The 57671-nt window shown below is 65.5% G+C and carries 49 protein-coding genes (1 of these 49 cut by a window edge); 34 read left to right on the plus strand and 15 right to left on the minus strand.

Annotation, left to right across the window (positions count from 1 at the left end; genetic code table 11):
- Positions 1-100 precede the first annotated feature (100 nt).
- The 9 genes from RX330_RS13720 to RX330_RS13760 all read left to right on the plus strand — a co-directional run bounded on the left by RX330_RS13720 (position 101) and on the right by RX330_RS13760 (position 13767).
- Positions 101-1570 carry an NAD(P)/FAD-dependent oxidoreductase gene (locus RX330_RS13720; protein ID WP_317243342.1) on the plus strand — a complete coding sequence of 490 codons (1470 nt, stop codon included), beginning with the start codon at positions 101-103 and terminating at the stop codon, positions 1568-1570.
- Positions 1571-1656: 86 nt separating this feature from the next.
- Positions 1657-2169 carry a peptide-methionine (R)-S-oxide reductase MsrB gene (gene msrB / locus RX330_RS13725; RefSeq protein WP_212091638.1) on the plus strand — a complete coding sequence of 171 codons (513 nt, stop codon included), beginning with the start codon at positions 1657-1659 and terminating at the stop codon, positions 2167-2169.
- A 280-nt stretch (positions 2170-2449) separates the two neighbouring features.
- Positions 2450-4702, plus strand: a complete 2253-nt coding sequence (locus tag RX330_RS13730) for a flagellar hook-basal body complex protein (protein WP_212091640.1) — start codon at positions 2450-2452, stop codon at positions 4700-4702.
- Between the two features lie 35 nt (positions 4703-4737).
- The gene (gene flgK, locus RX330_RS13735) at positions 4738-6621 is read left to right on the plus strand and encodes a flagellar hook-associated protein FlgK (protein ID WP_317243343.1); all 1884 of its coding nucleotides are present in this window, start codon (positions 4738-4740) and stop codon (positions 6619-6621) included.
- Between the two features lie 21 nt (positions 6622-6642).
- Positions 6643-8526, plus strand: a complete 1884-nt coding sequence (locus RX330_RS13740; protein WP_317243344.1) for a flagellar protein — start codon at positions 6643-6645, stop codon at positions 8524-8526.
- 71 nt (positions 8527-8597) lie between these two features.
- Positions 8598-9383, plus strand: coding sequence for a hypothetical protein (locus tag RX330_RS13745; protein WP_317243345.1), 786 nt, complete (start codon positions 8598-8600; stop codon positions 9381-9383).
- Positions 9384-9393: 10 nt separating this feature from the next.
- The gene (locus RX330_RS13750; protein ID WP_317243346.1) at positions 9394-11016 is read left to right on the plus strand and encodes a hypothetical protein; all 1623 of its coding nucleotides are present in this window, start codon (positions 9394-9396) and stop codon (positions 11014-11016) included.
- A gap of 1 nt (position 11017) precedes the next feature.
- Positions 11018-12271 (plus strand): hypothetical protein, encoded by a 1254-nt coding sequence (locus tag RX330_RS13755; RefSeq protein ID WP_212091656.1) that lies wholly within the window; start codon positions 11018-11020, stop codon positions 12269-12271.
- Positions 12268-13767 (plus strand): pyridoxal phosphate-dependent decarboxylase family protein, encoded by a 1500-nt coding sequence (locus tag RX330_RS13760; protein WP_317243347.1) that lies wholly within the window; start codon positions 12268-12270, stop codon positions 13765-13767. The genes RX330_RS13755 and RX330_RS13760 overlap by 4 nt, the downstream gene beginning before the upstream one ends.
- 75 nt (positions 13768-13842) lie before the next feature.
- Here the strand turns inward: RX330_RS13760 and flbT are convergent, their stop codons facing one another.
- Positions 13843-14283 (minus strand): flagellar biosynthesis repressor FlbT, encoded by a 441-nt coding sequence (gene flbT, locus RX330_RS13765; protein ID WP_212091660.1) that lies wholly within the window; start codon positions 14281-14283, stop codon positions 13843-13845.
- A 320-nt stretch (positions 14284-14603) separates the two neighbouring features.
- On the opposite strand from flbT, the gene RX330_RS13770 reads away from it, so the two are divergent.
- The 5 genes from RX330_RS13770 to flaF all read left to right on the plus strand — a co-directional run bounded on the left by RX330_RS13770 (position 14604) and on the right by flaF (position 25307).
- A complete protein-coding gene (locus RX330_RS13770; protein WP_317243348.1) occupies positions 14604-16883 on the plus strand; it encodes a DUF1522 domain-containing protein in 2280 nt (759 codons plus the stop codon).
- 363 nt (positions 16884-17246) lie between these two features.
- Positions 17247-19526 carry a DUF1522 domain-containing protein gene (locus tag RX330_RS13775; protein ID WP_317243349.1) on the plus strand — a complete coding sequence of 760 codons (2280 nt, stop codon included), beginning with the start codon at positions 17247-17249 and terminating at the stop codon, positions 19524-19526.
- Between the two features lie 326 nt (positions 19527-19852).
- Entirely contained in the window at positions 19853-22132 is a 2280-nt protein-coding gene (locus tag RX330_RS13780) for a DUF1522 domain-containing protein (RefSeq protein ID WP_317243350.1), read from the plus strand.
- Positions 22133-22351: 219 nt separating this feature from the next.
- Entirely contained in the window at positions 22352-24646 is a 2295-nt protein-coding gene (locus RX330_RS13785) for a DUF1522 domain-containing protein (RefSeq protein WP_317243351.1), read from the plus strand.
- 292 nt (positions 24647-24938) lie between these two features.
- Positions 24939-25307, plus strand: a complete 369-nt coding sequence (gene flaF, locus RX330_RS13790; protein WP_008554779.1) for a flagellar biosynthesis regulator FlaF — start codon at positions 24939-24941, stop codon at positions 25305-25307.
- A gap of 114 nt (positions 25308-25421) precedes the next feature.
- On the opposite strand, the gene RX330_RS13795 is transcribed toward flaF, so the two are convergent.
- The 4 genes from RX330_RS13795 to RX330_RS13810 form a co-directional block, all read right to left on the minus strand.
- Entirely contained in the window at positions 25422-25781 is a 360-nt protein-coding gene (locus tag RX330_RS13795; RefSeq protein ID WP_317243352.1) for a hypothetical protein, read from the minus strand.
- Positions 25782-25939: 158 nt separating this feature from the next.
- The gene (locus tag RX330_RS13800; protein ID WP_317243353.1) at positions 25940-26437 is read right to left on the minus strand and encodes a hypothetical protein; all 498 of its coding nucleotides are present in this window, start codon (positions 26435-26437) and stop codon (positions 25940-25942) included.
- 11 nt (positions 26438-26448) lie between these two features.
- The gene (flgJ, locus tag RX330_RS13805) at positions 26449-26817 is read right to left on the minus strand and encodes a flagellar assembly peptidoglycan hydrolase FlgJ (RefSeq protein ID WP_317243354.1); all 369 of its coding nucleotides are present in this window, start codon (positions 26815-26817) and stop codon (positions 26449-26451) included.
- Positions 26817-27938, minus strand: coding sequence for a flagellar basal body P-ring protein FlgI (locus RX330_RS13810; RefSeq protein WP_317243355.1), 1122 nt, complete (start codon positions 27936-27938; stop codon positions 26817-26819). Before RX330_RS13810 ends, flgJ begins: the two co-directional genes overlap by 1 nt.
- 284 nt (positions 27939-28222) lie before the next feature.
- Between RX330_RS13810 and RX330_RS13815 the strand changes: the two genes are divergently transcribed.
- Positions 28223-28636 carry a flagellar assembly protein FliX gene (locus RX330_RS13815; protein WP_317243356.1) on the plus strand — a complete coding sequence of 138 codons (414 nt, stop codon included), beginning with the start codon at positions 28223-28225 and terminating at the stop codon, positions 28634-28636.
- 151 nt (positions 28637-28787) lie between these two features.
- Here RX330_RS13815 and RX330_RS13820 read toward each other — a convergent pair whose 3' ends face one another.
- Complete coding sequence (locus RX330_RS13820; RefSeq protein ID WP_212081783.1) at positions 28788-29159, minus strand: winged helix-turn-helix transcriptional regulator; 372 nt, start codon at positions 29157-29159, stop codon at positions 28788-28790.
- A gap of 149 nt (positions 29160-29308) precedes the next feature.
- Here RX330_RS13820 and RX330_RS13825 point away from each other — a divergent pair, with 149 nt between their 5' ends.
- From RX330_RS13825 to RX330_RS13835, 3 genes are all read left to right on the plus strand, one after another.
- Positions 29309-29920: an NAD(P)-dependent oxidoreductase gene (locus RX330_RS13825; RefSeq protein ID WP_317243357.1), complete on the plus strand. Its 612-nt coding sequence runs from the start codon at positions 29309-29311 to the stop codon at positions 29918-29920.
- A 213-nt stretch (positions 29921-30133) separates the two neighbouring features.
- Positions 30134-30499, plus strand: coding sequence for an RNA polymerase-binding protein DksA (gene dksA / locus RX330_RS13830; protein WP_008554760.1), 366 nt, complete (start codon positions 30134-30136; stop codon positions 30497-30499).
- 463 nt (positions 30500-30962) lie between these two features.
- A complete protein-coding gene (locus RX330_RS13835) occupies positions 30963-31742 on the plus strand; it encodes a 2-keto-4-pentenoate hydratase (protein ID WP_212081778.1) in 780 nt (259 codons plus the stop codon).
- Between the two features lie 362 nt (positions 31743-32104).
- On the opposite strand, the gene flgH is transcribed toward RX330_RS13835, so the two are convergent.
- From flgH to flgF, 4 genes are read right to left on the minus strand one after another with little or no spacing between them, the layout of a single operon-like run.
- Positions 32105-32869 carry a flagellar basal body L-ring protein FlgH gene (flgH, locus tag RX330_RS13840; RefSeq protein ID WP_212081771.1) on the minus strand — a complete coding sequence of 255 codons (765 nt, stop codon included), beginning with the start codon at positions 32867-32869 and terminating at the stop codon, positions 32105-32107.
- Positions 32870-32872: 3 nt separating this feature from the next.
- Complete coding sequence (gene flgA, locus RX330_RS13845; RefSeq protein WP_212081769.1) at positions 32873-34030, minus strand: flagellar basal body P-ring formation chaperone FlgA; 1158 nt, start codon at positions 34028-34030, stop codon at positions 32873-32875.
- Between the two features lie 10 nt (positions 34031-34040).
- Positions 34041-34829 carry a flagellar basal-body rod protein FlgG gene (gene flgG, locus RX330_RS13850; protein WP_212081766.1) on the minus strand — a complete coding sequence of 263 codons (789 nt, stop codon included), beginning with the start codon at positions 34827-34829 and terminating at the stop codon, positions 34041-34043.
- 16 nt (positions 34830-34845) lie between these two features.
- The gene (gene flgF, locus RX330_RS13855) at positions 34846-35607 is read right to left on the minus strand and encodes a flagellar basal-body rod protein FlgF (RefSeq protein ID WP_212081764.1); all 762 of its coding nucleotides are present in this window, start codon (positions 35605-35607) and stop codon (positions 34846-34848) included.
- 376 nt (positions 35608-35983) lie between these two features.
- Between flgF and fliL the strand changes: the two genes are divergently transcribed.
- The 5 genes from fliL (at position 35984) to RX330_RS13880 (ending at position 42754) form a co-directional block, all read left to right on the plus strand.
- The gene (fliL, locus tag RX330_RS13860) at positions 35984-36481 is read left to right on the plus strand and encodes a flagellar basal body-associated protein FliL (RefSeq protein ID WP_212081762.1); all 498 of its coding nucleotides are present in this window, start codon (positions 35984-35986) and stop codon (positions 36479-36481) included.
- Between the two features lie 30 nt (positions 36482-36511).
- Positions 36512-37714, plus strand: coding sequence for a flagellar motor switch protein FliM (gene fliM / locus RX330_RS13865; RefSeq protein WP_212081759.1), 1203 nt, complete (start codon positions 36512-36514; stop codon positions 37712-37714).
- Complete coding sequence (locus RX330_RS13870) at positions 37711-38157, plus strand: DUF6468 domain-containing protein (protein WP_212081757.1); 447 nt, start codon at positions 37711-37713, stop codon at positions 38155-38157. The genes fliM and RX330_RS13870 overlap by 4 nt, the downstream gene beginning before the upstream one ends.
- 25 nt (positions 38158-38182) lie before the next feature.
- Positions 38183-38950: a MotE family protein gene (locus tag RX330_RS13875; RefSeq protein WP_317243358.1), complete on the plus strand. Its 768-nt coding sequence runs from the start codon at positions 38183-38185 to the stop codon at positions 38948-38950.
- 105 nt (positions 38951-39055) lie between these two features.
- Complete coding sequence (locus tag RX330_RS13880) at positions 39056-42754, plus strand: tetratricopeptide repeat protein (RefSeq protein ID WP_317243359.1); 3699 nt, start codon at positions 39056-39058, stop codon at positions 42752-42754.
- Positions 42755-42904: 150 nt separating this feature from the next.
- Here the strand turns inward: RX330_RS13880 and fliP are convergent, their stop codons facing one another.
- Entirely contained in the window at positions 42905-43663 is a 759-nt protein-coding gene (gene fliP / locus RX330_RS13885) for a flagellar type III secretion system pore protein FliP (protein ID WP_317243360.1), read from the minus strand.
- Positions 43660-44625 carry a flagellar biosynthetic protein FliO gene (locus RX330_RS13890; protein WP_317243361.1) on the minus strand — a complete coding sequence of 322 codons (966 nt, stop codon included), beginning with the start codon at positions 44623-44625 and terminating at the stop codon, positions 43660-43662. The genes fliP and RX330_RS13890 overlap by 4 nt, the downstream gene beginning before the upstream one ends.
- Positions 44626-44976: 351 nt before the next feature.
- Between RX330_RS13890 and flgB the strand changes: the two genes are divergently transcribed.
- The 10 genes from flgB to RX330_RS13940 all read left to right on the plus strand — a co-directional run bounded on the left by flgB (position 44977) and on the right by RX330_RS13940 (position 54235).
- Positions 44977-45381, plus strand: a complete 405-nt coding sequence (flgB, locus tag RX330_RS13895) for a flagellar basal body rod protein FlgB (RefSeq protein ID WP_212081747.1) — start codon at positions 44977-44979, stop codon at positions 45379-45381.
- A gap of 39 nt (positions 45382-45420) precedes the next feature.
- The gene (gene flgC / locus RX330_RS13900; protein ID WP_317243362.1) at positions 45421-45846 is read left to right on the plus strand and encodes a flagellar basal body rod protein FlgC; all 426 of its coding nucleotides are present in this window, start codon (positions 45421-45423) and stop codon (positions 45844-45846) included.
- Between the two features lie 16 nt (positions 45847-45862).
- Positions 45863-46177, plus strand: a complete 315-nt coding sequence (fliE, locus tag RX330_RS13905; RefSeq protein WP_317243363.1) for a flagellar hook-basal body complex protein FliE — start codon at positions 45863-45865, stop codon at positions 46175-46177.
- 140 nt (positions 46178-46317) lie between these two features.
- A complete protein-coding gene (gene fliQ / locus RX330_RS13910; RefSeq protein WP_018321865.1) occupies positions 46318-46581 on the plus strand; it encodes a flagellar biosynthesis protein FliQ in 264 nt (87 codons plus the stop codon).
- A gap of 17 nt (positions 46582-46598) precedes the next feature.
- Entirely contained in the window at positions 46599-47369 is a 771-nt protein-coding gene (gene fliR / locus RX330_RS13915; protein WP_317243364.1) for a flagellar biosynthetic protein FliR, read from the plus strand.
- A 12-nt stretch (positions 47370-47381) separates the two neighbouring features.
- The gene (flhB, locus tag RX330_RS13920) at positions 47382-48461 is read left to right on the plus strand and encodes a flagellar biosynthesis protein FlhB (protein ID WP_317243365.1); all 1080 of its coding nucleotides are present in this window, start codon (positions 47382-47384) and stop codon (positions 48459-48461) included.
- 154 nt (positions 48462-48615) lie between these two features.
- Complete coding sequence (gene cckA, locus RX330_RS13925; RefSeq protein ID WP_317243366.1) at positions 48616-51195, plus strand: cell cycle histidine kinase CckA; 2580 nt, start codon at positions 48616-48618, stop codon at positions 51193-51195.
- Between the two features lie 295 nt (positions 51196-51490).
- A complete protein-coding gene (locus RX330_RS13930; protein ID WP_212081735.1) occupies positions 51491-52486 on the plus strand; it encodes a Tim44 domain-containing protein in 996 nt (331 codons plus the stop codon).
- A 144-nt stretch (positions 52487-52630) separates the two neighbouring features.
- Positions 52631-53326 (plus strand): lectin, encoded by a 696-nt coding sequence (locus RX330_RS13935; protein WP_212081733.1) that lies wholly within the window; start codon positions 52631-52633, stop codon positions 53324-53326.
- 204 nt (positions 53327-53530) lie between these two features.
- Positions 53531-54235: a glutathione S-transferase gene (locus RX330_RS13940; RefSeq protein WP_317243367.1), complete on the plus strand. Its 705-nt coding sequence runs from the start codon at positions 53531-53533 to the stop codon at positions 54233-54235.
- A 92-nt stretch (positions 54236-54327) separates the two neighbouring features.
- Here the strand turns inward: RX330_RS13940 and RX330_RS13945 are convergent, their stop codons facing one another.
- Positions 54328-54501 (minus strand): hypothetical protein, encoded by a 174-nt coding sequence (locus RX330_RS13945; RefSeq protein WP_212081729.1) that lies wholly within the window; start codon positions 54499-54501, stop codon positions 54328-54330.
- A 338-nt stretch (positions 54502-54839) separates the two neighbouring features.
- Entirely contained in the window at positions 54840-55313 is a 474-nt protein-coding gene (locus tag RX330_RS13950; RefSeq protein WP_317243368.1) for a hypothetical protein, read from the minus strand.
- A gap of 209 nt (positions 55314-55522) precedes the next feature.
- Between RX330_RS13950 and RX330_RS13955 the strand changes: the two genes are divergently transcribed.
- Complete coding sequence (locus tag RX330_RS13955; protein ID WP_317243369.1) at positions 55523-57181, plus strand: fumarate hydratase; 1659 nt, start codon at positions 55523-55525, stop codon at positions 57179-57181.
- Between the two features lie 259 nt (positions 57182-57440).
- On the opposite strand, the gene RX330_RS13960 is transcribed toward RX330_RS13955, so the two are convergent.
- On the minus strand, positions 57441-57671 hold the 3' portion of the coding sequence (locus RX330_RS13960; RefSeq protein ID WP_317243901.1) for an SH3 domain-containing protein. 690 nt of this gene lie beyond the right edge of the window; the window shows 231 of its 921 coding nt (coding positions 691-921); its start codon lies beyond the right edge, outside the window; the stop codon is at positions 57441-57443.

The raw sequence follows: 57671 nt of genomic DNA on the forward strand, positions 1-57671 counted from the left end.
CAAGGTGACAGGCGCCCATTTGGTACCAGGTTGTTATTTCCGCATGATCTCATCGGAAAACCGCTGCGCAGTTTTCCGGATCATGCTCTAAGAAAACGACATGAGCGAGACTTTCACAAGCGTGTCCCAGGAAGAAGCCGGCTTTCGCGACCGCACGCGGCTGTCATTCGACCTCGACGCCGACATCTGCGTCATCGGTGCGGGCCTTGCCGGGCTCACCATCGCGCTGGAGGCGGCCCGGCTCGGGGCGAGTGTCGCGGTGCTCGAGGGCCGCCATATCGGCTGGAACGCGTCCGGCAACCAGCTCGGCACCGTGATGCCGGGCTTCGCGCTGCCGCTCACCGATCTGATCGAGCGCGTCGGCTTCGAGGACGCGCGCGAATTGTGGAGGTTGTCGAAGGAGGGCGCCGAATTCGTGCGGGCCAACGCCACGGAAGAGAACATGCCGGGAATCGGCCCTGATGACGGCGTGCTGGAGGTCTCCAACGTCGATGCAGGCGACCGGCTGATCAGCCGGTTGCAGATGCTGAACGAGGATTTCGACACCGAGGTCGAGGGTTGGCAGGTCGATCGCGTTCGCGACGTGCTCAAGACCGATCGCTACTTCCACGGCGTGTACTATCCGAAGGCGTTCCAGGTCGACGGCCGCAAATATGTGCATGGCCTGGCGGCGCTGGCACGGCGGGCAGGCGCCCGCATCTTCGAGGACACGCCCGTCGTCAGCATCGATCATTCCGGCATCCGCAAACGCATCGTCACGCCCTCGGCGCGGCTGCGCGCAACCCATATCGTGCTCGCGGGGAACATTCACCTCGGCGCGCCCTTGCGGCGCCTGTCGGACACGTTGCTGCCGGTCTGGCGCTATGCCGGAATCACGGCGCCGCTTGGTGAGCGCGTGCACGAGCTGATCGCCTTCAAGGGATCGGTGATGGATTCCGACGGCGTCGACCATTTCCGCATCGTCGATGGCGACCGCCTGATGTGGGAGAGTCCGGAGACCACCTGGGCTGCGCGGCCGCAGCGCTTTGCAGGCGCCGTCAGGCGCCGGATCCGCTCGATCTTCCCGACGCTCGGCGATGTCGAGATCACCGAGATGTTCGGCGGCGCCACCGGCCAGACCGTGCACGGCATGCCGCAGATCGGCCAGTTGCGCAAAGGCCTGTGGGTGGCGAGCGGGTTCGGCCGCCAGGGCATGAACACCTCGGCCATGGCCGGGCAGATGATCGCGCGCAGCATCCTGCGGGGCGACGAGCGCTGGAAGCTGTTCTCGCCGTTCGAACTGGTCTGGGCGGGCGGTGCCACCGGGCGCGTCGCAGGTCAGTTGGTCGGAATCTGGAGCAGGGCGAGCTCCGCCGCCGCAGGCTCGCTCGCCCGTTACCGCGAACGGGCCAGGGTCAAGGACGGGGAGCGCGAGGCCCGCCTCGCCGAAGCCAACCGGGCCGCCGGCACCGGTCCGCGCCGCCCGCCGCCCGGCATCCGGCCACGGCCGGCCCCGCCGCCGAAACCCGTGGCCCAAGAGGGAGAACAGGCTGTGGAACCGGCCTCGCAGGAGGCCGGCGTCGCGCGATAGGCCCGAGAAAAATTCCGCCCGGACGTGTAACCTCCGCCGTCGGAAGCCCGTATCTCAGGGGTGGACGCTCCCACACGGAGAATGAGATGTTTGACCGCCGCATCCTGTTGACGACGACCGCCGGCCTGTTCGGCCTTGCGGCCTTCCGCTGGCTGAGAGGAACGCCGGCCGAGGCCGGCGAGAAAGCCGCTGCAAAATTCGAGATCACGAAGACGGACGCCGAATGGCGCGCCCAGCTCACGCCGCAGCAATATGAGATCCTGCGCAAGCACGGCACCGAGCGGCCCGGCTCGAGCCCGCTGCTGAAAGAGCACCGCAAGGGCATCTTCGCCTGCGCCGGCTGCGACCTGCCGTTGTTTGCCTCCGAGACCAAATTCGAGAGCGGCACCGGCTGGCCGAGCTTCTACGCGCCGATCGAAGGCAATGTCGGCAAGACCGAGGACAGAGCCTACGGCATGGTTCGCACCGAGGTGCATTGCCGGCGCTGTGGCGGCCATCTCGGCCACGTCTTCGACGATGGTCCGAAGCCGACCGGATTGCGCTATTGCATCGACGGTTTCGGGCTGGTTTTCCACCCGGCTGCGGCGTCGGCGACCTAGGTTAGGCTTCCGTCATTCCGGGGCGCCCGAAGGGTGAACCCGGAATCTCGAGATGCTCAGGTGCGCACCAGAATTCGGTCCTGCGGGCCGCTCCGGAATGACCTCACGTCCCGGCAATTGTTGCCGGTCCCGGCAATTGTGCCCCGGTCACCAGGCCGGGGCTTTTTCATTAAGTCATTGATTTCTTAGAGATACCCGCATTGGCATAGGCCTTGCGACGGTCTCCCCCGACTGCGGCCCTGGTCGACCGGCCGCCGAGATCGGATTTGGAGACAAAGTTATGGGTATCTTCGATGCAATGAACACCTCGGTGGGTGGCCTGCAGGCGCAGTCCTACGCGCTGCAGAACATTTCCGGCAACATCGCGAACTCATCCACCACCGGCTACAAGGGCATCGGCACCAGCTTCGTCGATCTCATTCCCGACTCCTCGGTGCCGAGCAAGCAGGTCGCGGGCGGCGTGACGGCCAATGCGAAGGCCACCATCACCACGCAGGGCACGATCTCCGGCTCCACCGTCGCCACCAACATGGCGATCACCGGCGACGGCTTCTTCTCGATCCAGAAGGCGAGCGGCGTCGTCGACAACGTGCCTGTCTTCACCGGGGTCACCTATTACACGAGGCGCGGCGACTTCCAGCTCAATGCCAACGGCAATCTGGTCAACGGCGCCGGCTATTACCTGATGGGCGTCACGGTCGACCCGAAGACCGGCAACCCGACCGGCAGCGTGGCAAACGTGCTGCAATTCCAGAACAACTTCATTCCGGCGCAGGCGACCACCTCGATCGAGTACGCCGCGAACCTTCCGACCCAGCCGAACACGGTGGCGAAAACGACCGCGGCGGCCGGCACGCTGCTGGCGGCCGGCGGGCTGAACCCGTCGGACTTCGCCGCCAACCCGCTGCCGGTCGGCACACCTCCCGCGCCCTATGCCAACGCCACGGTCTCGGGCGCAGCCGCCACCGGCAACATCCGTTCGGCCTACTCGTCGACGACGGCCACGGGCACGGTTGCACTCCAGAACAATTCGTCTGCGGTGGCCTCGACCACCACATCGCTCGACAACACGGTCGGCACGCATCTGGCCTCCAGCATTCTCACTGCGCTCAGCGGCCAGACCCTGACCATCAACGGCAATACGATCACCTTCAATGCCGGCACGACGGTCTCGACGGTCGGCAACAACACCACGATCGGTCTCGGCGCGGGCACGACGGCCACCGTGGCGGACATCCTGAACGGGATCCAGACCGCCGGCGGCGCCGGCGTCACGGCCTCGCTCTCCGCCAGCGGCAACATCGTGATATCCAGCGGCACCGGCACCGACGTCGCGGTCGGCAGCGGCACGGCGGCCACCGCGCTCGGCATCAGCAGCGTGACCCGCGGCGGCAACGTGCTGTCATCGCCCGCGATCTCGGGCGCGACAGTGCTGAGCGGCAGCGCGACGGCCGGCGGCGCCCAGGTGCTCTCGTCCAGCTTCGTCGCCGGCGACACCATCACGGTCGATGGTCAGACGCTGACCTTCATGGCCGCCGGTGCGGTGGGCAACAACCAGATCAACGTCACCGACAACATCACGACGCTGCTCGGCAAGATCGACGCCTTGGCCGGCGCATCGGGATCGTCGGTCAGCAGCGGCGGCGTCATCACGCTCAACACCGGCACCGTCTCCAACCTGTCGGTGTCCAGCTCGAACAGCGCCGCCTTCGCCGCGCTCGGCTTCACTTCGACCATCACCAGGAACCGCGACGGCGGCGGCACCGCCGGCACGGGCGGCGTGATCGGCAACGACATCGCGACCTTCACCAAGGAATCGATCAGCGGCGGCGCCGTGACGGCCTACAACGCCGCCGGCACGCCGGTGAACCTGCAATTGCGCTGGGCCAAGACCGACAGCGCCTCGCTGGGCGCGGGTCATTCGGACAGCTGGAACCTGTTCTACCAGACCGACCCGAACGCGACCGGCACGACCGTCGGCTGGGTCAATACCGGCCAGACTTTCACCTTTGCCAACGACGGCTCGCTGACCTCGCCAAGCGGCTCGGGCATCACCATCAACAATGTCAGCGTCAGTGGTCAGTCGCTCGGCTCGGTCGCCTTCAACATCTCCTCGGGCGGACTGACGCAATATGCCAGCACCAGCGGCGCGGTGACCATCAACACCATCACCCAGAACGGCTATGCCGCCGGCCAGCTTCGCTCGGTCGCCGTCAACAACAACGGCATCGTGGTCGGAACCTTCTCGAACGGCCAGAACCTCAACCTCGCGCAGGTGCAGCTGTCGCACTTCAACGGCACCAACTATCTGAAGGCGATGGACGGCGGCGCCTATGCCGCGACCGAGCAGTCGGGCGACGCCATCGACGGCGCTTCGGGCACCATCAGCGGCTCGTCGCTGGAAGGATCCAACACCGACATCGCCGACGAATTCACCAAGCTGATCGTGACCCAGCAGGCCTATTCGGCCAACACCAAGGTGATCACGACCGCGAATTCGATGGTTCAGGATCTCTTGAACGTGTTGCGCTGATCGGCGCGTAACGTAACCAAAGGCGGGTCAGTGATATGGGTTTGAGTTCAGCCCTCGCCAGTGCGATGAGCGGCCTGCGTGCCAACCAGGCCGCGCTCTCGATCGTCTCCTCGAACGTCGCAAACTCGCAGACGCCGGGTTACGTCGTCCAGAGGGCGAACCAGATCGAGGTCACTACCGGCGAGTTCGGCGCGACGGCGATGACGACCGGCGTCAGCCGGGAGCTCGACACCTACGTGCTGAACCAGCTGCGCACCGAGACCGGCGGCAGCGGTTACGCCGACCAGATGGCCAATATCCTGAAGCAGCTTCAGAGTGTCTATGGCACGCCCGGCAATTCCGGTACGCTCGAAACCGCGCTGAACAATTTCACGAGCGCGCTCCAGGCGCTGTCGACCAGTTCGGGGGCGTCGTCGGCGCAGACCGTCGCGCTCGGCGCGGCGCAGGCGCTGGCGCAGCAGCTCAACGTCACCACCAAGGGCATCCAGTCGCTGCGCTCCAACGTCGAGCAGGATCTCGGCAATTCGGCGCAGGCCGCCAATGTGGCGATGAAGCAGATTGCCGACATCAACACCAAGCTCCAGGGCCTGTCGGCCAACGATCCCTCGGCCGCCACGCTGATGGACCAGCGCGACCAGGCCATCAACACGCTGTCGAACTATGTCGACGTCCGCGTCACCACCGACGGTTCGAACCAGGCCAACATCTACACCACCACCGGCATCCAGCTGGTCGGCGCCGGGCTCGCCTCGGAATTCTCCTTTGCCTCCGCCGGCGCGCTGTCGGCGACCTCGCTCTACAACATCGACCCGGCCAAATCCGGCGTCGGTGCGTTCAACATCAAGCTGCCGAACGGCTCGCAGATCGACGTCGTCGCCAACAACGTGGTGTCGTCCGGCCAGATCGCGGCCGACCTGAAGCTGCGCGACGAGGTGCTGGTGCAGGCGCAGAACCAGATCGACCAGCTCGCGGCCACGATGGCGAGCGCGCTGTCCGACAAGACCACGGCCGGCAGCACGGTGTCCGGTCCGCCGGCCGGGTTCGATCTCGACCTCGCCGGTGCCATGCCGGGCAATAGTGTCAACATCACCTACACGGACACCGTGACCAATACCCAGCGTCAGATCACGCTGGTCAACGTGACCGATCCGGCGGCGCTGCCGCTTCAGAACGCGACGAATGCCAACCCGATGCGGGTCGGCATCAATTTCGCCGGCGGCATGGGCGCAATCGCCTCCGCGCTGAACACCGCGCTATCAGGTTCGCATCTGTCTTTCTCCGCCGCTCCGTCGCCCGCGACAGCCACGACGCTGCGGGTGACCGACGACAATACCGGCCTCACCAAGCTCAATTCGGCCTCGACCAGCAAGACGATCTCGTCGCTGACCTCGGGCAATCCGCAACTGCCGCTGTTCACCGACGGCGGACAGGCGCTCTACACCGGCGCGATCACCGGCTCGGGCTCGCAGATGACCGGACTTGCCGGGCGCATCGCCGTGAACACGCAGCTGGTCAACGACCCGACCAGGATGTCGATCTACAGCACTTCGCCGGTGACGCCCGCGGGCGACACCACGCGGTCGGACTATCTCTATTCGCAGCTCACTTCGGCGGTGTTCTCCTATTCGCCGCAGAGCGGTCTCGGCTCGGCGAACCAGCCCTTCAGCGGCAGCGTCTCGAACTATCTCCAGCAATTCCTGAGCGTGCAGGCCAACGCAGCGACCCAGGCCACTCAGCTCCAGCAGGGCCAGAGCGTCGTGGTCTCGACGCTCCAGGCCAAGTTCAACTCGACCGCCAGCGTCAATCTCGACTCCGAGATGTCGAACCTGATCCAGCTCCAGAATGCCTATGCCGCCAATGCGCACGTGATGTCGGTGGTGCAGAGCATGATGAACACGTTGCTCCAGGCTCAAGGGTAACAAGTAACAGGGCTCTGAAACATGTCGATCAGCAGCATCAACTACTCTTCGTCGGTTCTCGGCTCGCAGATCCGCAACATCAATCAGCAGCTCACCGACCTGTCGACGCAGCTCTCGACCGGCAAGCTGTCGCAGAATTATGCCGGCATGGGCACCAACGAGGGCTTTGCGATCGCCGGGCGCGCGCAGCTCTCCAACATCGCCGCCTATACCGACACGATCACCAACGTCAATGTCAGCATCAACCTCGCCAACACCGCGCTGCAGTCGCTGACGAAGATACGCAGCACGGTGCAGACGGGCTCCGCCAACACCGCGCAGGATCTCAACGTCAACGGCCAGACCATCGCGCAGAACACCGCCGCAGCCCAATTCGGCTCGATGGTCGGCGTGCTCAACACGCAGACCGGCAGCCGCTATCTGTTCTCGGGAACGGCCGTCAACACCCAGCCGGTTGCGGATGCCGGCGACATCATCAACGGCACGACCACCCAGGCGGGATTCAAGACCGTGATGGCGGAGCGCCAAGCCGCCGATCTCGGCGCGAACGGCATGGGCCGCCTGGTGCAGACGCAGCCGACACCGAGCTCGGTTCAGGTGTCGGAGGACGTCGCGGGCTCGCCGTTCGGCCTCAAGCTCAAGGCGGTCTCCTCGACGCTGACGGGCGCGACCATCACCGGCCCGAGCGGATCTCCGGTGTCGTTCTCGGTCGATCTCAACGGCATCAATCCGAACAACGGCGACAAGCTCAGCGTCCAGTTCACGCTGCCGGACGGCACGACCGAGCAGATCGACCTGACGGCGTCGACGGCGACGCCGACGCCGCTCGGCAGCTTCGCGATCGATGCGAGTACCCCGGTCGACCCGAACAATACGGCCGCGAACCTCAACACGGCGCTGAACACCGCGATCACGAAGCTCGCCAACACCTCGCTGGTCGCGGCCTCCGCGGTCGTCGCCGGCGACAATTTCTTCAACACCGCCAGTTCTGCGATCGGCACGCCCGTCAACAACCAGGCGGCGCCGCCGGCGCCGATCAGCGGCGCGACGGCGCTGTCCGGCGCAAGCCCGTCGGACTCGATTTCGCCGGGCTTCGTCGCCGGCGACACCATCACCGTCAACGGCACCACGCTCACCTTCGTCAGTTCGGGCGCAACCGGCGACCAGCTCAACGTCACCGACAGCATCCAGACGCTGATGAGCAAGATCGACGCGATCACGGGCACGTCGAAGCCGTCGACCGTCCATGGCGGCTCGATCACGATCAACACCGACGATGCGGCCAGCCTGAACATCACCAGCTCCAATACGGGAGCGCTGGGTTCGCTTGGTTTCGGCGCGACGCCCGTGACCGCCACCCAGCCGCCGCTGCGCGTAGGCTCCTCGCCCGCGAGCTCGGCGACTACCCTGGTCAACGGTTCGGCCACCACCGTGAAATGGTACCAGGGCAATGACGGGCCCGGCTCGGCGCGCTCGACCGCGATGGCGCGGGTCGACGATGCCGTGACGGTGCAGTATGGCGCCCAGGCGAATGAGGACGCGATCCGCCGGCAATTGCAGGCGACCGCCGTGTTCGGCACCTTCTCGACCTCGCCGACCGGCCAGTATTCTGGCGGGCAGGTCGCCGCGCTGAGCCTGCGCGTGACGCAGGCGCTGACCCAGCAGCCTGGTCAGCAGCGCATCGAGGACATCCAGACCGACATCGCGATGGCCCAGAACACGATGAAGGATGCGAGCACGCGCCAGACCCAGGCCAAGGCGCAAATTCAGACCATCATCGACCAGGCGGAATCGGCCTCGCCCGACCAGGTCGCGAGCGAGATCCTGGCGCTCCAGAACGCGCTGCAGGCCTCCTATCAGGTGACCTCGAACCTGGCGCAGCTCTCGCTCGTCAAGTTCCTTTAAGGCCGCGTTAAGACGCCGTTAACCATGCCTCTTTACCTCTTGGTGAGGATTGGAGCGGGGCGGAGCTGCCGATGTCGGACAAGATGCAATTGGTGGTGGCAACGCCGTGCTTCGGCGGGCAGGTGTCGAGCATCTATGCGAGCTCGATCTTCGCGCTGCAGCGTGCCGTGCACGGCATGGCCAATCTCGAGCTCAAGGTGCTCCTGCGCGACGGCGACGCGCTGATCACCCGCGCCCGGGCCAATCTGGCCGCGATGTTCCTGGACGATCCCAAGGCGACCCATTTCCTGTTCATCGACGCCGATATCGGCTTCAAGCCGGAGCAGGTGTTCCGGCTGATCGAATGCGGCGCGGACGTCGTCGCCGGCTGCTATCCGATCAAGCGGGTCAACTGGGACAAGGCGGCGCGGGCGATCCAGTCGGGCCGGGCCGACGTGCCGGCGGCTTCGCTGGACTACGTGCTCGAGATCGAGGATCCCGACCGTATCGTCGTGGTCAACGGCTTTACCCGCGTGCGCTATGCCGGCACGGGCTTCCTGATGATCCGGCGCCACGTGCTGGAGGCGATGTGCCGCCATCCGAATTATGCGAGCCTGCAATTCTTCCGCGAGCATTCGCACGATACGCTCGTCGCGAGCCAGAACCGGTTCGCGCTGTTCGAATGCATGATCGATCCGGCGACCGGCACGTACCTCTCCGAGGACTTCGCCTTCTGCAAGCGCTGGACCGATATCGGCGGCGAGATCTGGGCCGACATCCAGAGTTCGCTCGATCACGTCGGACCGTCGGTGTTCCACGGCGACATCGCCTCGCAATTCGCACCGGCGCCCGCGGCGGCGGCAGATGCCGCGGCGTGAGCCTGCCGGGATGAGTGCCGGCGCATCCCATCCGTCAGAACCGGAACGCGCATCCAACGGCGGCTCGCGCTACCACCTGCGCGATCTCTTCACACCGCTCGACACGCTGCTTGTCTCCGGCGGCGATCCTCGGCTGGCGCTCGACCCGAGGAATCGCGCCAACGCCTATGGCTGCGCGGCCTCGCCGGAGCCGGAGATCTGGAATTTCGCCTCCTCGACCGCGTCGACGATCTCGCAAGCGGCCTATGACCGCGCCGCGCTGGCGCGCGAAGAACTGATGCACAAATGCCTGTTCGACGAGGTCGAAATCGCATTCGATGCGCGCTGCGAGGAGATGCGAGAGGAGCTGCGCGGCCATCTCCAGCTTCCGCCGCGCGTCGATGTCGTGTTCTCGCCCTCCGGCACGGACTCCCAGATCCACGCCCTGTTCCTGGCGGGCGCGGCGCTCGGAGCGCGGCCGGTGACGATCGTGGTCGGGGCCGACCAGACCGGAAGCGGGACCACCCATACCGCCCGCGGGCACCATTTCAGCTCCATGACGGCGAGCGGAATTGCGGTTCGCAAGGACGGCGCGGTTGCGGGGCTCGCCGGATCCAGCATCGCGTTGCCGTTGCTCGGACCTGGGATCGCGATGCGCGCGGACGCCGATGCCGCGGTGCTGCATGCGATCGAGACCACGATCGGGCAAGGTGTGCCCGTGCTGCTCCAGATCATGGATTCCTCGAAGCTCGGGTGGCGTGCACCGAGCGCGGCCTGCCTCGATGAGATCGCGCGGCGCTGGCCGCGCAAGGTCCAGATCGTCGTCGACGCCTGTCAGGCCCGGCTCGGCCGCCGCCGGCTGCGCTCCTATCTCGACCGCGGCTATATGGTGCTGATGTCAGGCTCGAAATTTTTCGGTGGGCCTGCCTTCAGCGGTGCGCTGCTGGTGCCCAAGGGCCTCTCGCGATCGCTCGAACGGGTCGAGAGAATAGCGCCCGGCATCTTCGACTATGCCGGCCGTTGCGATTGGCCGATGGCCTGGACGGCGCTGCGTTCGCGCTTCGAGCGCCGTCCGAACTTCGGCCAATGGCTGCGCTGGGAGGCAGCGCTTGCCGAGATCGGCAGCTACTACGCCGTGCCGGGCGCTTTCCGCGCCAAGGTGCTGGCCGAACTCGCCGCCGGCATCGACAGCATGATCGCGTTGTCGCCGTCGCTTCGCTCCGTTCCAGGCGCGGCCAGGACGGCGAACGTGGATGACGAGGAATTTGCGCAAACCACGATCTTTCCGTTCATGCTGTTGCGCGGCGGAAAACCGGTTCCGATCGCCGAGACCAGCGCGATTCATCGGGCGATGGCACGTGACATGAACGAGGAGATCAGCGGCAGCGCGGCGGACCGGCAGGTCGCCGCGCAGCGCTGCCTGATCGGCCAGCCGGTCCGTTTGGAGCGGCAGGATTGGGCATCGCAGGCCGTGCTGCGCCTTTGCGTCGGCGCCCGGCTCGTGACCGAGATCTGGTCGCCGGACGCGGCGGAGGCGGGGCGCAACGTGCAGCGCGTGCTCGATCGCATCGCCCATGTCCTGGTAAAGATCGAGCTGCTGCTTGACCGTGGCGCAGCCGCGGCCGTGCCGTTAAACTCCGCGTTCGAGGTGTGAGATGCAGCATCCGGTTTCCGCGCCCATCGGCATGATTGCGGCGAACTATGCCGACCGCATCGGCTTTGCGGAGCTGACGCGCCGGGCCTTCGAAGGCGTCGACCTGCATCCGTTGCGCGACCAGCTCGTCGCGCGGATCGCGGCGGGGACCGCGCTCGCGGGCGAAGCGCTGGATCTGTCGTTGGTCAACCAGCTTCTCGGCGACAAGGATCAAGGGCTCGCGATCCAGTCGGAGGTGCTCGCCTTCCATCAATTGTTTCGCACGCCGAGCGCTGCTCCGAAACCGGGCCTGCGCGTGCTCGCGCTTGCAGCCGACATCGATATGGGCGGCAACACGCCGATCGATTTTCTGCTCGAAGGCTCCGACGTCGAGCTGTTGACGCTCTACGTTATCAAGGGCGTCGGTCTGCCGGAGAATTTGCCCGAGCACGACGTTGCCATCGTGGTCGCCTCCGATTCCGAGGAATGCCGCGAGGCGCTCGCCTTGATCGCGAAGGCCGCGCCGCACTGGCCGCGACCGCTGCTCAATCGTCCCGACCGCATCGGCAATCTCGATCGCGACAAGTTGTATCGGCTGCTGGCCGGCGTGCCGGGCCTCGACATTCCCGCGACCATCCACGCGACGCGCGCGCAATTATCGGATCTTTCGCGAGAGCAGATCGCTTGCGTGGACATTGCGGATGAGCTGCGCTTTCCGATGATCGCGCGGCCGCGCGGCTCGCATGCCGGCGTCGGGCTCGCGAAGCTCGACGATGCGGCTGCGCTCGCGGCTTATCTTTCGGGGCGGGACGAACAGGATTTCTTCGTCGCGCGCTTCGTCGACTATGTGAACCCGGACGGGCTCTACCGCAAATATCGTCTCGCGATGGTCGACGGCAAGCCTTACGCCTGCCACATGGCGATCGCCGACCGCTGGGATATCTGGTATCTCAACGCCTACATGGCGTTCAGCGAGGAGAAGCGGGCCGAGGAAGCCGTCTTCATGCGCGAGTTCGACAACGCCTTCGCGGCACGCCACAGACGCGCGCTCGACGAGATGAGCAGGCGGGTCGGCCTCGATTATTTCATCGTCGATTGCGCCGAGAACCAGCAGGGCGAGCTTCTGGTCTTCGAAGCCGACAACACCGCCGTCGTGCACAACATGGATTCGCCGGACGTGTTTCCTTACAAGCCGCCGCAGATGCGCAGGATCTTCGCGGCGTTCTCGACGATGCTGTCGCGGCATGCAAGAGTAGGCGAGGGGCGCGCAACATGAACGAGATCATCCGCAACGCGCAAAGCGCCACTGCGCATGCCTCGCTCGACCCGCAGGACTGGAGTGCGTTTCGCGCGCTCGCCCATCGCATGCTGGACGAGACGATCGACGGCATCGCCAACGTCCGCTCGCGTCCCGTCTGGCAGCCGATCCCCGATGGCGTGCGTGCCGCATTCAAGGCCGACGTGCCGCGCGAGGCGAGCGACCTTGCCGAAGTCTATCGCGAGTTCGCCGAACACATCGCTCCCTATGCGACCGGCAACGTCCATCCCGGCTTCATGGGCTGGGTGCATGGCGGCGGCACCGCGGTCGGCATGCTCGCGGAAATGCTCGCAGCCGGCCTCAACGCCAATCTCGGCGGGCGGGATCACATGCCGATCGAGGTCGAGCGTCAGATCGTCGACTGGATGCGGCGCCTGTTCGCCTTTCCGGAGAGCGCGAGCGGCATCTTCGTCACGGGCACGTCGATGGCCAATCTGATGGCGGTGCTGGTGGCGCGCACGGCTGCGCTCGGCACGCTGGCGCGGCAGTACGGCATCGGCAATGACGGTGCGCTGCTCACGGCCTACACGTCGCAGGCCGCGCATGGCTGCGTCTCCAGGGCGATGGACATTGCCGGGCTCGGCACCGATGCGCTGCGCAAGATCGGCGTCGATACCGATCATCGCATCGACGTCGCGGCGCTGCGCGCGCAGATCACCGTTGATCGCGAAGTCGGCTTCAAGCCGTTCCTGGTCGTCGCGTCCGCCGGCACGGTGGACATCGGTGCGATCGACGACCTCAAGGCGATCGCGGAGCTGTGTCGAGAGGAAGGCATCTGGTTTCACGTCGACGGCGCTTTCGGTGCGCTCGCGATTCTCTCGCCCGAGCTCGCGCCACAGCTCGGCGGCATCGAGCTTGCCGATTCCATTGCACTCGATTTCCACAAATGGGGACAGGTGCCCTACGATGCCGGCTTCCTGCTGGTGCGTGACGGCGAGCAGCATCGGCAGGCCTTTGCGCAGCCGGCGGCCTATCTGCGCCGCGAGGCGAGGGGGCTTGCGGCGGGGGCCGTCTGGCCCTGCGATCTCGGACCTGATCTGTCGCGCGGCTTCCGCGCGCTGAAGACGTGGTTCACGCTGAAGACGTTCGGCACCGACCGGCTGGGTGCGACGATTGCGCGGAGCTGCGCGCTGGCGAAGTATCTCGAAACGCGCGTGCTGGCCGAGCCGCGGCTGGAATTGCTGGCTCCGGTCAACCTCAACATCGTCTGCTTCCGCTACCGCGCCGATGATGCGGCCAATCGCGAGATCGTCGCCGACATTCAAGAGTCCGGAATTGCAGCGCCCTCGAGCACGACGCTGGACGGCAGGTTTGCGATCCGTGCCGCGATCGTCAATCACCGCACCGAGGAGGCGGACATCGACGCGCTGGTCGCGGCGGTGCTGGACTTCGGCAGTCGGCGCTGCGGCGACGATGTGATCGAGATCGAGGCGCCGCCGCTCGCGGCGCAATAGCACTGGTGCATGCCGGAAACGACGACGGCCCCGGAGGCGATCCGGGGCCGTTGTGGTTTTCGGGAGGGAGCGCGGTCAGGCGGCGGAGCTCACGTCGTCCTTGTCCGCTTCGGCCTTCGGATGGGCGGCCTCGAATTGGCTCCGCAGCTTCTCTTCATAGGCGATCAGCTTGCGGGCATCCTTCAGTGCCCGGTAGAGGTCGCCGTTCAGGATGTTGTTGTTGATGGCTTCGATGATCGGCCAGGCGCTCGGCACCGCGGTGACGATGTCGCGCACCAGGTTGAAATAGGTGCCGTGCTGCGTCTGCGGATCCGGCGAGATGTACATGAGCTGCACCGCCAGATAGACGAGCTTGGCCGGCGTATCGGCGGTCTGGGGCGTGAGGATGTCGCGCTCGCGCAGGATCGGTACGTTGTCGCCGTCGATCAGGAGGCGGGCGCGCTGGTCCGTGTTGGTAATCACGCAGTTGCCGACGATGATACGTTCGTGCGGTCTGAGCTCGACCTTGAGGGCCATGCCTGTTCTCCATCAACGCTTTCGTAACCGAGCGTTCGTTGCGGCCTATCAGGGCGTGATTCTCGCTCGGAATTAGTTAACGAGCTCTAAATCCCGTGCGTTAGCGCGGAAAAACCCAGTGTTTCCAATGTTGTGGCGGGGTGGTGGCGCGGCGCCGCGCGCGGCGTCCACCGCCGAATCACACGCCACCCGGCAAAAGCACGGGTTTCATTTCATGTTTCGTTAGAGGTCTCGGCGCCACGGTCCGCCGTCGCTGGGTCGATCTCGATCCAAGCAGACGTGTAACAGTAAGCGTCGTTTACCAGAAAGGTAACAGAGTCATGTCCGGTATCGTTCTCTCCGCATCGGTTCGCCAGAACCTGCTCTCCCTCCAGTCCACCGCTGACCTCCTCGCCACCACGCAGAACCGTCTGTCGACCGGCAAGAGCGTCAACTCGGCCCTGGACAATCCCACCAACTTCTTCACGGCCCAGTCGCTCGACAACCGCGCCAGCGACATCAACAATCTGCTCGACGGTATCGCCAACGGCGTGCAGGTGCTGCAGGCTGCCAACACCGGCATCACCTCGCTTCAGAAGCTGATCGACAGCGCCAAGTCGATCGCCAACCAGGCGCTGCAGACCACGGTCGGCTATTCCACCAAGTCCAACGTTTCCGCCACCATCTCCGGTGCAACGGCGGCTGACCTGCGTGGCACGACGAGCTTCGCCAGCGCGACGGCGAGCAGCAACGTGGTGTTCAGCGGCGCTGCCGGCGGCACGACGGCTGCGAGCGGCACCACGACGCTCGGCGCCACCATCGGCGCCTTCGCGGGCACCGCGGCAACGGCCGGCGACGGCACCACGGCCCTGACCGGCACCATCACGCTGATCGCCACCAACGGCACGACCGCCACCGGTCTGGCGAGCAACGCTCAGCCCGCCGATGGCGACACGCTGACCGTGAACGGCAAGACCATCACCTTCCGCAGCGGTTCCGCTCCGGCCTCGAGCGGCGTTCCGTCCGGCTCGGGCGTCAGCGGCAACCTCGTCACCGACGGCAGCGGCAACACCACCATCTATCTCGGCACGGCCGGCACCCCGACTGCGAACGTCAACGACCTGTTGACCGCGGTCGATCTGGCCAGCGGCGTCAAGACGGTCTCCATCAGCGCCGGTGCTGCGACGATTGCGACGAGCAACAACCAGACCGCTTCGAGCGTTGGCGGCGGTGCCGTCACACTGAGAAGCTCGACGGGTGCGGATCTCAGCGTCACCGGCAAGGCCGACCTGCTCAAGTCTCTCGGCCTGAGCGCATCGGTCGGTGGCGGCAACGCCACGGTGACCGTCAACCGGACCACGACCGCAGCCTCGCTCGGTGCGACGATCACCGACGGTTCGACGCTGAATGTCAACGGTCACGTCATCACCTTCAAGAACGCGCCGATCCCGGGCTCGACCGGTGCTCCGAGCGTTCCGACAGGATTTGGCGCCAACGGCAACGTCCTCACCGACGGCGCCGGCAACTCGACGGTCTATCTGCAGGGCGGCACGGTCAACGACGTCCTGAAGGCGATCGACCTGGCCACCGGCGTGCAGACCGCGACGGTCAACGCCAACGGCACCGCGACGCTTGCGACGGCCTCCGGCCAGACCAACTCGTCGATCAACGCCTCGGGCCAGCTCAAGCTCTCGACCGGCGTTAACGCCGATCTGTCGATCACCGGTACCGGCAACGCGCTGAACGCGCTTGGCCTCGCCGGCAACACCGGGACGGCGACCGCGTTCACCGCGGCCCGCACCTCCGGCGTCGGCGGTATCAGCGGCAAGACCTTGACCTTCTCCTCCTTCAACGGCGGCACGGCGGTCAACGTCACCTTCGGCGACGGCACCAACGGCACGGTCAAGACGCTCGATCAGCTCAACACCAAGCTGCAGGCCAACAACCTGTCTGCGACGATCGACGCCAACGGCCTGCTGACCATCTCGACCACCAACGACTACGCGTCCTCGACCATCGGATCGAGCGCCGCAGGTGGTGCGATCGGCGGCACGCTGACCTCGTCGCTGACCTTCTCGACGGCTTCCACTCCCGTCCAGGATACGGTTGCACAGACCTCGCGTGCGAACCTGGTCTCTCAGTACAACAACATCCTGAACCAGATCGACACGACGGCGCAGGACTCCTCGTTCAACGGTGTCAACCTCTTGAACGGCGACCAGCTCAAGCTGGTGTTCGACGAGACCGGCAAGTCGAACCTGAGCATCACGGGCGTGACCTACAACTCCAAGGGTCTGGGCCTTGCTGCGCTGACCAGCGGTGTCGACTTCATCGACAACGCTGCCACCAACAAGGTGCTGACCAACCTGAACGCCGCGTCGAGCACGCTGCGCTCGGAAGCCTCGGCCCTCGGTTCGAACCTCTCGGTGGTGCAGGTTCGTCAGGACTTCAACAAGAGCCTGATCAACGTGCTGCAGACCGGTTCGGCCAACCTGACGCTGGCCGACACCAACACCGAAGCGGCCAACAGCCAGGCGCTGTCGACCCGCCAGTCCATCGCGGTCTCCGCGCTGTCGCTGGCCAACCAGTCGCAGCAGAGCGTGCTGCAGCTGCTCCGCTAACGAGCGGACGACATCGCAAGACGATCACGGCGGCGGGGCTTCGGCCCCGCCGCTTTGTTTTTGCAACGGCATCAAGGTGCCGCTCGGCGAGGCCGGAGTGCATGCGTTCGGATGCAGCGAATTGCTCACTCTGAGTTATGGTTGATAAGTCGCAAATGCCTCGCCGCTGCACCAAAAAGCATCATTCTATCATGACGATATAGGCGAGCACGATCCGGCTCCGAACGCGCGTATGGTGAATCCGGGCAAGGACTGCCGCGACACGCTTCATGCTTTGTTAGCCGTCTGCGTTCACCGTCCCGGCATCGATTAATCCTAATCGAAGTTTGTTTGTTGCGTTGCGTACCAGAAGGGTAACACTCAATGTCCGGTATCGTCCTCTCCTCGTCGGTTCGTCAGAACCTGCTCTCCCTCCAGTCCACCGCTGACCTCCTCGCCACCACACAGAGCCGTCTGTCGACCGGCAAGAGCGTCAACTCGGCCCTGGACAATCCCACCAACTTCTTCACCGCACAGTCGCTCGACAACCGCGCCAGCGACATCAACAATTTGCTCGACGGCATCGCCAACGGCGTGCAGGTGCTGCAGGCCGCCAACACCGGCATCACCTCGCTGCAGAAGCTGATCGACAGCGCCAAGTCGATCGCCAACCAGGCGCTGCAGACCACGGTCGGCTACTCCACCAAGTCGAACGTCTCGACCACCATCTCCGGTGCGACGTCGGCCGATCTGCGCGGCACGACCAGCTTCGCCAGCGCGACCGCGAGCAGCAACGTGCTGTATAGCGGTGCTGCCGGCGGCACGACGGCTGCGAGCGGCACCACGACGCTCGGCGCCACCATCGGCGCCTTCGCGGGCACCGCGGCAACGGCCGGCGACGGCACCACGGCCCTGACCGGCACCATCACGCTGATCGCCACCAACGGCACCACCGCAACCGGTCTGGCGAGCAACGCTCAGCCCGCCGATGGCGACACGCTGACCGTGAACGGCAAGACCATCACCTTCCGCAGCGGTTCCGCTCCGGCGGCGGCCAGCGTTCCGACCGGCTCGGGCGTCAGCGGCAACCTCGTCACCGACGGCAACGGCAACACCACGGTCTATCTCGGCACGGCCGGCACCCCGACTGCGACCGTCAACGACCTGTTGACCGCGGTCGATCTCGCCAGCGGCGTCAAGACGGTCGCCATCAGCGCCGGTGCTGCGACGATCGCCACGAGCAACAACCAGACCGCTTCGAGCGTTGGCGGCGGTGCCGTCACACTGAGGAGCTCGACGGGTGCGGATCTCAGCGTCACCGGCAAGGCCGACCTGCTCAAGTCTCTTGGCCTGAGCGCATCGGTCGGCGGCGGCAACGCCACGGTGTCCGTCAACCGGACCACGACCGCAGCCTCGCTCGGTGCGACGATCACCGACGGTTCGACATTGAACGTCAACGGTCACGTCATCACCTTCAAGAACGCGCCGATCCCGGGCTCGACCGGTGCTCCCAGCGTTCCGACAGGATTTGGCGCCACCGGCAACGTCCTCACCGACGGCGCCGGCAACTCGACGGTCTATCTGCAGGGCGGCACGGTCAACGACGTCCTGAAGGCGATCGACCTGGCCACCGGCGTGCAGACCGCGACGATCGGCGCCAACGGCACCGCGACGCTTGCGACGGCCTCCGGCCAGACCAACTCGTCGATCAACGCCTCGGGCCAGCTCAAGCTCTCGACCGGCGTTAACGCCGACCTGTCGGTCACCGGCACCGGCAATGCGCTGAATGCGCTTGGCCTCGCCGGCAACACCGGGACTGCGACCGCCTTCACAGCGGCCCGCACCTCCGGCGTCGGCGGTATCAGCGGCAAGACCTTGACCTTCACCTCCTTCAACGCAGGCACGGCGGTCAACGTCACCTTCGGCGACGGCACCAACGGCACGGTCAAGACGCTCGATCAGCTCAACACCAAGCTGCAGGCCAACAACCTGTCTGCGACGATCGACGCCAACGGCCTGCTGACGATCTCGACCACCAACGACTACGCGTCCTCGACCATCGGATCGAGCGCCGCAGGTGGTGCGATCGGCGGTACGCTGACCTCGGCGCTGACCTTCTCGACGGCTTCCACTCCCGTCCAGGACGTCGTCGCACAGACCTCGCGTGCGAACCTGGTCTCTCAGTACAACAACATCCTGAACCAGATCGACTCGACGGCGCAGGACTCCTCGTTCAACGGCGTCAACCTGCTCAACGGCGACCAGCTCAAGCTGGTGTTCGACGAGACCGGCAAGTCGAACCTGAGCATCACGGGCGTGACCTACAACTCCAAGGGTCTGGGCCTTGCTGCGCTGACCAGCGGTGTCGACTTCATCGACAACGCTGCCACCAACAAGGTGCTGACCAACCTGAACGCCGCGTCGAGCACGCTGCGCTCGGAAGCCTCGGCTCTCGGCTCGAACCTGACGATCGTGCAGGTTCGTCAGGACTTCAACAAGAACCTGATCAACGTGCTGCAGACCGGCTCGGCCAACCTGACGCTGGCCGACACCAACGTCGAGGCGGCCAACAGCCAGGCGCTGTCGACCCGCCAGTCCATCGCGGTCTCCGCGCTGTCGCTGGCCAACCAGTCGCAGCAGAGCGTGCTCCAGCTGCTCCGCTAACAAGCGGACGACATCGCAAGACGATCACGGCGGCGGGGCTTCGGCCCCGCCGCTTTTTTCATTCGTCACGCGACGTTTCGAGAGGTCGGGCCTCACTCCGAAAAAGTAACCAGGGGTTATGGTTAATGGAGCGTAAGCGCGAAGAAATACCAATGATTTCAGGTCGATTGTCGATCCCCTCGGTGCCTTGCCCACGCTTATGGTGAACCGGCGCTTATGCAGGCGAAGTTCGTTTCACCTTTTGTTAGCCATGTCGCGGCACGCTGGCCCCGTCACTCGATCCGAAGCGATCGAACGAAGACGCGTAAGCCAGAAGGGTAAGAGTCATGTCAGGTATTGTTCTCTCTGCGTCGGTTCGCCAGAACCTTCTCTCTCTCCAGTCCACCGCCGATCTTCTCGCCACCACACAGAACCGTCTGTCGACCGGCAAGAGCGTCAACTCGGCCCTGGACAATCCCACCAACTTCTTCACGGCACAGTCGCTCGACAACCGCGCCAGCGACATCAACAATTTGCTCGACGGCATCGCCAACGGCGTGCAGGTGCTGCAGGCCGCCAACACCGGCCTGACCTCGCTGCAGAAGCTGATCGACAGCGCCAAGTCGATCGCCAACCAGGCGCTGCAGACCACCGTCGGCTACTCCACCAAGTCCAACGTCTCCACCACGATCGCCGGTGCGACGGCGGCCGACCTGCGCGGTACGACTTCGTTCGCCAGCGCGACCGCGAGCAGCAACGTGCTGTATAACGGCACGGCCGGCGGCACCACGGCGGCGAACGGCACCACGACGCTCGGCGCCACCATCGGCGCCTTCACGGGCACTGCGGGAACGGCCGGCGACGGCACCACGGCCCTGACCGGCACCATCACGCTGATTGCCACCAACGGCACGACCGCCACCGGCCTCGCCAGCAACGCTCAGCCCGCCGACGGCGACACGCTGACGGTGAACGGCAAGACCATCACGTTCCGCAGCGGCGCTGCGCCGACGTCGGCGGGCGTTCCGGCCGGTTCGGGCGTCAGCGGCAATCTCGTCACCGACGGCAACGGCAACACCACGGTCTATCTCGGCACGGCCGGCACCCCGACTGCGACCGTCAACGACCTGTTGACCGCGGTCGATCTCGCCAGCGGCGTCAAGACGGTCGCCATCAGTGCCGGTGCTGCGACGATTGCCACGAGCAACAACCAGACCGCTTCGAGCGTCGGCGGCGGTGCCGTCACGCTGAGAAGCTCGACGGGTGCGGATCTCAGCGTCACCGGCAGAGCCGACCTGCTCAAGTCTCTCGGCCTGAGCGCATCGGTCGGCGGCGGCAATGCCACGGTGTCCGTCAACCGGACCACGACCTCGGCCTCGCTCGGTGCGACGATCACCGACGGTTCGACGCTGAACGTCAACGGTCACGTCATCACCTTCAAGAACGCGCCGATCCCCGGCTCGACCGGTGCTCCCAGCGTTCCGACAGGATTTGGCGCTACCGGCAACGTCCTCACCGACGGCAACGGCAACTCGACGGTCTATCTGCAGGGCGGCACGGTCAACGACGTCCTGAAGGCGATCGATCTGGCCACCGGCGTGCAGACCGCGACGATCGGCGCCAACGGCACCGCGACGCTTGCGACCGCAACCGGTCAATCGAACTCCACGATCAATACGTCCGGTCAGCTCAAACTCTCGACCGGCATCAATGCCGATCTGTCAATCACCGGCAGCGGCAACGCGTTGAACGTGTTAGGCCTCGCCGGCAACACCGGTAGCGCGACTGCCTTTACTGCGGCCCGCACCTCCGGCATCGGCGGCATCGCCGGGAAGACCTTGACCTTCACCTCCTTCAACGGCGGCACGGCGGTCAACGTCACCTTCGGCGACGGCACCAACGGCACGATCAAGACGCTCGATCAGCTCAACACCAAGCTGCAGGCCAACAACCTCGCCGCGACGATCGATGCCAACGGCCTGCTGACGATCACGGCCTCGAACGACTACGCGTCCTCGACGCTCGGCTCGACGGTGGCCGGCGGCGCGATCGGCGGCACGCTCACTTCGGCGCTGACCTTCTCGACGGCCTCCACCCCCGTCCAGGATGGCGTTGCCCAGACGGCGCGTGCCAATCTGGTGTCTCAGTTCAACAACATCCTGAACCAGATCGACACCACCGCGCAGGACTCCTCGTTCAACGGTGTCAACCTCTTGAACGGCGATCAGCTCAAGCTAGTGTTCGACGAGACCGCTAAGTCGAGCCTGAACATCACGGGCGTGACCTATAATTCCAAGGGTCTCGGCCTCGCTGCGCTGACGATCGGCGTCGACTTCATCGACAACGCCGCCGCCAACCGGGTGCTGACCAACCTGAACGCCGCCTCGAGCACGCTGCGCTCGCAGGCCTCGAGCCTCGGCTCGAACCTCTCGGTGGTGCAGATCCGTCAGGACTTCAACAAGAACCTGATCAACGTGCTGCAGACCGGTTCGTCCAACCTGACCCTGGCCGACACCAACGTCGAGGCGGCCAACAGCCAGGCGCTGTCGACCCGACAGTCGATCGCGGTCTCCGCGCTGTCGCTGGCCAACCAGTCGCAGCAGAGCGTGCTCCAGCTGCTCCGCTAATAAGCGATTGAAATTGCTGAATAAAAACGAGCGGCGGGGCCATTTGCCCCGCCGCTCTTTCTTTGCGCCCTGGGCGGGCAGGGGCATTCACCGGCCATTAACCCTGTCGTTTAAACCGGCGTTAACCATACTTTAAAGGACACCCCTTAAGACTGGACAAAAGCCCGCTTTCGAGACCGCGCGGCCGATTCGTATCCGGTTCAAGAGGAAGACTCGCCAATGTCCAACATCGTTCTCTCGGCGTCCGTTCGCCAGAACCTGTTGTCGCTGCAGTCGACGGCCGACTTGCTGGCCACGACGCAGGAGCGGCTGTCGACCGGCAAGAAGGTCAACACGGCGCTCGACAACCCCACCAACTTCTTCACCGCGCAGGGGTTGGACAACCGGGCGAGCGACATCAGTAACCTGCTCGACGGCATCAACAACGGTGTGCAGGTGCTCCAGGCTGCCAACACCGGCATCACCTCGCTGCAGAAGCTGATCGACAGCGCGAAATCGATCGCCAACCAGGCGCTCCAGACCACGGTCGGCTATTCCACCAAGTCGAACGTCTCCACCACGATTCCCGGCGCAACGCCCGCCGACCTTCGCGGCACGACCTCCTATGCCAGCGCGACCGCCAAGAGCAACGTGCTCTATACCGGTGCAGCCGGTGGCACGACCCCGGTCACCGGGACTGCGGCGCTGGGCGCATCGCTCGGCTCGAGTGCCGGCACGTTTACCGGCACGGCAGCGCTTGCCACCGACGGCACCACCGCGCTGTCCGGCACCGCGACGTTGGTTGGCACCACCGCGTCCACCACGTTCGCAGCCGCGCCCGCCGACGGTGACACGCTAACCGTGAACGGCAAGACCATCACCTTCCGCACCGGCGCTGCTCCGAGCACGCAACCGACCGGCTGGGGCCTCGACGCCAGCGGGCACATCGCCACCGACGGCAACGGCAATTCGATCGTCTATGAGGGAACGGCGGCTGCGCCGTTGGCGACCATCAACGACGTCCTCACCGCGATCGATCTCGCCAGCGGCGTCAAGACCGCCACGATCAGCGCGAGCGCGGCGACTATCGCGGTCAGCGGCTCGGCAGGACCCGTCGGCACACTTCAAGTGGCATCGTCCATCTCGGGCGGCGGCCAGGTCACGCTGAAGAGCTCGACCGGCGCGGACCTGAGCGTGACGGGCAAGGCCGACTTCCTCAACAAGCTCGGTCTGACCGCCGCGACCGGCGCAGGCAATGCGAGCGTGACCGCGGCACGATCGACCACCGCCGGCTCGCTGGGCACCCTCGTTCAGGACGGCTCGACCCTGAACATCGGCGGCAAGACCATCACCTTCAAGAACGCTCAGACGCCGCAATCGGCGGCGAGCGTGGCCACCGGCTTTGGCGTCAGCGGCAACGTCGTCACCGACGGCAACGGCAACTCGACGGTCTATATCCAGAGCGCGACGCTGACCGACCTGCTCAACTCGATCGACCTCGCGACCGGCGTCAAGTCCGCCAGCATCTTCAACGGTGCGGCGACGTTGTCGACCACCGCCGGCCAGATCCCCTCGTCGGTCAACAGCAGCGGCCAGCTTGCGCTCTCCACCGGTATCAATGCCGACCTGTCGATCACCGGCACCGGCAACGCACTGAGCGCGTTCGGCCTCAGCGGCAACACGGGAACGGCGACCGCCTTCACCGCGGCGCGCACCTCCGGTATCGGTGGTGTCAGCGGCAAGACGCTGACCTTCACCTCCTTCAACGGGGGCACCCCGGTCAACGTCACCTTCGGCGACGGCACCAACGGCACCGTCAAGACGCTGGACCAGCTCAACGCACAGCTTCAGGCCAATCACCTGACCGCGACGATCGATGCCAACGGCGTGCTCACGGTGACGACCGTCAACGAATACGCCTCCTCGACGCTCGGCTCGACGCTCGCCGGCGGCGCGGTCGGCGGCACGATCACCGGTGTCCTGGCCTTCACCACCGCCCAGCCGCCGGTGCAGGATCCGGTCGCGCAGACGGCCCGTTCGAACCTGGTCAACCAGTTCAACAACATCCTGGCCCAGATCGACACGACGTCGCAGGACTCCTCATTCAACGGCGTCAACCTGCTCAACGGCGACACGCTGAAGCTCGTCTTCAACGAGACCGGAAGCTCGACGCTCGGCATCAACGGCGTGGTGTTCAACGCCGCCGGCCTCGGTCTCAGCAATCTCGTCAACGGCGTCGACTTCATCGACAACGGCGCCACCAACAGGGTGCTGGCGAGCCTGAACGCGGCCTCGAGCACGCTGCGCTCCCAAGGCTCCACGCTCGGTTCGAACCTCTCGATCGTGCAGGTGCGTCAGGACTTCTCCAAGAACCTGATCAACGTGCTGCAGACCGGCTCGTCCAATCTGACGCTCGCCGACACCAACGAGGAAGCGGCGAACAGCCAGGCGCTGTCGACTCGCCAGTCGATCGCGGTGTCCGCGCTGTCGCTGGCGAACCAGTCGCAGCAGAGCGTACTGCAGCTGCTCCGTTAATTCGGGAGCGAGGCTCACCATTCGAGATTTCGCGGCGGGGCTAAGCGCTCCGCCGTTCTTTTGAAGGAGATCGCTAAGACAAGGTTAGCTGAGATCAGACGCATCACGCGAAGCGAGTTTACATCGTGCGTGCGTGGATCTAGCGTTGTGCCGAAGAAGAGCTCCGCGACCCGTACTTATCCGGAGTGCTTCCAAGCACACACGTAAGCAAATCTTAAGCGGTGCTGCCTAGGGTTGGGAAAGAAATCCTTAAGCGCTTACAACGCGCTAGGTAACCTCCAGGGTGTGATTGATGTCGAATTCCGCTGCCTCGGCTTATGCGCGTGTTGCAACCACCACCGCATCTCCTCGCGACATCGAGGCGCAGACTCTGCTGAAGGCCGCGAACAAGCTCCAGGACGCCGTGAACAACGCCGATCCGCTCAGCGAGCAGACCATGCAGGCCCTCATGTTCAATCGCAAGCTCTGGACCATCTTCTTGAGCGAGGCGATGCGCGACAACAATCCGCAGCCGATCGACGTGCGGCAGAAGATCGCCAACATCAGCGTGTTCGTGCTGAGCCAGACCGCAGCGCTCCAGATGAGCCCGCAGTTCGATCACTTCCGTCCGCTGATCGAAATCAACCGCAACATCGCTGCTGGTCTGTCCGGACGGCCGTGACGGGCGGGTTTGGATCACGGCTTGTCGTCTTGTTCCGGCAATACGACTTCTGCGCGAACCGGTGCCGGTCCGCGCAGAGCAAGAACTCCCTCACCGATTCCTCGATCGTGATCGTCAGGCGCTGACGTCCGTGCTGAGGGGACGCGAGGGCTCGGCCTTCATATCCAGTGCGTGGAAATAGGCCCGCCGGCGCAACATTGCCTCGTCGGGAAACTGGTTGACCACCGCGTCGGTCCGCTCGTTGACGATCTGGAAGACGAAGGATGCGGCCGCCTGGTCGAACACGACCTGGCGCGAGACGTTCTCGCGGTTCGGCAAATCATTGCGCACCGGCGCGCTCGTATCGCTCGCGGCGACCGTCTGCCTCACCGGAAGATCAGTCTGTACAGCCTCGTTCGCCGCCGAGTTCGACGTCGCTACGATCTGCACGGGAGCCGGGATCCCCACCGGCCGAATGCTGAAATCTGTACTCATGGCAGCCTCCTGGTTGCCTCACGTGAGTCAAATCCCAACCCCTCTAATAACGCAACCATGGAACACCAGGACTGAAGACCCGGTAAGGAAACGCAGCTAACCGCGCGACAATCCCGTCGCGCGGTTTTTCGTAAAATCGTCCCTTGTTTTGCGTGGGCTCAGAGCGAGCGGCTGACCGCGAGCGGGGTGATGTGGCGCGGGCCTGGAGCTGCGCGGCGCCCGGCGGCCGTATAGGTGTTCGGCACGTTGCGCTTCTGGATCTCGGCGTTGACGCCGCGCACGACGCTTTCGGAGACGGCGTGCGCCGTCGCGAGCACGGTGAGATTGACCTGGAGCATCGCGCGGAACGCGTCGTGGTGGCGATGCAGCGTCGAGAGCAGCTCCGGCGCGGACTTCGCGAGCTGCGGCTGGTTCGCCTTCAACTGGCCGACGGCGCCGACATAGTTTCGCGACAGCTCCTGCTTCTTGCTCTCGAGCATCATTGCCTCGCGGACCTTGCCGGCGCGAACGAGCTCGGTCTCGCGCTCGATCAGACCGAGCAGGGCGTTCATCGCATCCATGAGGTCTTCGGCGAGCTTGCGCGCCTCGGCGCCGCCGGGCGCGGTGTTCGGACGCTGGGCTTGCATCGTCTGACGTGAGGCGTTGAACTGGTTCATCTCGTTGGACCTTATGCCGTGCGGATCGTTTTCGCCTGCTGCAGGATGAGGGTGCGGTAGACTTCGGTGGCGACGCCGACACCGCCGGCATTGGCGAAGTTCTTGGAATATTGCTCGGTCAGCATCGAGCGCCACACGCCGGTGCCGGGCGTGTCCCCGAACGGGCCTTCGCCCTTCAGGCCCGAGGTCATCTGCGAGAACATGCTGTTGAGGAACATCGCCTCGAAGTCGGTGGCGGTCTTCTGCGCCCTGGCCTGCTGCTTCGGCGAGACCTTTTGCAGGGCGCTCGCCAGCTCGAAGTCCGGCCGTCCGTTGCGGCTTTCCACCGAGAAGGCCGAGGAGGTGGTGAGGCGCGGCGTGTTGATCGCGTTCGTTTGCATCACATCACCTCGATGTCGGCTTCGATCGCGCCGGCGGCCTTGATCGCCTGGAGAATGCTGATCATGTCGCGCGGACCGATGCCGAGGCCGTTGAGGCCGTCGACGAGCTGCTGCAGCGAGACGCCGTCCTTGACGACGGCGAGCTTCTTGCCGTCCTCGGTGACTGTGACGCTGCTGCGCGGCGCGACCACGGTGCGGCCACGCGACAGCGGGTTGGGCTGGCTCACCTGCGGGCTCTCGGAGATGGTGACCGTGAGGTTGCCCTGCGCCACCGCGACCGTGGCGACGCGGACGTCGCGGCCCATCACGATGATGCCGCTGCGCTCATCGATGATGATCTTGGCGGCGAGATCGGGATCGACCTGGAGCTGCTCGATCTCGGTGAGAAAGGCGACGACGTTGCCCTTGAACTCCGGCGGGATCGAAAGCTGCACCGTGGAGGGATCGATCGGCTCGGCGGTCTTGACGCCGAGATAGTCGTTGACCGCAGCCGCGATCCGCTTGGCCGTTGTGAAGTCGGCATTGCGCAGCGCCAGGCGCACGTTCGGCAGCCGGTTGAGCGCAAACTCGATCTCGCGCTCGATGATGGCGCCGTTGGCGATGCGTCCCACGGTCGGGACGCCTCGCACGATCTTGGCCGCCTCGCCCTCGGCCTGGAAGCCGGAGATCGCGAGCGAGCCCTGCGCCACCGCATAGACGTTGCCGTCGGCACCCAACAGGGGGGTGACGAGCAGGGTGCCGCCCTGGAGGTTCTTGGCATCGCCGAGCGCGGACACGGTGACGTCCATGCGCGTGCCCTGGGTGGCGAAGGCCGGCAGATTGCCGGTGACCATCACGGCGGCGACGTTGCCGGTGCGGATGGTGGCGCCGCGGATGTTGACGCCCATGCGCTCGAGCATCGCCTGCAGCGACTGCTTGGTGAAGGGGATGTTGTTGAGGGTGTCGCCGGTGCCGTTGAGGCCGACGACGAGGCCGTAGCCGATGAGCTGGTTCTGCCGCACGCCTTCGATGTTGGCGAGGTCCTTGATGCGCGAGGTCGCAGCCGCCGGCGCGACCGACAGCGCCAGCGCCAGCGCCGCGCAGGCCACCCCGACAATCCTCACCCAACGAACGCCTGGCATCCTCTGCTCCCCAAGCCTCTTCTGAAAAGGCTCCTCAAATCGGAAACACCGCACGACACTCCCATGACGAGCTGGTCCGGCGCTGTCCTTGCGAGTGCTGTGCCAACCGGCGGCAGCGAGGTAGGTGGCTGAATAGGTTGAATAAATCTGTTTCGACCGGCGTCAGCGGTCGTTCGCCCTGAGGAGCGAAACTGCCGCCCGTCGGCAGATTTTGCCGGGCTGTTTACGTCCCGTTAACCATAAGACGGCGAAGGTGAGGCATCGATCACCCGGATTCCCTTCCGATGCGCATCTACGGACCGAACGGCACCACGCTTGGAACGCCGGCCAGCCAGGCCAGGCGGACCGGCTCCGGCACCTTCGTGCTGCCCGACGCCTCGTCGGCACAGGAGACGCGGAGCGCTGCCGCACCGAAGGCCGCCGCCAACATCGACGGGCTGTTGGCTCTGCAAGGTGTCGAGGAGGATCCGGTCGAGCGTCGCAAGCGCTCGGTGGCCCGCGGCAGGACTGCGCTCGACGTGCTCGACGATCTCAAGATGGGGCTGTTGTCAGGCAATCTCGACGCCTCGACCGTGATGCGCTTGCGGGATGCGGCGGCGAACCTCAAATCGTCCTCGGGCGATCCCGGTCTCGATTCCCTGCTGTCCGAGATCGAGCTGCGCGTCGAGGTCGAGCTGGCCAAGGCCGGGCGGGTTTAGCAGGCTGTCGTCGCCCGGCTTGACCGGGCGACCCAGTATTCCAGAGAAAGCAGCGATTGAGCCGAGAAGCCTCGGCGTACTGGATGCCCCGGTCAAGCCGGGGCATGACAGCGGAGTTTGGGGCGAAACTGCACGTCGGCTTCTCACATACTTACGCCGCTTCCTCCTTCTGCTGCGCGTCGTAGCGGCGCTGGGCGGCGAGAACGTCTTTCAGATTCTGCTCGGCCCAATCGCGCAGGGGGTCGACCGCGCCGGCGAGCGTCAGTCCGAGCTGCGTGATCGAATACTCCACGGTGACAGGCACGGTCGCGATGGCATGGCGCCTGAGCAGGCCGTCGCGCTCGAGCGATTTGAGAACCTGGCTCAGCATCTTCTGCGAAATGCCTTCGATCGTGCGGCGCAACTGATTGAAGCGCATCGGCTCCTCGCGCAGCAGCAGGAGGATCAGCACGGCCCATTTGTCGCCGACGCGATCGAGGATCTGGCGGGTTGGGCAGTTCGCTGCATAGACATCGGGTTTCATCGTCGTGCCTCGGGATCCAATTTCGTCGATTGCGGTGCGGACCGCGGTTACCCTTGCGTAATCAGGTAAGCACAAAGTGCTCTCTTAACACCAGCATTCTTTTAGCTATCTAGTCTCCATTAGTTACCATAGTAGCAAAGGAGCCTTCCATGAAAATCGCAGTTGCCGGCGCCTCGGGCCGGGCCGGATCGGAGATCACCAAGGAATTGTCCCGCCGCGGCCACGCGGTCACAGCGATCGCCCGGAACCCCGAGAAGATCGCAGCCCTGCCCAACGTCACGCCGACCAAGGGCGACGTGCTCGACCAAGCGGGCCTTGCCAAGCTGTGGGCCGGGCACGACGTCGCCGTGAGTTCCGTGCACTTCCTGGCCAGCGACGCGCTCAAGCTGATCGGTGCGGCGAAGGACGCCAAGGTTGGTCGTTACCTCGTCGTCGGCGGCGCCGGCAGCCTCGAAGTCGCGCCGGGCGTGAAGCTGGTCACGACGCCCAATTTTCCGGCCCAGTACAAGGCGGAAGCGGAAGCAGGCTCGGCCTTCCTCGACCTGTTGCGGCAGGAAAAGGAGCTGAATTGGACCTTCATTTCGCCGTCGGCCCTGTTCGACGTGGGGGAACGCACCGGCAAGTTCCGGCTCGGCACCGATCAGCTTCTCGCAGATGCGAACGGCAAGAGCTGGATCAGCTTCGCTGACTACGCCATTGCGCTCGCCGACGAGATCGAGCGCCCGGCCCATCAGAGGCAGCGTTTCACGGTCGGCTACTAGGCCTTCGGCCGCCCCCGGTCCCCCAGGATAAACCTTCCTGTGCAAGGGCTTGGGGGCGCCGATCGGGCGGTGAGGGAAACATTGTCTGTCACAGGAGGCCGCTATATAACGCCCCGCTCAACGGACCCCGTTCCGTTGCGAGTCGTTGCTTAGACAGATAGGCCGCCCTTGGAAAAGTTGAAAAACTACCGACCGACCGAAAAAGAGCCTTTCATGAACGATCGGCAGAAGGAGTACTTCCGTTTGAAGCTCCTCGCCTGGAAGGATGAGATCCTCAAAGAGTCCAAGCTCACCCTGCAAGCCCTGCAGGAGGAGAACGTGAACCATCCCGATCTCGCCGATCGGGCATCGTCCGAAACCGACCGCGCCATCGAACTCCGCGCCCGCGACCGCCAGCGCAAGTTGATCGCCAAGATCGACGCCGCGCTCCAGCGCATCGAGGACAACACCTACGGCTATTGCGAGGACACCGGCGAGCCGATCTCGTTGAAACGGCTCGAGGCCCGGCCCATCGCGACGCTCTCGGTGGAGGCGCAGGAGCGCCACGAGAAACGCGAGAAGGTCTATCGCGACGAATAGAGTCCGAGCCGCAGCGATGCGGCTCTTTGTTTTTGGACGCAAGGCGCCATTTCGCGTCGTGATCAGCATTTTGCCTGTCGCTTGCGCTCGCGTGCCTCGGCGCGCGAGCGCAATCGCGAAAAGTGAATCGCGATCAACGGGCTAGACTCGATTCCTCCGAGCTCACGTGAGTTCAGATGAGAAACAGCCTTCACTTCAGGTGCGGGAGATTTTGCGAGTCGCATCAACGGGATCGACTCGGGAGTTGAAGCGCTGACCGAGCTGCATCAAGTATCGCTGCAATCAGGCCTCTCGCGCCGCTTACAGGTCCTGAGAGGCGCGTGCCTCCATAAAGCCTCCTCCAACTCAATATTTCCTTAAACGCGGGCGAGGCACCGTAATCACCCCGCCGGGCGCGCTTGTCAGGCCGGAGCGGGGATGCTGAAGTACGGCCCGCGACTGCGTAGCGTGGGAGGCGGCGCCGATGGACAAGAATCTCGAAGCCGCAAAGGCGATCGCGCTGGCGCGCCGCAACCATGCGCCGCTCGCGGTGCTGGAACGCCCGCCCGCGGATGAAGCGGAGGGCTATCAGGTCCAGCGCGCGCTGCACGATCTGCTGCTGCCGCATGCCGGGCCGCTCGTCGGCTACAAGATCGGCTGCACCAGCCAGGTGATGCAGGACTATATCGGCATCCCGCATCCCTGCGCCGGCGGCGTGTTCCAGAAGGGCGTGCACGACAGTGGCGCCAAGCTTGCCGCCTCCAAATATGTTCGGGTCGGTGTCGAATGCGAGATCGCGGTGCGCCTGAAGCGCGACCTCGCCGCGGGCGAGGCGCCGTTCACGGCCGAATGGGTCGGCGAGGCGGTCGAGGCCTATCATCCCGCGATCGAGATCGTCGACGACCGCTACGTGAAGTGGGAGACGATGGGCGCCCCGACGCTGATCGCCGACGATTTCTTCGCCGCCGGCTGTGTGCTGGGACCCCGGGTTCCGCGCTCGTCGGTGCCGGACCTGAAGGCGGTCAAGGGCCGCGCCATCCTCAACGGCGAGGAGGTCAGCCACGGCACCGGCGCCGACGTGCTCGGCCATCCCCACAACGCGCTCGCCTGGCTCGCCAACCATCTCGCCGCCGAAGGCAAGGGTCTTCACGCGGGACAGCTCGTGCTCACCGGCAGCCTGGTCAAGACGCTGTGGCTGAAGGCCGGCGACAAGGTGCGGATGGAACTGGAGGGCCTGGGCGTGGTGGAGGCGGAGTTTACGTGAGCTCTCGGCGCCGTCATCACCGCAAGCCTTGACGCCAGAACCCCGGCGTCCGGACCACACGACTTCTCCATCCGCGCACATCCTCGCTGGCTCCCCACGGCTGGCGTGCGCTCATTGCGGGGAGCGGCAATCCAGAATCGTTCCGCGGCTACAGATCTGGATCGCTTCGCTTTCGCTCGCAATGACGGAAGTTGGGGACCGTCGCCGGTACACTTGCGCGGACCTGCGCCGCAGCTCGCAGCCCTACTTGCGTCTTCGCCAAATACATGCGGCCTCCGGCAGGGGAGCTACCGGAGGCCGCGTCGTACATCGTCGTTCGCGCCTTAAGTTCGCGAACACGATGTGGGAGCTCTTGAAGAGGACTAGAAGGGCAGCAGCACGTCCATGACCTGCTGGCCGTAGCGCGGCTGCTGCACGTCCATGATCTGACCGCGGCCGCCATAGGCGATGCGGGCCTGGGCGATCTTGGTGGAATCGATGGTGTTGTCGCTCTGGATGTCTTCGGGACGGACGATGCCGGCGACCACGAGCTCGCGGATCTCGAAGTTGACGCGGATCTCCTGCTTGCCTTCGACCACGAGGTTGCCGTTCGGCAGGACTTGCGTGACCACGGCGGCGACGTTGGTCTGCAACGCTTCCTGGCGGTTGACCGAGCCCTTGCCGTCGCTGGACGCGGTGGAGTCGGCGGTGAGGATGCGGCCAGGCAGCACCTTCTGCGCCTGGGCGCCGAGCGTCTTGGCGCCGATGAAGTCGGTGATGCCTGAGTCTTCCGAATTGGTGCGGCTGCGCTGGGTCTCGTTGGAGAGGTTGGCCTTGTCGGTGATGTTCACGGTCACGGTCAGGAGGTCGCCGACCTGGCGGGCGCGCTGGTCCTTGAAGAAGGCGCGGCTGCCGTTGCGCCACAGCGAGTTCGGATTGTAGGAGGCGACCTCAGGCTTCGGCATCGGCATCTGCACCGGCTTGTAGCCGGGCTGCGTCGTCGGATTGTCGATCGCCGACAGCTTCGGCTGCTCGCCGATCTGCGACAGGCGGTCGATCGAGGAGCAGCCGCCCAGCGCGCACGAGGCCAGCAGCAGGGCAGAGATCGCGATGCGACGAAGGCGGAAAGCCGAACTGAACGGGGACATGACTTACTCTGACTTGGCTGGAGCCTGCGAGAGGCGGACTTGCGGAATCTGGGCTTGGCTGATCTGGGCTTGGGCGATCTGGGCCGGCGACGCCGGCGCCTCGACCAGGCTGCGGGCGAGGGCGGCGGCCGCAGCCGCCGGGGCGGGCGGCTCGTCACGCTTGAGCGAAGAGGTCTGCTCGACCGCCGGAGCCATCGGCGCGGACTGGCTCGCACCCTGGATCGTCACCTGGCCGCGGCCGGTGACGACACCGGTGAGCGTGCGCTTGGACTGCAGATTGATCACGCTGACGGAGTCGCCCTCGGCGCCGCTCTCGATCGCCTTGCCGCGCGTGGTGAGATAGACGCCGGGCACCTGGTAGATGATGGTGACGGCCTGATCGCGCACCACGAAGTCGGGCTTGACGATGTCGGCGATGCGGATCGGCATGCCGGCCCGCATCGGCCGGCGCAGCTGCATGCCGATGCTGCGATCGCGCGAGGCGGGCTCGCCGGTGACTTCGGCCTTCGGCCGGCGCTCCAGCGAGATGTCGGACGACTTCAGGAGATCGGCACGGTCGATGTCGCGCGTCAGCACGGCCACTTCAACCGTCTCGATCGCGGTGCCGGCGAAGCGGAGCTTGGTCGGGGCCGGATTGTTGTCGTTGGCGATCTCGAAGGCGATGTCGAAACGGCCGCTGCGGGCGTCATAGCGGGTTGCGACCGGTTGGAGGGCGCCGGTGTTGGAGGCGTCCAGCCGCATCTCGGCGACGCCGCGGTCGAACGTGACGGTGATGTTGGCGGCCGCCCCGAGGCCGAAGCGGCGTTCGAGCGCCGCGCCGACCGCGGCTTCGATGTCCTTGCTCGCGAGCGTGCGGGCGAGGCGGGTGACCTGGACCTCCCTGACGTCGCCGGTCATCACGCCGATCACCTGCTTGGCGCGGAGCACCGACAGCACCTGGGCGGTGGTCAGCGTGCCGGTGGTGCCGAGATCGGGCGAGCGGTAGACCGGGATCAGCGCGGCCGATCCGGCATTGTCGATGAGATCGCCGACCCGCACCACGTCCGAGGTCACGGTGACGCTCGCGCGCAGCGTCGGCGAGGCGATGAAATCGTCGGCGGCCGCTGCCGGCAAGGCCAGCGCGAGAACGGCGGAGATCGTGGCGAGAGTGGCGCGGATCATCGTCATCACCTCAGCGGAACAGCGCCGTGGTCGATTGCATCATCTGGTCGGCGGCGCTGATCACCTTGGCGTTCATCTCGTAGGCGCGCTGGGCGGCGATCAGGTCGCTCATCTCCGAGACCACGTCGACATTGGCCTGCTCGAGGCTGCCTTGCGAGATCTTGCCGTAGCCTTCGGCGGTGGCCGTGCCGTCCTGCGGCGGACCGGAGGATGGCGTCTCGGTGAACTGATTGCTGCCGACGGGCTGCAGGCCCGCCTTGTTGATGAAGCGGGTCAGGCCGATCTGGCCGAGGATGGTCGAGGTCGACGAGCCCGGCAGCGTCACCGAGACCTGGCCCTGCTCGTTGACGGAAAGGCCCGATGCGTTGTTCGGGACCGTGATGGTCGGCTGCACCGGATTGCCCTGCGCGGTGACGACGCGGCCCTGATTGTCCATCTGGAAGGTGCCGTCGCGGGTGTACTGATACGTGCCGTCGGGCATCAGGATCTTGAAGAAGCCGTCGCCGGAGACCGCGAGGTCGAGATCGTTGCCGGTCTGCGACAGCGTGCCCTGCGTCATGCTGCGCGGCGTGCCGACGGTCTTGACGCCGCCGCCGATGTCGACGCCGACGGGCAGGATGGTGCCCTGGTCCGAGGCCTGCGCGCCGACGCGGCGCACGTGCTCGTAGATCAGGTCCTGGAACGCCGCGGTCTGCTTCTTGAAGCCGGTGGTGCGCAAATTGGCGATGTTGTTGGAGATCACCTGAACGTTGAGTTCCTGTGCCGCCATTCCGGTCGCTGCGGTGTGAAGCGCCTGCATGTCAGTTCTCCCTCAATCAGGCCGGAACGTCGGCGAGTCTCTCGATCGCCGATTTGTGGAGGTCGCTCTGCTGCTGGAGCAGGTTGGCGACGGAGCTGTAGCTGCGCATGACTTCCATCATGCGGGTCATCTCGCCGACGGCGCTCACGTTCGACTTCTCGATGTAGCCCTGGCGCACCACGGATTTGGTGTCGGCCTGCGGGACGGCAGAGCCCACGTCATAGAGATTGGCGCCGAGCTTGGTCAGCTTGGCCGGATCGTCGAAGGAGGCCATGCGGATCTTGCCGCGGATCGAGTCGGTCCTCGCCGTGCCCTCGAGCACCGTGACGGTGCCGTCGGGCGCGATATTGATGTCGTGGTCGGTCGGCTGGAAGGTGATCGGGCCGCCGGTGCCGAGCACGAGAGCGCCGTCTGAGGTGACGAGCTGGCCGGTGCTGTTGAGCGAGAATTTGCCGTCGCGGGTGTAGCGCTCGCCGCCGGCGGCCTGCACCGCGAAATAGGCGTTGCCGTCGATCGCCAGGTCGAGCGGGTTGTTGGTCGCCTCCATCGGCCCCTGGCCGATGTCGCGGAAGGTGCCGCGGTCATGCACATAGGAGACACGGCGGTCGGCGCCGATGAAATTGTCCTCGCGGGCGTTCGAGTTGAGGTACTCCTCGAACAGCGAATGGTCGGCCTTGAAGCCGTTGGTGTTGGCATTGGCGACGTTGTTGGCGATGACATCCATCTGCCGCTCCAACGTCATCTGCCGTGACAAGCCGATCAGAAGCGCGTTCTGCATCGGAAATCTCCCCTGAGTGGACCTGCCACTTCGCTCTCCCAAGCGCCTTGGCGGATCCCGTGAACGAGACGTCGGGTTCTCCCAAACCGTTCGGTCTCGGCCCTTTCTCAGCGAAAGCCGTGCCAACTCGGAAAACTTCGCAATTTCAATATCTTGATGATTTTTGACGGGTGCGGAAGGGCGGCAGAAAGGTTCTGTTAGCCATGTCTGCCCGGCAGATTTTTCCTAGCGGAGGCCCAATCGAAAGATTCCGTTAACCATTATTACCGTAGCGTTTGCCGTGAAGAGGAGCGCACTCCGCCGGGGCATTTGTATCGCGTCACTGTCTTGAGGCTTCGCTCTTTCGACCCCTTTCAGAGATCCGGGCGCGGCGACCATGGCAGAGAATGAAGCGGAAGGCGGCGCGGCCACCGAGGGCGCGGAAGCCGCTCCGAAGAACAAGCTGAAGCTCATCATCATGGCCGTCGGCGTGCTCGCCATCCTCGGCGGCGGTGCTGCGACCTGGTTCTTCTTCTTCCGTCACGGCGACAAGGAGCATCATGCCGAGGCCGCGCCTCCGCCGAAGCCGCCGTCCTTCGTCGACGTCCCCGACATCATGGTCAACCTCGCCGGCGCGCCGGGCGAGCGCGTGCAATATCTGCGGCTGAAGATCGTGCTGGAGCTGAAGGAAGAGAAGCAGGTCGAGGCGATCAAGCCGACGATGCCGCGCGTCACCGACATCTTCCAGACCTATGTGCGCGAGCTTCGCCCCTCCGACCTCAACGGGTCCGCCGGCGTCTTCCGCCTCAAGGAGGAGCTGACCAAGCGCGTCAACGCGGCGGTCGCCCCGGTCCAGGTCAGCGCGGTGCTGTTCAAGGAAGTCGTGATCCAGTGAGCACGCCGCGGAAGGCAATGGGCTAGGGTCATGGCCGGCAACGAGCAAATGGACCAGGATGCGATTGCCGCCCAATGGGAGGCGTCGCTCGATTCGGAGGATCCCGCGGAGGCCGCGAAGGCTGCCGCCGAGAACGAATTGTCGGAGACCATGGCCCTGCAATGGGCGGCCATGGTCGAGGACGGCAGCCGCGATCTCGGAAGCGGCAAGAACTCCGGCGAGCGGGTGCTGTCGCAGGAGGAGATCGACAACCTCCTCGGCTTCACCGTCGGCGACGTCACGCTCGACGACCATTCCGGCATTCGCGCCATCATCGATTCGGCGATGGTCTCCTACGAGCGTCTGCCGATGCTCGAAATCGTCTTCGACCGCCTGGTGCGGCTGATGACGACAAGCTTGCGCAATTTCACCTCCGACAACGTCGAAGTCTCGCTCGACCGCATCACCTCGGTGCGTTTCGGCGACTACATGAACTCGATCCCGCTGCCCGCCGTCCTCACCGTCTTCAAGGCCGAGGAGTGGGAAAACTTCGGGATGGCGACGGTCGATTCCAACCTGATCTATTCGATGATCGACGTGCTGCTCGGCGGCCGCCGCGGCACCAGCCAGCTCCGTATCGAGGGCCGGCCCTACACCACGATCGAGACCGAGCTGGTCAAGCGGCTGGTCGAGGTGGTGCTGGCCGACGCCGAGCAAGCGTTCCGGCCGCTGTCGCCGGTGACCTTCTCGATCGACCGGCTCGAGACCAATCCGCGTTTCGCCGCGATCAGCCGTCCCGCCAATGCCGCAATCCTGGTGCGCCTGCGCATCGACATGGAAGACCGCGGCGGCAACATCGAGCTGCTGCTGCCTTATGCGACCATCGAGCCGATCCGGGGCGTCCTGCTCCAGATGTTCATGGGCGAAAAGTTCGGCCGCGACCCGGTCTGGGAAGGCCATTTCGCCACCGAGATCGTGCAGGCCGAGATCGCCGTCGATGCCGTGCTCTACGAGGCGGACATCCCGCTCAAGCAGCTGATGCGGCTCAAGGTGGGCGACACGCTGCCGCTGGACATGCGCGCGGACGCCAACGTCACCGTGCGCTGCGGCGACGTCACGCTGACCGAGGGGCGGATGGGCCGGGTCGGCGACCGCGTCGCGATCCGTGTGACGAAACCCTTGCGCAAGCCCAGTACGACACTTGCGATGTTCGAGAAGGTGGACGAGCAGAACAAGATGATGGAGGCCCCATGAACCACTCCCTGGGAATGGCGATCGAGACGCTGGTGGCTATCCTGCTGATGCTGACGATCGTCTACTGCGTCATGCTCAACAAGCGGCTGACGCGGCTGAAGGCGGACGAGCATTCGCTGAAGGCGGTGATCGGCGAACTGATCACCGCGACCGAGATCGCCGAGCGCGCGATCGGCGGGCTGAAGCTCGCCGTGCGCGACGTCAACGAGAATCTCGGCAGCCAGCTCGCCGCGGCGACGCAGATGTCGGACCAGCTCTACAAGCAGCTCGGCGAGGCCGACAACGTGGTGCGGCGGCTGTCCAAGATCGCGATCGCCGCGCGCCCGATGACGAGTCCGGAAACGGTCGCCGCGCCCGCGGCCAAGCCATCGACGGCGAAGGCGGTTGCGGCGGCAGCCGAAGCCTTCTCCGAGCGCCGACGATCCAACGGGCTTGCCGCATGAAGTCCTTGCCGCATGAAGTCAGAGTATGAAGTCCTTTCGTAACATCCGCGTCATCCCGGTCGTGCTGGTTGCCGTTGCGGGCCTCGCCACGCTGAAAGTCGCGGGTCTCGCGATGAATGGCGGCTATGTGTTCGACTACAGGCCGAACCAGGCCAAGAAATCCTGGGCGGAGGAGAATCTGAACTTCCCGACCGGCCGCGAGGACCCGGAGATCATCACCGGCTCCACCCATGGCGCGCCGAAGGAGGCGCCCAAGCCCGCCGCGCCCGAGACCAAGATGGAGGGCGGCACCGTCGTCAAGATCGACGAAGCCCAGCCGCAGGTCTCGGCCTCGGAGCGCGCGATCCTCGAGCGGTTGCAGGCACGCCGCCAGGAGATCGAAGCCCGCCAGCGCGAGATCGACATCCGTGAGAGCCTGCTCAAATCGGCCGAGAAGCGCATCGAGAACAAGGTCGAGGAGATGAAGGCGGTGGAAACCCGCATCTCCGCGACGCAGGCCGAGCAGAAAGCCGCCGAAGCCCAGCGCATGAAGGGCCTTGTCACCATGTACGAGGGCATGAAGCCCAAGGACGCCGCGCGGGTGTTCGACCGGCTGGAGATGGGCGTGCTGATCGAGATCGCCTCGGCCATCGCGCCGCGAAAGATGTCGGACATCATGGGCGTGATGTCGCCGGAGGCGGCCGAGAAGCTGACGGTCGAGATGGCCCGCCGGGCCAATGGCGGCGGAGATCAATCGGCCTCGGCGGGAGATCTGCCCAAGATCGACGGCAGGCCGACGCAAAAGCCGAATTGAGGGCGCATACTTAAGAAGTCCTTAATTGGCAAAACCTTAAAGTCGAGGGCAGGGGTCGGCAGCAATGCCGGCGCGTGGACCGTCGAACCGGAAGACATGCCGCAAATGGCGCGAGAGGCTGCCGATGGATTGTGGTCGCGAGCCCGCGCTTTGGCGCCGGGGCTGTCGCGTCATGTCCGAAAAGCTGGCGTGCTGGCGGTCTGCCTGCTGATCGGCCTCGGTGCGCCTGCCCGGGCGGCCGATCCTGTCAGGGGCGAGGCGACCTTTTCGGCCGGCGGCGGCTTTGCCCGGCTCGTCATCAAGCTCGGTGAGGATATTCCCTCCGAGGTGACGACTGCGGGCTCCATTCTCATCATCCGCTTCGACCGGCCCGTCGACGTCCCCGTCGACCGGGTTCCGGAAGCCGCGCCCGATTACGTCAACTCCGCGCGCCGCGATCCTGATGGCGGCGCCATCCGCCTGTCGCTGGCGCGGCGCGTCACCGTCAACACCATGAACGCCGGCGAGCGCACCTTCGTCGATCTGTTGCCCGAGGGCTGGAAGGGACCGCCGCCGAGCCTTCCCATGGACGTGGTCAAGGAGCTCGCCGAGCGCGCGCGCGCGGCCGAGCGCGCGCTACGCGCCCAGCGCGCCGCAGCCGAGGCCAAGAAGCGCCCGCAGATCCGCGTGCGCGCCTCGGTGCAGCCGACCTTCGTGCGTTTCGTATTCGAGATGCCCGACGGCGTCGGCGTCTCCTCCGTCCTCAACGAGCAGAAGCTCACGCTCGCCTTCAACGCCAACCTCAATTTCGATCTGGCCGACGCGGTCGTGGCGGCGCCGCCGAACGTCGCCTCGATCAAGCAGAAGGGCGACATCGACCAGACCAGCGTCGAGATCGCGCTGGTCGGCGATTCCGACGTGCACTCCTTCCGCGACGAGAAGAACTACGTCGTCGACATCGCCTTCCAGCCGGACAGGGGCAAGACGGCGGCGACGCCCGAAGCGGCGATCATGCAGATGAAGCCCGCCGGTCACGCGCCGGCGACCGCGCCGGACAAGCCCGCGGCCGAGAAGCCGAAGGACGCCCATCGCGAGATCACCCCGCCCACGTCGGAGACGATCGCGCGCGAAGCCAAAATCGACGTCAAGCCCGAGGTGAAGTCGGAAGCGCCCGCCGCGATGCCGCCCGCCGAAGCGCCGAAACCGGCGCCCGCGATCGAGGCTGCGCACGCTCCGGAAGCGCCCAAGGAACCCGCGAAGGAAGCTGCGAAGCCGACGCCCGTTGTCGAAGCCGCTCCCGCCAGGCCCGTAGCTGCCGAAGCGCCGAAAGAGGCGGCGAAGGAGCCAGTCAAGGAAGCCGCGAAGGCCGCGTCGCAGTCCCCCGTCGCCAGCGTCGATGCGCGCCGCGACAGCGACGGCTTGCGCGTGACGTTCCCGATTCCCGTGGCAACGCCCGCGGCGGCGTTCCGCCGCGGCGACACGGTCTGGCTGGTGTTCGACACGCCGAAGCCGATCGATGTCGAGGCGATCCGCAGCAGGGGCGGCGCGATGATCGGCGAGGTTGGTCGCGTGCCGCTGGACAAGGGGCAGGCGGTGCGTATCCGTCTCACCCGCCCGCTGGTCTACTCGCTGGCGAGCGAAGAGGTCGGCAAGGAGACCAACTGGCTCTTGACGCTGGCCGACAAGATCCAGACGACGCCGCTGCCGCTGATGATGTCGCGCAACATCACCGATCCCGCGCTCGCCAATATCGCGATCCCCTTCGCCAATCCAGGCGTGCTGCACAAGCTCACCGATCCCGACGCCGGCGACACGCTCTATGTCGTCACCGCGCAGCGGCCGGTGCGCGGCTTCATCAAGCGGCAGGATCTCGTCGATCTCTCGCTGCTGGAATCCGCGCACGGCATCGCGGTGCGGCCCAACTCCGACGAGGTCGGCGTCGAGGTGGGCTCCGATAAGGTGATCCTCGGCAAGAAGGGCGGATTGACGCTGTCGCCGGTCGACATCTCGGCCGAACGGGCGCCGACCGCGGTGCGCCCGGTCTTCAGTCCCGAAGGCTGGCGCAAGGGCCAGTCGGAAAACTTCGTGGCGCGCCAGAACGAGCTGATAACGGCGATCTCCAACGTCGCGCCGGCGCTGCGCTCGCTGCCGCGGCTCGATCTTGCGCAGTTCTACATGTCGCGCGCGATGTATCACGAGGCCAAGGCCGTGACCGAGTTGATGTTGAGCGATCCGCTCAACAAGGAGGAGAGCGGCGCGCTGATCATGCATGCGATCGCCAGCATCCTGATCGGCCGGCCGGCGCAGGGCCTGAAGGACCTCGCCAATCCAGTGATCGGCAACAGCCACGACTCCCAGCTCTGGAAGGCGCTCGCCTATGCGCGCCAGGGCAAATGGGCGGACGCGCGCGAGAAGTTCAAGAACGTCGAATTCGCCATCGCCTCGTTGCCGCTCGACATCCAGCGCATCGTGACGATGGACGCGATGCGCGCCTCGCTCGAGGTCAAGGACTATGCCGGCGCCTCCAAGCGCCGCAGCGAGCTCGAGGTGGTCGGCGTCCCGCCCGATGCGGCGCCCGGCTTCGCCGTGCTGCGCGGCCGGCTCGCCGAGGCACTCGGCCACGACAAGGACGCGCTCGACGATTACAAGCTCGCGATCGCATCGGCCGATCGGCCGGCTGCGGCCGAGGCCAAGCAGCTCGAGGTCGCGCTGCGGCAGAGGCGCGACGAGATCGGCAAGGAAGACGCGCTGCGCGAACTCGAAACGCTGTCGATGACCTGGCGCGGCGACGCGATCGAGGTCAAGACGCTGCAGATGCTGTCGCGGCTGTATGCCGAGAACGGACGCTACCGCGACGCGCTCACGGCCGCGCGTACCGCGACGAGGCTCCAGCCGAACGCCGAAGCCTCGCGCCGGGCGCAGGATCTCGCCTCCGAGCTGTTCACGCAGATTTTCCTGGGACCGAAGGGTGACGAGCTGCCGCCGGTCGAGGCGCTCGGGATGTTCTACGAGTTCCGCGAGCTGACGCCGATCGGCCGCCGCGGCGACGAATTGATCCGCCGGCTCGCCGACCGTCTCGCCTCGATCGATCTGCTCGACCAGGCCGCCGAGCTGCTGCAATACCAGGTCGATCACCGCCTCGAAGGCGCCGCGCGCGCCCAGGTCGCGGCGCGCCTTTCCATGATCTATCTCGCCAACCGCAGGCCCGACATGGCGATCACCGCGCTGCGCGCGAGCCGCATCAGCGATCTCTCCGGCGAGCTCAGGCAGCAGCGCCTGCTGCTGGAAGCGCGCGCGCAAAGCGACGTCGGCCGTCACGATCTCGCGCTCGACATCGTCTCCAACGTCACCGGGCGCGAAGTGCTCCGCCTGCGCTCCGACATCTTCTGGGCGGCCCGGCGCTGGCGCGAGTCCGCCGAGCAGATCGAGCTCTATTACGGCGAGCGCTTCCGCGACTTCAAGCCGCTCAACACGGTGGAGAAGAGCGACATCATTCGCGCCGCCGTCGGCTATGCGCTCGCTGACGATTCGATCGGCCTGTCGCGCTTTCGCGAGAAATACGCGCCGCTGATGAGCGAAAGCGCCGACCGTCTCGCCTTCGACATCGCCAGCAAGCCGGCCGCGGCTTCCAGCGCTGAATTCGCCGAGATCGCCAAGCTCGCCGCCAGCGTCGATACGCTCGATGGCTTCCTGCGCGAGATGAAGCAGCGCTTCCCCGACGCCACCGCCCGCGCGCCTGGCTCGCCGCAGGCCAAGGACGAGAGCGACCACACCGGTTCGCTACCGACGATCCCGGTGGTACGGCAGATCAAGATGACGCGGTAGGCGTTCTGCTGCCGCGAGAAGCGCGTGCCCGGGACGGCGCCGCATCCTCCGTCATTTGCTTCGTCGCAAGAGCTCCTCGCAATGACGGGGAGGGGGCTACCCGCGAGAGGGGAGAGGATGCGCCGCCAGCGGCGCCGTCCCTCGCCCGCCTCATCCCCCATAACTTTGCACCAAACTCCCCGCCACCAGCGACCAGCCGTCGACCAGGACGAAGAAGATCAGCTTGAAGGGCAGTGAGATCGTTGCGGGGGGCAGCATCATCATGCCCATCGACATCAGCACCGAGGCGACGACGAGGTCGATGATCAGGAAGGGCAGGAACAACAGGAAGCCGATCTCGAAGGCGCGTTTCAGCTCGGAGATCATGAAGGCGGGGACGAGGATGCGAAGGGCGAGATCGTCGGGCGTGGCGGGTGGCGGCTCGCCCGAGAGGTCCAGGAACAGCTTGAGGTCCTTCTCGCGCACGTTCTTCTGCATGAAGCCGCGCAAGGGCACCGAGGCGCGCTGAAGCGCATCCTCGACGCCGATCTGGTTGGCGACGAGCGGGCGGATGCCGTCGTCGTAGGATTTCTGCAGCACCGGCCCCATCACGAAGAAGGTGAGGAACATCGCGAGCGCGATGATCACCGAGTTGGGCGGCGCGGTCGCCGTGCCCAACGCGGTGCGCAGCAGCGACAGCACGACCACGATGCGCGTGAACGACGTCATCATGATCAGGATCGACGGCGCGATCGACAGCACGGTGAGCAGCGCGATGAGCTGGATCGCCCGCTCGGTGACGCCGCCACCGCCGGCGCCGCCGCCGAGATTGATGCTGATGTCCTGCGCATGCGCAAGGCCCGCGAGCGAGGCCGCACCGAACAGGACAGAAAGGAAAAGAACTCTACGCGGGAGGGACGGCAGCCTCACGAAGAAGGCTTCGGACGGCCGAGCAGCGAGGCCATCTCGTCTTCGAGATTTTCAAAGCTGGTCTTTTCCGCCACCGGCTTCGGAGGCGGAGCCGGTGGCGCCGCCGGCTCGCTGCGTGCCGCCCGCGGGGGAGCGGCCGGCGGCTCCGGCGCGACGGGAGGCGCGACCGTTTCGCCGGCGGGGCGGCGCAGCGCGGCCTCGAGCCGCTGGGCCATTTCGGCGAGGTTCTGCTCGGCGTTCGACGGGCTCGCGGCCGGCGCCGGTACGGGCGGCGCCTGAGGCACGGGCGGAGGCGGCGGCGCAGGGGCGCGCTCGGCACGCGCGGGCGGCATCTTCATCGGCTCGCTCTGGCGCGGCGGACGCGGCATCAGGGGCGGCTCGCTGCGCGGGGCGCGCGGCGGCAGCGGCTCGGGCCGCGGTTCGCGTTCGGGGCGGGGCGGGATCGGCTCGGGCGGAAAGCCGCCCATCGGCGGTTCGCTGCGGCGCTCGGCCAGCGCGGGGGCGGGCCGGCGCATCTCCTCGGCGAAGGACGGGCGCGCGGGCCGCGGCGGCGGCTCGGGCATTTGCGGCTCGGGATGATCGAGCAGTTCGGGCCGCGGCGCTTCGTCGGCCCAGCCACCGGAATCGGGCATGGGGGCAAGGCGCGGCGGTTCGGCGGCATTGGGACGCTGGGGGATCTGGTCGCGGCCATGGGCGGCGCGAACGATGTTGGGCTCGACGACGATGTCGGTGGGGCCGCCGATCATCAGAAGGTGCTCGACATTGTCACGCCGGACCAGCACCAGGCGGCGCCGGCCGTCGACCGCGGCGGCGTCGATCACGGCGAGCCGGGGCATCCTGCCGCGCTGGGTGTTGGCGCCGAGCCGGCTGCTGGCGAATCGGCGAACCAGCCAAGCAGCGACACCGATCAACGCCAGAACGACGATGAACGCGACGATGAAGGTGATAGGGCTGCCTTGCATACTTGTCCCCGACAAATGGCGCTTTTTTCGTGCAGCGGTCGGATGTGCCGACCACCGGCCTACGATGCCCCAAACTGCGATTTCTTAACGTTCCACGGCAAGTTTTGCCGTCCCCAACTCTTAATAACCCATGAATCGCTCGATCCAAAACGACTTCTTGGCCTGTGCACGCACCGCCAAACGGTTGGGTTAATGCCACTTTTGGAGGCGTAGAATTACGGGTCGCAAGATCATGTCCCACGCGGGGACATGTCTCGGGAACGTCCTTAACCAGCCGTTAACCATACACGCGGCAAATTCTGCCTAGCTGCGGACCTTGGAGGTCCGCAAGAGGCGGAAGGAGCCGCGACGATGTCCATCAACGACCTTCCGGTGCTCTCGGCGCTTCGCACCAAGATGCAGTGGCACCAGGAGCGCCAGCGCGTCCTGTCCGAGAACGTCTCCAATTCCGACACGCCCAAATTCCGGCCGCGCGACCTGGTCGAGCCGAAGCTCGACAAGACCGGTGCGGTCACCGGCTCGATGGGCCCCCTGGCGCTCGCCCGCACCACCGGTTCCCACATGACACCATCGGGTGCGGCTTCCGCATTCGACCAGAACAAGAATGTGGGTTTCGAGACCCGTCCCGCGGGCAACGCCGTCGTCCTCGAGGAAGAGATGATGAAGGCCGCCAACAACCAGATGGACTACGCGGCGGCGACCTCGCTCTATTCGAAGAGCCTGCATCTGCTCAAGACCGCGATCGGCAAGGCCTAGGCCATGGTCCGGAAACAGAACAGCTAGAGGAGGCGCATCATGGCCAATGACAGCAGCGACTTCACCCGATCGATGGCGATCGCGACCTCCGGCCTGCGGGCGCAAGCCGGCCGCATGCGGGTGATCTCGGAAAACATCGCGAACGCGGATTCGACCGCGCAGACCCCGGGCGGCGATCCCTACCGCCGCAAGGTTCCGACCTTCTCCTCCGCGCTCGACCGCACGCTCGAGGCGCAGGTGGTCACGCTCGGCAGGATCAAGCCCGACCAGTCGAACTTCCGCGTCAAATACGAGCCGAGCAATCCGGTCGCGGATGCCAGCGGCCACGTCAAATATCCCAACGTGAACTCGGTGGTGGAGATGACCGACATGCGCGACGCGCAGCGGTCCTACGAGGCCAATCTCAACATCATCAGTGCGACGCGCCGGATGATCCAGCGCACCCTCGACATCCTCAAGAGCTGAACAGGACAATTGAGCCATGGCATCACCGACAATTGCCGCCAACGCTTATGCCAACCTCGCCCGCGTGCTGGAGAACAGCGGCGCCGGTGCCGGTAAGGGCCCCGAGGCCGGCGGGCAATCCTTTGCTTCGATGCTGAAGGACGCCGTCGGCAGCGTCATGGAGTCCGGCCGCAAGTCGGATGCGCAGACGGTCGCGATGGCCTCCGGCAAGGCCAACGTGATGGACGTGGTGACCGCGGTCGCCGACACCGACGTCGCGGTGTCCACGCTGGTCTCGGTCCGCGACCGGGTGATCGCGGCGTATGAAGACATCATGAAGATGCCGATCTGATCACCGTTGTCATTCCGGGGCGCGACGAAGTCGCGAACCCGGAACCCATGGTTCGACCAACGCTGACGCTCAATGGATTCCGGGTTCTCGCTTCGCGAGCCCCGGAATGACCACAAACAATTCAGAGTGAGAATTTCCACATGACCGGCCCCGAGACCCTCGACGTCGCGCGCGATGCGATCTGGACCATCGTGATCGTGTCCTCGCCCCTGATGGTCGTCGGTCTGGTGGTCGGCGTCATCGTGTCGCTGTTCCAGGCGCTGACGCAGATCCAGGAGCAGACGCTGATCTACGTGCCCAAGATCCTGGCCATCTTTGCCACGATGCTATTGGCGCTGCCGTTCATGGCCGACGCCCTCCACGCCCACATGCTGCGTATCTCGTCGCGAATCATCGGCGGCTGAGGCAAGATGCGTCAATTATGCGCATCGACGTCTCGCTCCTGCCGGCGCTCGCCGCTTCCTTCATGCTCGTCTTCGCCCGGGTCGGCGCGATGGTGATGCTGCTGCCCGGCTTCGGCGAGACCAATATTCCGACGCGGATCAAGCTGTCGATCGCGCTGCTGCTCACGCTGATCATCCTGCCGTTGCATCGCAACGCCTATCAGGTCGACATGGGCTCGCTGGCGCCGCTCCTGGTCCTGATGCTGCACGAGATCGCGATCGGCATCGTGCTGGGCGCGACCGCCCGCGTGACGCTCTCGGCCCTGCAGGTCGCCGGCTCCGTCATCGCGCAGCAGATGGGACTCGGTTTCGTCACCTCGGTCGATCCGACGCAGGGGCAGCAGGGCGTGCTGGTCGGCAACTTCCTGACCATGCTCGGCGTGACGCTGCTGTTCGCAACCGACAGCCACCATCTGGTGATCGCCGCACTGAACGACAGCTACAAGATCTTCTCGCCGGGCGAGACCGTCTCGAGCGGCGATGTCGCCTCGCTGGCGACGCGGGCCTTCGCCGCCGCATTCAGTCTGGGCCTGCAGCTCTCCGGACCGTTCCTGGTGTTCGGCCTCGTCTTCAATATTGGGCTGGGTATCCTGGCGCGGCTGATGCCGCAGATGCAGGTGTATTTCGTCGGCGTGCCGCTCTCGATCTTCGCGGGCTTCCTGGTGCTCGCCGTGGTGCTCACGGCGATGATGGGCACGTATCTGGATTACTTCATCGGTGTCATGCACCAATTGATGCCGCTCAAGTGACGGGGATCACCGGTGGCTGAAGACAACGATCCCGAAAGTCAAACAGAAGACCCCACACAAAAGCGTCTCGATGACGCGCTCGAACGCGGCGACGTCGCCAAGAGCCAGGAGATCAACACCTGGTTCATGATGGCAGGCGGCACGCTCGTCGTCTCGACCTTCGCCGGCTCGGTCGGCAGCGGGCTTCTGATGCCGATGCGCAATCTGCTCGCCAATTCCTGGATGATCAAGACGGACGGCAAGGCCCTGCTTGCACTGATGCAGCAGATCGAAATCGCCATTCTCGCGGCGATCGGCGTGCCTCTCTTGATGCTGATGCTGGCGGCCGTCGCCGGCAACATGCTCCAGCACCGCCTGGTGTGGTCGGCCGAATCCCTGAAACCGAAATTCAACAAGATATCGCCCGGCGCCGGCTTCAAGCGCATCTTCGGCAAGCAGGCAGCGGCCAATTTCCTCAAGGGCGTCGGCAAGCTGGTCTTGCTCGCCGTGGTCATGACCATGATCCTGTGGCCGGAGCGGCACCGCATGGAGGCGATGGTCAGGCTCGATCCGGCCGCCATGCTGGGCGCCACCACCAGCATGACCATCCATCTGCTCGGGGCGGTGGTGGCGGCGCTCGCGATCGTCGCCATCGCCGATTATTTCTTCCAGTACCGCAGCTGGTTCCAGCGCCAGAAGATGTCGCTGCAGGAGATCAAGGAAGAGTACAAGCAGTCCGAAGGCGACCCGCACATCAAGGGCAAGATCAGGCAACTCCGGCAGCAGCGCGCCAAGAAGCGCATGATGGCGGCGGTTCCCAAGGCCTCGGTGATCATCACCAACCCGACCCACTACTCGGTGGCGCTGTCCTACGAGCGAGGCATGACGGCTCCGATCTGCGTCGCCAAGGGCGTCGACAACCTCGCCTTCAAGATCCGGGAGATCGCGCGCGAGCACGACATCCCGATCGTGGAGAACGTGCCGCTCGCCCGCGCGCTCTACGCCACCGTCGAGATCGACCAGGAAATCCCGACCGAGCACTATCATGCGGTCGCCGAGGTGATCGGCTACGTCATGCGGCTGAAGCGCGGATTCAGCGCGGGGCGGGGATAAAACACCCGAAAAATACCGGAAATGGCCGTAATCTGGGAATCAGCGTACCTTTCGCCTCTGCTGCCCTTGCACCTCAGGGTCCGATTCAGGCAGGGAGGACCCCACGCGCCCCGTGGCGCGTTGATTCTCTGCCGACAGGCCGCGCCAGCTTGAGATGACAGCCGAAACCGACCACGACCTCCCACGCGAGCCCGTTGCGGCGCATGAGCCGTCGCCGCGCTCGGGCAGCATTGCGCTGGTGCTGCTGGTGGCCGCCGGCCTCGTCGCCGTCGCCGTCGGGCTGATGACGCTGGGGCGCGCGCAGGCGCAGCCCTATATTCTCGGCATCCTCGCCGTGCTGGCCATGGTCGGCCTGTTCAACCTGTTCGCCTTCGCCGCCGGCATCATCCGCTTCGCCGACCGCAGTCTCGATGATCCCGTCGTGGGGCGGATCGCCGATCATGGATTCGACGGGCTCGCGGTCACCGATGCCCGCGGCCACGTGGTCTATTCCAATGCAGCCTACCTGACCTTGACCGGCGCCTCCGGCCCGCAGGACGTGCGCCCGGTGGAACGCGTCTTCATCGGCAACCCCGATGTCTCAGAAGCCGTGTTCCGGCTGCTGAAGGCCGCGCGCGAAGGCAAGCGTCAGCAGGAAGAGGTGCGCATTTCCGGCCAGGACGGCAGCCAGGGCCGCTGGCTGCGCATGCGGGTGCGCCCGCTCGGGACGGGCAAGCGCGAGTCGAAATACGCGGTGTGGTCGATCGCCGACATCACCCGCGACCGCGAGCGTCAGGAGGACGTGTTCCAGGAGCTCCAGCATGCGATCGAATATCTCGATCACGCGCCGTGCGGCTTCTTCTCGGTCAATCCGGCCGGCGAGCTCGCTTATGTCAACGCGACGCTGGCGAACTGGCTCGACTACGACCTCGCCGAGATCGGCTCGGGCGGCCTGAAGCTGACCGACATCGTCTCCGGCGACGGCGCCTCGCTGCTGACCTCGATCGTGGCGGTGCCGGGCGAGGTGAAGACCGAGGTCTTCGACATCGATCTGCGCATCCGCAGCGGCAAGACCATGCCGGTGCGGCTCTATCACAAGCTCGCCTTCGGCGCCGACGGCGCGCCGGGCCCCTCGCGCACGCTCGTGATCAGCCGCGCCCGCGACGAGCGCAGCGATCCCGACCGCGCCGCCGAAGTGCGCTTCATGCGCTTCTTCGACCACACGCCGATGGCGATCGCGACCGTCGATCGCGGCGGCAACGTGGTGCGCGCCAACGCTCGCTATGCCAAGCTCGGACAGGCCCTCGGGCTCGACAGCGCCTCCAAGTCGATCTTCCGCGCGGTCAATTCTCGCGACCGGCACCTGCTGATCGCGGCCATCAACCAGGCCGCCGAAGGCCGGGCCGACATCGCTCCCGTCGAGGTGGCGCTGGAGGGGACCAAGGAGCGCTGGGGCCAGTTCTTCGTCACGCCGGTCGACGCGGCCGAGAACGAGGCGGAAGCCGCCATCGTGCACATGCTCGAGACCACCGAGCGGCGCGCGCTGGAGAACCAGATCAACCAGTCGCAGAAGATGGAGACCGTCGGCCAGCTCGCCGGCGGCATCGCCCACGACTTCAACAACGTGCTGTCCGCCATCATGATGGCGAACGACTTCCTGCTGAACGCGCACAAGCCGACCGACCCGTCGTTCCAGGACATCATGCAGATCAAGCAGAACGCGACGCGCGCCGCGACGCTGGTCCGTCAGCTGCTGGCGTTCTCGCGGCGGCAGACGTTGCGGCCGCAGGTGCTCGATCTCGGCGATGCCTTGAGCGATCTTGCCATGCTGCTGCGTCGCCTGATCGGCGAGAAGGTCAAGCACGAGACCATCCACGGCCGCGATCTCTGGCCGGTCAAGGTCGACGTCTCCCAGTTCGAGCAGGTGATCGTCAATCTCGCGGTCAACGCCCGCGACGCCATGCCCGACGGCGGCAAGCTGATCATCCGCACCGCCAACGTCACCACCGAGGAAGCGGCCAAGCTCGCCTACAAGGGCATGCCGGCCGCGGACTATGTGCGGATCGAGGTCTCCGACACCGGCACCGGGATTCCCGCCGACATCCGCGACAAGATCTTCGAGCCGTTCTTCTCGACCAAGGAAGTGGGCAAAGGCACCGGCCTTGGCCTTTCGACGGTCTACGGCATCGTCAAGCAGACCGGCGGTTTCATCTACGTGGACTCCGAGCCGGGGCAGGGCACCTCGTTCCAAATCTTCCTGCCGCGCCACCATGCCGAGCCCGAGGCGCAGGTCGAGCAGCCGGCGGCTGCGGCCGGCGCGACCAACGGCGCCGCGAAGGAAGCCGCTTCCGTCGAGGCCAAGCCGCGAACCGATCTGACGGGGCAGGGCACCATCCTGCTGGTCGAGGACGAAGAGGGCCTGCGCGCGCTGAACGCACGCGGCCTGCGCTCGCGCGGCTACACCGTGGTCGAAGCCGAGAACGGCGTCGAGGCGATGGAAGTGCTCGAGGAGCAGAGCGGCGGGATCGATCTCGTCGTCTCCGACGTCGTCATGCCCGAGATGGACGGCCCGACGCTCTTGAAGGCGATGCGGGAGAAGAATCCCGACATCAAGTTCATCTTCGTCTCAGGCTATGCAGAGGATGCCTTCGAGAAGAGCCTGCCCGAAGGCCAGCAGTTCGATTTCCTTCCTAAACCGTTCACGCTCAGCCAGCTCGTGGCGGCGGTGAAGGAGACGATGACGAAGCAGGGGTGAGGGAGCGCTCTCGCCCCGTTCTCCGTCATTGCGAGGAGCGCTTGCGACGAAGCAATCCAGGCTGTCTCCGTGGAGGCAGTCTGGATTGCTTCGCTATGCTCGCAATGACGGGGAAAGAGCGGAAATCCCGCCTCAAAACCGTCGGTAACCGGCGACCACGGTTCCCTCGCGCATCCGGCCAACCCCCCGCCAAATATGGGCTTTTGCCACATCCCCGCGACTGAGGGCCGCAGCCATAGGTCCCGAAACCGGCTTCACTTTTCGGGAAGTCTGCCCATCTTAGGAGCACGTCCCCATGCCGGGGATTTGGGAAACGCACATGAAGCTCTCGCTACGCTCCCGCAATCTCTTCAAGACGATGGCCGTCGTGCTGGCGCTTGCGCTGCCGACTGCGCTGGCGATCTCGTCCGCCGATGCGCGCGTCGGCGGAGGCGGCTCGTCGGGTTCACGCGGCTCGCGCACCTATTCGGCTCCGCCCCCGACCACGACGGCGCCCGGCTCGGCCTCGCAATTCAATCGCACCTACACCCAGCCGGGTGCAGGGATGAACTCGGCTGCTGCCGCGCCCGCGCGTGGCGGCATGTTCGGTAAGGCTGGCGGCTTCATGGGCGGCCTTGCGGCCGGCTTCCTGGGTGCCGGCCTGCTCGGCATGCTGTTCGGCGGCGGCCTGTTCGGCGGCCTCGGCGGCCTGTCCTCGATCCTGGGCCTGATCATCCAGATCGTGCTCGTGGTGCTGGTGGTGCGGCTGGCAATGTCCTGGTGGCAGCGCCGTCACACGCCGCAGCCGGCTTACGCCAATGCCGACGCTGGCGCAGCTCCCGGACCGCAGCCGAACCAGCGCAGCGGCCTCGGCGGCTTCGGCTTCGGCGCCAATGCCAATAACGCGCCGCTCGAGATCAAGCCTGACGATTACGAGTCGTTCGAGCGTCTGCTCGGCGAGATCCAGGCCGCCTGGTCGAACGAGGACGTGGCCAAGCTGCACACGCTCGCGACGCCGGAGATGGTGTCCTATTTCGAGCAGGACCTCGCCCAGAACCGGACGCGCAACGTCGTCAACAAGGTGACCGACGTCAAGCTTCTGCAGGGCGACCTCGCCGAAGCCTGGCGCGAAGGCGAGACCGACTACGCCACGGTGGCGCTGCGCTTTGCGCTCACCGACAAGACGCTGGACCGCAACAGCGGCACGGTCGTCGCCGGCAGCGAGCAGCCGGGCGAAGTCACCGAGGTCTGGACGTTTGCCCGGCGGCCCGGCAGCGGCTGGGAATTGTCGGCGATCCAGCAGACCAACTGATCGCTCGCGGAGTGAGAAACCAAGGCGCCGTGCTTCCGCACGGCGCCTTTTTCATTGCGGCGTCTGGTATCGCCGCATCGGAATAAGCAGGCCCGCTTCGGGTTGACATGAGGCGGCCAACGACAAACACAACGGGAGGACAACATGATCCGCATCGACAGAACCGTGACGATTTCGGGCCTTGCGCTGGCCAAGGCCGTATTTGTAACGGCCTTGCTGGCGGCGCCATCGGCGCAAGCGCAGTCGGCCGACATGACGTTCTTCGTGACCTCCAGCGGCCCGGGCAAGGGCGCCGATCTCGGCGGCCTCGAGGGAGCCGATGCACAATGCCAGAAGCTTGCCCAGGCCGGCGGCGCCGGTTCGAAGACCTGGCGCGCCTATCTCTCGACGCAGGCCGCCGACGGCAAGCCGGCCGTCAATGCCAAGGACCGCATCGGCAAGGGACCGTGGCAGAACGCCAAGGGCACGGTGATCGCCAAGGACGTTGCCGAACTGCACGGCGCGGCCAACAACCTCACCAAGCAGACGGCGCTCAGCGAGAAAGGGGAGGTCATCAACGGCGCCGGCGATACGCCGAACCGGCACGACATCCTGACGGGAACGCAACCCGACGGCACCGCGTTCGCCGCCGGTGACGACAAGACCTGCAAGAACTGGACGTCGAGCACGCAAGGCGCCGCGGTCGTCGGCCATGCCGATCGGCGAGGCCTGCGCGACGACGAACCGTCGAAGTCCTGGAATAGCTCGCACCCCTCGCGGGGTCCCGAGGGCGGCTGCTCGCAGGCCGATCTGAAGAGCACCGGCGGCGACGGCTTGCTGTATTGTTTTGCCGCGAACTGAGTTAAGGGCGCGAAGCTCTTTCCGCTCGCATTGCGAGGAGCGAAGCGACGAAGCAATCCAGAGTCTTTCCGCAGAGCAGTCTGGATTGCTTCGCTTGCGCTCGCAATGACGAGCGGGTTGCGCGAACGCTCCGTCTCACTCTGACGGAACCCCGAGCCGCATGCTACATTGGTCCGTACGCGTTCACGTTCACGGACCTCTCTCATGAAATACGAGCTCTACTACTGGCCCGAGATCCAGGGCCGCGGTGAATATGTGCGGCTGGCGCTGGAGGAAGCGGGCGCCGCTTACGTCGACGTCGCGCGCGGACCGCGCGGCACGGCTGCGATGATGAAGATGATGGACGCGAAGGGTACGCCACCCTTTGCGCCGCCGTTCCTGAAAGCGGGCAAGCTCGTCATCGGCCAGACCGCCAATGTCCTGCTCTATCTCGGCGCTCGCCACGGGCTTGCGCCCAAGACGGAAGCCGGCCGGCTCTGGGTGCACCAGCTTCAGCTCACCATCAGCGACCTCGTGGTCGAGATCCACGACACGCATCATCCGCTCGGGCCCTCGCTCTATTACGAGGACCAGAAGCCGCCAGCGAAGAAGCGCACTGCCGATTTCTGGAGCGAGCGCGTGCCGAAATATCTCGGCTATTTCGAACAGCTTCTCGACGAGAATGGCGGTGCCTATGTCACCGGCCGCAGGCTGACCTATGTCGATCTGTCTCTGTTCCAGATCGTCGCGGGGCTGCGCTATGCCTTCCCCAAGCGCATGACGGCGTTCGAGGCGGACATTCCGGGTCTCGTCAGCCTGCACGATCGGGTCGCCGCGCGGCCGAACATCAAGGCCTATCTCGAAAGCCGACGCCGCATTCCCTTCAACGAGCAGGGCATCTTCCGTCGCTATCGCGAACTGGATGGTTAGCCGAAGGTCGGTGCAGCGTTCCGGCGTACCATGTGCGGACGCGCGAACGGCCCGATCGACCGGATCGGGCGCTTCAGCTTCGGCAGGCCTGATCAGGCGAGCTGATCGATCCGCGTGCCCTGACCCGGCGGCAGCGGCGCAGGCGGCTGCGGCTTGAAGGTCGGATTCTCGTCCTTGACCTTGGTCTGATCGTCCTGCTGCCTGGTCGTGTCGTAGTTCGGAACCACGATCGCGATCGGCGGCGGCGCTACGGTAGAAACCTTCATCCGCAAATCCTCACACATGGAAGCAATTCAGCCTGCGCCGTGAGGAGCGAAAATTCCTTCAAGGCAATCGCTAAAATGCGAGGGATTTGGCGCGGCAAGACGGGTCGTCTCCCGCACGTGCCGTTCACGCGAGACACCACGACATCTCTCCGCGTCATTGCGAGGAGTTCGCGACAAAATTGCGAAGCAATTTTTGCGCTGATGCGACGAAGCAATCCAGTCCCTCCGCGGAGACAACTGGATTGCTTCGCTTCGCTCGCAATGACGGTGCATGTGGCAGGCAGCGTCGCGCCACACGTGCACCGTGTCGGCAGCAAGTGTGGAGGAAAAGAACCCGCCTATTCGTCCTTGCCGCGCGTGATGGCGATCGACGCGTCCTTCTTGGTGCGGGTGCACTCCATGTTGAGCCGCCGATAACGCATGCTAACCTTGTCGCCGCGCAGCAGCCCCATCCGCTTTAGGCAGCGTGTCGCGCCCGTCGTGGTGTCGTCCTTGGTCACGGTGAAGACGATCGCGGCCATCGACCCCACCAGCGCATAGAATTCCGGAGTCGGCTTGCGATCACCCTTGGCGTAGAGCTCGATGGTATATTTGTCGCCGCGGCAGCCGACCGACAGCTCCTTGGCCGCCGGGTGCGTCAGGTAAACCACGTTGGCCGCGCGGAAATTCACCTTGAGCCGGTCGACCTGGTTCGCCAGCTCCTTGGCGCTGTCATCGCAGCGGTCGGCACGCGCGGGCGAGGCGAGGGTCACAAGGCCGGTGATGGCGGCGGCGACCAGGATCGCGCCGCGGACGTTCAGTTTCAATGTCATGATGAAAAGCCCCTTAGCGCCCGCATTCAACCGTCGTCGCGTCCGGAGTGCAAGGGCGGGCGCGGGCCTTTCCACGTGCTGTACCAATGCCTTCCTGAGCCCGGGCTTATCTCCCCTATGCACGCCGTTCCCTTCCCTTTCCGCTCAAAATGGGCTTAGAACGCTTCTATGCCGAGGCCCCGCGAGGCCCAAAACCCCGAGATCCGCCCATGAACGCTCCGACCGCCTTTCCCGACCAGTCCAAGCCGGTTCCGCCCTACAAGCACACCCCGCTGTTCCCGCTGGGCAAGGACGAGACGCCCTACAAGAAGATCACGGCCGAGGGCGTCCGGGTCGAGAAGGTCCTGGGCAAGGACATGCTGGTGGTGTCGCGCGAGGCGCTGCGGGCGCTGTCGGAGGCGGCCTTCGGCGACATCAATCATTACCTGCGGCCCGGCCATCTGAAGCAGCTCCGCGCCATCCTGGAGGATGGCGAGGCGAGCCCGAACGACAAGTTCGTCGCGCTGGACTTTTTGAAGAACGCCAATATCGCCGCCGGCGGCGTGCTGCCGATGTGCCAGGACACCGGCACTGCGATCATCATGGGCAAGAAGGGCTGCAACGTCATCACCGACGGGGACGACGAGGCTGCGCTGTCGGAAGGCGCGCGCGATGCTTACCTGCGCCGCAATCTGCGCTATTCGCAGGTCGCGCCGCTCTCGATGTACGAGGAGAAAAACACCGCCAACAACATGCCGGCGCAGTGCGAGATCTACGCCGAGGGCGATGACGCCTACAAGTTCATGTTCATGGCGAAGGGCGGCGGCAGCGCCAACAAGAGCTTCCTGTTCCAGGCGACGCCTTCGGTTCTGACCAAGGACCGGCTGCTGGCCTTCCTGAAAGAGAAGATCCTCACCCTCGGGACCGCGGCGTGCCCGCCCTATCACCTCGCCATCGTGATCGGCGGCACCTCGGCCGAGCTGTGCATGAAGACGGTGAAGCTCGCTTCCGCGCGCTATCTCGATGCGCTGCCGACACACGGCTCGCCCGATGGCAACGCTTTCCGCGACGTCGAGATGGAGAAGGAAATCCACAAGATGACGCAAAGCCTCGGCGTCGGCGCGCAGTTCGGCGGTAAATATTTCTGCCACGACGTGCGCGTGATCCGCATGCCCAGGCACGGCGCCTCGCTGCCGATCGGGCTCGGCGTGTCCTGCTCGGCCGACCGTCAGGTGCTCGGCAAGATCACCAAAGACGGCGTCTATCTCGAGGAGCTCGAGCACAACCCGGCACAGTACCTGCCTGAGGTCGAACAACAGGCGCTCGGCGGCGAGGTCGTCAAGATCGACCTCAATCAGCCGATGAAGGACATCCTGGCGACGTTCTCGAAGCATCCGATCAAGACGCGGGTCTCGATGACGGGCACCATGATCGTGGCGCGCGATTCCGCCCATGCCAAGCTGCGCGAACGGCTGGAGAGGGGCGAACCGCTGCCGGATTATTTCAAGAACCATCCGGTCTACTATGCCGGCCCCGCCAAGACGCCCGAAGGCTACGCGTCCGGTGCGTTCGGCCCGACCACGGCCGGCCGCATGGATTCTTTCGTCGACCAGTTCCAGGCTGCCGGCGGCTCGATGGTGATGGTGGCCAAAGGCAATCGCGCCCCGGCCGTGCGCGAGGCTTGCAAGAAATATGGCGGCTTCTATCTCGGCTCGATCGGCGGCGCCGCGGCGAACCTTGCCGAGCACTGCATCAAGAAGGTCGAGGTGCTCGAATATCCCGAGCTCGGCATGGAAGCGATCTGGCGCATCGAAGTCGTCGACTTCCCGGCCTTCATCATCGTCGACGACAAGGGCAACGACTTCTTCAAGGAGTTGAACCTGGGCTAGCTCTTCGCTCGCCCATGCTTGGGGCGAGACGACTGGCTTGGGCGCAGCTTGCCTGCGGCGCATCCTTCGAGACGCCCGCCGTTGGCGGGCCCTCAGGATGAGGGCGGAGTACGCGGTCGCGGCCAAGAACACTGACGCAGCTCAGCCTCATCCTGAGGAGACCGCGAAGCGGTCGTCTCGAAGGACGAGGCGCTTGCTCAGCCCTCGCCACGCGTACCTGCAGACCGCTCTGCCGCTGCGGAGCGAGGTAATCAGATGCTTAGCTGCAATTCGTGACCTGGTTCGAGCACAACGCGCGCCACCAGCCGCGGACGCCGTCATGGCTCTCGACGAGCCCCCAATATCCGCTGCAGGCGAGAAGCCGTTTCGGGCCGCCATCGGCATCGACCGGGCCGCCGAGCTCGCGCTGGGCGGGCGTCCATTTGGCGTCGACGAAGGGCGCCTGAAACAGCCCACCCGCACGTGCGGAGCCATTGGCATAGCTGGCGCC

The organism is Bradyrhizobium sp. NDS-1 (assembly GCF_032918005.1).
Lineage (GTDB): Bacteria > Pseudomonadota > Alphaproteobacteria > Rhizobiales > Xanthobacteraceae > Bradyrhizobium > Bradyrhizobium tunisiense.

Bases quoted from the DNA above. Each gene is read 5' to 3' on its own strand.
- RX330_RS13720 (WP_317243342.1), top strand. From the start codon at position 101: ATGAGCGAGACTTTCACAAGCGTGTCCCAGGAAGAAGCCGGCTTTCGC.
- msrB (WP_212091638.1), top strand. From the start codon at position 1,657: ATGTTTGACCGCCGCATCCTGTTGACGACGACCGCCGGCCTGTTCGGC.
- RX330_RS13730 (WP_212091640.1), top strand. From the start codon at position 2,450: ATGGGTATCTTCGATGCAATGAACACCTCGGTGGGTGGCCTGCAGGCG.
- flgK (WP_317243343.1), top strand. From the start codon at position 4,738: ATGGGTTTGAGTTCAGCCCTCGCCAGTGCGATGAGCGGCCTGCGTGCC.
- RX330_RS13740 (WP_317243344.1), top strand. From the start codon at position 6,643: ATGTCGATCAGCAGCATCAACTACTCTTCGTCGGTTCTCGGCTCGCAG.
- RX330_RS13745 (WP_317243345.1), top strand. From the start codon at position 8,598: ATGTCGGACAAGATGCAATTGGTGGTGGCAACGCCGTGCTTCGGCGGG.
- RX330_RS13750 (WP_317243346.1), top strand. From the start codon at position 9,394: ATGAGTGCCGGCGCATCCCATCCGTCAGAACCGGAACGCGCATCCAAC.
- RX330_RS13755 (WP_212091656.1), top strand. From the start codon at position 11,018: ATGCAGCATCCGGTTTCCGCGCCCATCGGCATGATTGCGGCGAACTAT.
- RX330_RS13760 (WP_317243347.1), top strand. From the start codon at position 12,268: ATGAACGAGATCATCCGCAACGCGCAAAGCGCCACTGCGCATGCCTCG.
- flbT (WP_212091660.1), bottom strand. From the start codon at position 14,283: ATGGCCCTCAAGGTCGAGCTCAGACCGCACGAACGTATCATCGTCGGC.
- RX330_RS13770 (WP_317243348.1), top strand. From the start codon at position 14,604: ATGTCCGGTATCGTTCTCTCCGCATCGGTTCGCCAGAACCTGCTCTCC.
- RX330_RS13775 (WP_317243349.1), top strand. From the start codon at position 17,247: ATGTCCGGTATCGTCCTCTCCTCGTCGGTTCGTCAGAACCTGCTCTCC.
- RX330_RS13780 (WP_317243350.1), top strand. From the start codon at position 19,853: ATGTCAGGTATTGTTCTCTCTGCGTCGGTTCGCCAGAACCTTCTCTCT.
- RX330_RS13785 (WP_317243351.1), top strand. From the start codon at position 22,352: ATGTCCAACATCGTTCTCTCGGCGTCCGTTCGCCAGAACCTGTTGTCG.
- flaF (WP_008554779.1), top strand. From the start codon at position 24,939: ATGTCGAATTCCGCTGCCTCGGCTTATGCGCGTGTTGCAACCACCACC.
- RX330_RS13795 (WP_317243352.1), bottom strand. From the start codon at position 25,781: ATGAGTACAGATTTCAGCATTCGGCCGGTGGGGATCCCGGCTCCCGTG.
- RX330_RS13800 (WP_317243353.1), bottom strand. From the start codon at position 26,437: ATGAACCAGTTCAACGCCTCACGTCAGACGATGCAAGCCCAGCGTCCG.
- flgJ (WP_317243354.1), bottom strand. From the start codon at position 26,817: ATGCAAACGAACGCGATCAACACGCCGCGCCTCACCACCTCCTCGGCC.
- RX330_RS13810 (WP_317243355.1), bottom strand. From the start codon at position 27,938: ATGCCAGGCGTTCGTTGGGTGAGGATTGTCGGGGTGGCCTGCGCGGCG.
- RX330_RS13815 (WP_317243356.1), top strand. From the start codon at position 28,223: ATGCGCATCTACGGACCGAACGGCACCACGCTTGGAACGCCGGCCAGC.
- RX330_RS13820 (WP_212081783.1), bottom strand. From the start codon at position 29,159: ATGAAACCCGATGTCTATGCAGCGAACTGCCCAACCCGCCAGATCCTC.
- RX330_RS13825 (WP_317243357.1), top strand. From the start codon at position 29,309: ATGAAAATCGCAGTTGCCGGCGCCTCGGGCCGGGCCGGATCGGAGATC.
- dksA (WP_008554760.1), top strand. From the start codon at position 30,134: ATGAACGATCGGCAGAAGGAGTACTTCCGTTTGAAGCTCCTCGCCTGG.
- RX330_RS13835 (WP_212081778.1), top strand. From the start codon at position 30,963: ATGGACAAGAATCTCGAAGCCGCAAAGGCGATCGCGCTGGCGCGCCGC.
- flgH (WP_212081771.1), bottom strand. From the start codon at position 32,869: ATGTCCCCGTTCAGTTCGGCTTTCCGCCTTCGTCGCATCGCGATCTCT.
- flgA (WP_212081769.1), bottom strand. From the start codon at position 34,030: ATGATCCGCGCCACTCTCGCCACGATCTCCGCCGTTCTCGCGCTGGCC.
- flgG (WP_212081766.1), bottom strand. From the start codon at position 34,829: ATGCAGGCGCTTCACACCGCAGCGACCGGAATGGCGGCACAGGAACTC.
- flgF (WP_212081764.1), bottom strand. From the start codon at position 35,607: ATGCAGAACGCGCTTCTGATCGGCTTGTCACGGCAGATGACGTTGGAG.
- fliL (WP_212081762.1), top strand. From the start codon at position 35,984: ATGGCAGAGAATGAAGCGGAAGGCGGCGCGGCCACCGAGGGCGCGGAA.
- fliM (WP_212081759.1), top strand. From the start codon at position 36,512: ATGGCCGGCAACGAGCAAATGGACCAGGATGCGATTGCCGCCCAATGG.
- RX330_RS13870 (WP_212081757.1), top strand. From the start codon at position 37,711: ATGAACCACTCCCTGGGAATGGCGATCGAGACGCTGGTGGCTATCCTG.
- RX330_RS13875 (WP_317243358.1), top strand. From the start codon at position 38,183: ATGAAGTCCTTTCGTAACATCCGCGTCATCCCGGTCGTGCTGGTTGCC.
- RX330_RS13880 (WP_317243359.1), top strand. From the start codon at position 39,056: ATGGCGCGAGAGGCTGCCGATGGATTGTGGTCGCGAGCCCGCGCTTTG.
- RX330_RS13890 (WP_317243361.1), bottom strand. From the start codon at position 44,625: ATGCAAGGCAGCCCTATCACCTTCATCGTCGCGTTCATCGTCGTTCTG.
- flgB (WP_212081747.1), top strand. From the start codon at position 44,977: ATGTCCATCAACGACCTTCCGGTGCTCTCGGCGCTTCGCACCAAGATG.
- flgC (WP_317243362.1), top strand. From the start codon at position 45,421: ATGGCCAATGACAGCAGCGACTTCACCCGATCGATGGCGATCGCGACC.
- fliE (WP_317243363.1), top strand. From the start codon at position 45,863: ATGGCATCACCGACAATTGCCGCCAACGCTTATGCCAACCTCGCCCGC.
- fliQ (WP_018321865.1), top strand. From the start codon at position 46,318: ATGACCGGCCCCGAGACCCTCGACGTCGCGCGCGATGCGATCTGGACC.
- fliR (WP_317243364.1), top strand. From the start codon at position 46,599: ATGCGCATCGACGTCTCGCTCCTGCCGGCGCTCGCCGCTTCCTTCATG.
- cckA (WP_317243366.1), top strand. From the start codon at position 48,616: ATGACAGCCGAAACCGACCACGACCTCCCACGCGAGCCCGTTGCGGCG.
- RX330_RS13930 (WP_212081735.1), top strand. From the start codon at position 51,491: ATGCCGGGGATTTGGGAAACGCACATGAAGCTCTCGCTACGCTCCCGC.
- RX330_RS13935 (WP_212081733.1), top strand. From the start codon at position 52,631: ATGATCCGCATCGACAGAACCGTGACGATTTCGGGCCTTGCGCTGGCC.
- RX330_RS13940 (WP_317243367.1), top strand. From the start codon at position 53,531: ATGAAATACGAGCTCTACTACTGGCCCGAGATCCAGGGCCGCGGTGAA.
- RX330_RS13945 (WP_212081729.1), bottom strand. From the start codon at position 54,501: ATGAAGGTTTCTACCGTAGCGCCGCCGCCGATCGCGATCGTGGTTCCG.
- RX330_RS13950 (WP_317243368.1), bottom strand. From the start codon at position 55,313: ATGACATTGAAACTGAACGTCCGCGGCGCGATCCTGGTCGCCGCCGCC.
- RX330_RS13955 (WP_317243369.1), top strand. From the start codon at position 55,523: ATGAACGCTCCGACCGCCTTTCCCGACCAGTCCAAGCCGGTTCCGCCC.